General features: G+C 32.6%; 56 protein-coding genes, 1 other RNA gene and 1 pseudogene (1 of these 58 only partly in view). 34 read left to right on the forward strand and 24 right to left on the reverse strand.

What is annotated here, in order from left to right; translation table 11 throughout:
• Positions 1–443 carry the 3' portion of a TerC family protein gene (locus tag TD29_RS15625; RefSeq protein WP_040282002.1) on the forward strand. Its footprint begins 355 nt before the window's first position, so 443 of the gene's 798 nt are visible here — the last part of the coding sequence; the start codon falls outside the window, past its left edge; it ends in the stop codon at positions 441–443.
• Between the two features lie 74 nt (positions 444–517).
• Here the strand turns inward: TD29_RS15625 and TD29_RS15630 are convergent, their stop codons facing one another.
• The 5 genes from TD29_RS15630 to ychF form a co-directional block, all read right to left on the reverse strand.
• A complete protein-coding gene (locus TD29_RS15630) occupies positions 518–3,184 on the reverse strand; it encodes a DNA gyrase/topoisomerase IV subunit A (RefSeq protein ID WP_040282004.1) in 2,667 nt (888 codons plus the stop codon).
• A 4-nt stretch (positions 3,185–3,188) separates the two neighbouring features.
• Positions 3,189–3,668 (reverse strand): hypothetical protein, encoded by a 480-nt coding sequence (locus tag TD29_RS15635; protein ID WP_040282006.1) that lies wholly within the window; start codon positions 3,666–3,668, stop codon positions 3,189–3,191.
• A gap of 3 nt (positions 3,669–3,671) precedes the next feature.
• On the reverse strand, positions 3,672–5,525 hold the full coding sequence (locus TD29_RS15640) for a DNA topoisomerase IV subunit B (protein ID WP_040282008.1): 1,854 nt from the start codon (positions 5,523–5,525) through the stop codon (positions 3,672–3,674).
• 117 nt (positions 5,526–5,642) lie between these two features.
• A complete protein-coding gene (locus tag TD29_RS15645; protein ID WP_040282010.1) occupies positions 5,643–6,110 on the reverse strand; it encodes an SRPBCC family protein in 468 nt (155 codons plus the stop codon).
• A 339-nt stretch (positions 6,111–6,449) separates the two neighbouring features.
• Positions 6,450–7,544 carry a redox-regulated ATPase YchF gene (gene ychF / locus TD29_RS15655; protein ID WP_040282013.1) on the reverse strand — a complete coding sequence of 365 codons (1,095 nt, stop codon included), beginning with the start codon at positions 7,542–7,544 and terminating at the stop codon, positions 6,450–6,452.
• A gap of 285 nt (positions 7,545–7,829) precedes the next feature.
• Between ychF and TD29_RS15660 the strand changes: the two genes are divergently transcribed.
• Entirely contained in the window at positions 7,830–9,002 is a 1,173-nt protein-coding gene (locus tag TD29_RS15660; protein ID WP_040282015.1) for a vWA domain-containing protein, read from the forward strand.
• Positions 9,003–9,046: 44 nt separating this feature from the next.
• On the opposite strand, the gene TD29_RS15665 is transcribed toward TD29_RS15660, so the two are convergent.
• Both TD29_RS15665 and TD29_RS15670 read right to left on the reverse strand, forming a co-directional pair.
• Entirely contained in the window at positions 9,047–9,973 is a 927-nt protein-coding gene (locus TD29_RS15665) for a YeiH family protein (RefSeq protein WP_040282017.1), read from the reverse strand.
• A 76-nt stretch (positions 9,974–10,049) separates the two neighbouring features.
• On the reverse strand, positions 10,050–10,934 hold the full coding sequence (locus tag TD29_RS15670) for a LysR family transcriptional regulator (protein WP_040282018.1): 885 nt from the start codon (positions 10,932–10,934) through the stop codon (positions 10,050–10,052).
• Between the two features lie 303 nt (positions 10,935–11,237).
• Between TD29_RS15670 and TD29_RS15675 the strand changes: the two genes are divergently transcribed.
• Entirely contained in the window at positions 11,238–12,716 is a 1,479-nt protein-coding gene (locus TD29_RS15675; RefSeq protein WP_040282020.1) for a carboxypeptidase-like regulatory domain-containing protein, read from the forward strand.
• A gap of 176 nt (positions 12,717–12,892) precedes the next feature.
• On the opposite strand, the gene TD29_RS15680 is transcribed toward TD29_RS15675, so the two are convergent.
• Positions 12,893–13,246: a 4Fe-4S dicluster domain-containing protein gene (locus tag TD29_RS15680; protein ID WP_040282230.1), complete on the reverse strand. Its 354-nt coding sequence runs from the start codon at positions 13,244–13,246 to the stop codon at positions 12,893–12,895.
• A gap of 96 nt (positions 13,247–13,342) precedes the next feature.
• On the opposite strand from TD29_RS15680, the pseudogene TD29_RS15685 reads away from it, so the two are divergent.
• The 4 genes and pseudogenes from TD29_RS15685 to TD29_RS15700 all read left to right on the forward strand — a co-directional run bounded on the left by TD29_RS15685 (position 13,343) and on the right by TD29_RS15700 (position 17,339).
• Positions 13,343–14,234, forward strand: a pseudogene (locus TD29_RS15685) (acyl-CoA reductase).
• Positions 14,235–14,364: 130 nt separating this feature from the next.
• The gene (gene serC, locus TD29_RS15690; protein ID WP_040282021.1) at positions 14,365–15,426 is read left to right on the forward strand and encodes a 3-phosphoserine/phosphohydroxythreonine transaminase; all 1,062 of its coding nucleotides are present in this window, start codon (positions 14,365–14,367) and stop codon (positions 15,424–15,426) included.
• Between the two features lie 207 nt (positions 15,427–15,633).
• Entirely contained in the window at positions 15,634–16,584 is a 951-nt protein-coding gene (locus tag TD29_RS15695; RefSeq protein ID WP_040282023.1) for a D-2-hydroxyacid dehydrogenase, read from the forward strand.
• Between the two features lie 119 nt (positions 16,585–16,703).
• Complete coding sequence (locus TD29_RS15700) at positions 16,704–17,339, forward strand: DUF937 domain-containing protein (protein ID WP_040282025.1); 636 nt, start codon at positions 16,704–16,706, stop codon at positions 17,337–17,339.
• Positions 17,340–17,564: 225 nt separating this feature from the next.
• Here the strand turns inward: TD29_RS15700 and rny are convergent, their stop codons facing one another.
• The 4 genes from rny to TD29_RS15715 all read right to left on the reverse strand — a co-directional run bounded on the left by rny (position 17,565) and on the right by TD29_RS15715 (position 20,029).
• Complete coding sequence (gene rny / locus TD29_RS15705; protein WP_040282027.1) at positions 17,565–19,142, reverse strand: ribonuclease Y; 1,578 nt, start codon at positions 19,140–19,142, stop codon at positions 17,565–17,567.
• Positions 19,143–19,242: 100 nt separating this feature from the next.
• A non-coding RNA gene (gene ssrS / locus TD29_RS18290) (6S RNA) lies at positions 19,243–19,374 on the reverse strand.
• A gap of 55 nt (positions 19,375–19,429) precedes the next feature.
• Positions 19,430–19,723 (reverse strand): cell division protein ZapA, encoded by a 294-nt coding sequence (locus TD29_RS15710; RefSeq protein ID WP_040282029.1) that lies wholly within the window; start codon positions 19,721–19,723, stop codon positions 19,430–19,432.
• Between the two features lie 15 nt (positions 19,724–19,738).
• The gene (locus TD29_RS15715; RefSeq protein WP_040282031.1) at positions 19,739–20,029 is read right to left on the reverse strand and encodes a hypothetical protein; all 291 of its coding nucleotides are present in this window, start codon (positions 20,027–20,029) and stop codon (positions 19,739–19,741) included.
• 281 nt (positions 20,030–20,310) lie between these two features.
• Here TD29_RS15715 and TD29_RS15720 point away from each other — a divergent pair, with 281 nt between their 5' ends.
• The 3 genes from TD29_RS15720 to TD29_RS15730 all read left to right on the forward strand — a co-directional run bounded on the left by TD29_RS15720 (position 20,311) and on the right by TD29_RS15730 (position 25,431).
• Positions 20,311–21,996: a M23 family metallopeptidase gene (locus tag TD29_RS15720; protein ID WP_040282033.1), complete on the forward strand. Its 1,686-nt coding sequence runs from the start codon at positions 20,311–20,313 to the stop codon at positions 21,994–21,996.
• A 117-nt stretch (positions 21,997–22,113) separates the two neighbouring features.
• The gene (locus TD29_RS15725; protein WP_241485293.1) at positions 22,114–24,489 is read left to right on the forward strand and encodes a TonB-dependent receptor; all 2,376 of its coding nucleotides are present in this window, start codon (positions 22,114–22,116) and stop codon (positions 24,487–24,489) included.
• Positions 24,490–25,431 (forward strand): hypothetical protein, encoded by a 942-nt coding sequence (locus TD29_RS15730; RefSeq protein ID WP_040282035.1) that lies wholly within the window; start codon positions 24,490–24,492, stop codon positions 25,429–25,431.
• On the opposite strand, the gene TD29_RS15735 is transcribed toward TD29_RS15730, so the two are convergent.
• Entirely contained in the window at positions 25,428–26,573 is a 1,146-nt protein-coding gene (locus tag TD29_RS15735; RefSeq protein WP_040282037.1) for a cysteine desulfurase family protein, read from the reverse strand. The two genes, TD29_RS15730 and TD29_RS15735, sit on opposite strands and share 4 nt — an antisense overlap.
• Before the next feature lie 133 nt (positions 26,574–26,706).
• On the opposite strand from TD29_RS15735, the gene TD29_RS15740 reads away from it, so the two are divergent.
• Positions 26,707–27,603 carry a hypothetical protein gene (locus TD29_RS15740; RefSeq protein WP_052467156.1) on the forward strand — a complete coding sequence of 299 codons (897 nt, stop codon included), beginning with the start codon at positions 26,707–26,709 and terminating at the stop codon, positions 27,601–27,603.
• Here the strand turns inward: TD29_RS15740 and TD29_RS15745 are convergent.
• Both TD29_RS15745 and TD29_RS15750 read right to left on the reverse strand, forming a co-directional pair.
• Positions 27,600–28,151, reverse strand: coding sequence for a Smr/MutS family protein (locus tag TD29_RS15745; RefSeq protein ID WP_040282039.1), 552 nt, complete (start codon positions 28,149–28,151; stop codon positions 27,600–27,602). The two genes, TD29_RS15740 and TD29_RS15745, sit on opposite strands and share 4 nt — an antisense overlap.
• Entirely contained in the window at positions 28,151–28,342 is a 192-nt protein-coding gene (locus TD29_RS15750) for a hypothetical protein (RefSeq protein ID WP_040282041.1), read from the reverse strand. The genes TD29_RS15745 and TD29_RS15750 overlap by 1 nt, the downstream gene beginning before the upstream one ends.
• Positions 28,343–28,457: 115 nt before the next feature.
• On the opposite strand from TD29_RS15750, the gene TD29_RS15755 reads away from it, so the two are divergent.
• The 5 genes from TD29_RS15755 to TD29_RS15775 all read left to right on the forward strand — a co-directional run bounded on the left by TD29_RS15755 (position 28,458) and on the right by TD29_RS15775 (position 32,068).
• On the forward strand, positions 28,458–28,970 hold the full coding sequence (locus tag TD29_RS15755; RefSeq protein WP_152611542.1) for a hypothetical protein: 513 nt from the start codon (positions 28,458–28,460) through the stop codon (positions 28,968–28,970).
• 11 nt (positions 28,971–28,981) lie between these two features.
• Positions 28,982–29,368 carry a hypothetical protein gene (locus TD29_RS15760; RefSeq protein ID WP_040282044.1) on the forward strand — a complete coding sequence of 129 codons (387 nt, stop codon included), beginning with the start codon at positions 28,982–28,984 and terminating at the stop codon, positions 29,366–29,368.
• A 189-nt stretch (positions 29,369–29,557) separates the two neighbouring features.
• On the forward strand, positions 29,558–31,384 hold the full coding sequence (locus TD29_RS15765; protein WP_040282046.1) for a T9SS type A sorting domain-containing protein: 1,827 nt from the start codon (positions 29,558–29,560) through the stop codon (positions 31,382–31,384).
• Between the two features lie 48 nt (positions 31,385–31,432).
• On the forward strand, positions 31,433–31,717 hold the full coding sequence (locus TD29_RS15770) for a DUF2752 domain-containing protein (protein WP_040282048.1): 285 nt from the start codon (positions 31,433–31,435) through the stop codon (positions 31,715–31,717).
• A 9-nt stretch (positions 31,718–31,726) separates the two neighbouring features.
• Positions 31,727–32,068, forward strand: coding sequence for a CCC motif membrane protein (locus TD29_RS15775; RefSeq protein ID WP_040282049.1), 342 nt, complete (start codon positions 31,727–31,729; stop codon positions 32,066–32,068).
• Between the two features lie 74 nt (positions 32,069–32,142).
• Here the strand turns inward: TD29_RS15775 and rocD are convergent, their stop codons facing one another.
• Positions 32,143–33,351 (reverse strand): ornithine--oxo-acid transaminase, encoded by a 1,209-nt coding sequence (rocD, locus tag TD29_RS15780; protein WP_162835824.1) that lies wholly within the window; start codon positions 33,349–33,351, stop codon positions 32,143–32,145.
• Positions 33,352–34,009: 658 nt separating this feature from the next.
• Here rocD and rlmD point away from each other — a divergent pair.
• The 3 genes from rlmD to TD29_RS15795 are packed head-to-tail and all read left to right on the forward strand — an operon-like array spanning position 34,010 to position 36,752.
• Positions 34,010–35,464, forward strand: a complete 1,455-nt coding sequence (gene rlmD, locus TD29_RS15785; RefSeq protein WP_040282050.1) for a 23S rRNA (uracil(1939)-C(5))-methyltransferase RlmD — start codon at positions 34,010–34,012, stop codon at positions 35,462–35,464.
• Positions 35,465–36,034, forward strand: a complete 570-nt coding sequence (locus TD29_RS15790; RefSeq protein WP_040282051.1) for a DUF6452 family protein — start codon at positions 35,465–35,467, stop codon at positions 36,032–36,034. It begins immediately after the preceding gene.
• Positions 36,006–36,752, forward strand: coding sequence for a DUF6048 family protein (locus tag TD29_RS15795; RefSeq protein ID WP_241485292.1), 747 nt, complete (start codon positions 36,006–36,008; stop codon positions 36,750–36,752). Before TD29_RS15790 ends, TD29_RS15795 begins: the two co-directional genes overlap by 29 nt.
• A gap of 3 nt (positions 36,753–36,755) precedes the next feature.
• Here TD29_RS15795 and TD29_RS15800 read toward each other — a convergent pair whose 3' ends face one another.
• Together TD29_RS15800 and TD29_RS15805 are read right to left on the reverse strand one after the other, a co-directional pair.
• A complete protein-coding gene (locus tag TD29_RS15800) occupies positions 36,756–37,175 on the reverse strand; it encodes a hypothetical protein (RefSeq protein ID WP_040282053.1) in 420 nt (139 codons plus the stop codon).
• The gene (locus TD29_RS15805; RefSeq protein ID WP_040282054.1) at positions 37,176–38,351 is read right to left on the reverse strand and encodes a THUMP domain-containing class I SAM-dependent RNA methyltransferase; all 1,176 of its coding nucleotides are present in this window, start codon (positions 38,349–38,351) and stop codon (positions 37,176–37,178) included.
• A gap of 100 nt (positions 38,352–38,451) precedes the next feature.
• Between TD29_RS15805 and TD29_RS15810 the strand changes: the two genes are divergently transcribed.
• The 6 genes from TD29_RS15810 to TD29_RS15835 all read left to right on the forward strand — a co-directional run bounded on the left by TD29_RS15810 (position 38,452) and on the right by TD29_RS15835 (position 41,790).
• Entirely contained in the window at positions 38,452–39,183 is a 732-nt protein-coding gene (locus TD29_RS15810; protein WP_040282237.1) for a class I SAM-dependent methyltransferase, read from the forward strand.
• Positions 39,183–39,857, forward strand: a complete 675-nt coding sequence (locus TD29_RS15815; RefSeq protein ID WP_040282055.1) for a ZIP family metal transporter — start codon at positions 39,183–39,185, stop codon at positions 39,855–39,857. The genes TD29_RS15810 and TD29_RS15815 overlap by 1 nt, the downstream gene beginning before the upstream one ends.
• Before the next feature lie 17 nt (positions 39,858–39,874).
• Positions 39,875–40,276 (forward strand): hypothetical protein, encoded by a 402-nt coding sequence (locus tag TD29_RS15820; protein WP_040282056.1) that lies wholly within the window; start codon positions 39,875–39,877, stop codon positions 40,274–40,276.
• A 107-nt stretch (positions 40,277–40,383) separates the two neighbouring features.
• Positions 40,384–40,812 carry a DUF4268 domain-containing protein gene (locus tag TD29_RS15825; protein WP_040282057.1) on the forward strand — a complete coding sequence of 143 codons (429 nt, stop codon included), beginning with the start codon at positions 40,384–40,386 and terminating at the stop codon, positions 40,810–40,812.
• Between the two features lie 68 nt (positions 40,813–40,880).
• Positions 40,881–41,390, forward strand: a complete 510-nt coding sequence (locus TD29_RS15830) for a DUF3124 domain-containing protein (RefSeq protein ID WP_040282059.1) — start codon at positions 40,881–40,883, stop codon at positions 41,388–41,390.
• 28 nt (positions 41,391–41,418) lie between these two features.
• Positions 41,419–41,790: a VOC family protein gene (locus tag TD29_RS15835; protein WP_040282064.1), complete on the forward strand. Its 372-nt coding sequence runs from the start codon at positions 41,419–41,421 to the stop codon at positions 41,788–41,790.
• Here TD29_RS15835 and trhA read toward each other — a convergent pair.
• From trhA to TD29_RS15850, 3 genes are all read right to left on the reverse strand, one after another.
• Positions 41,787–42,413: a PAQR family membrane homeostasis protein TrhA gene (gene trhA, locus TD29_RS15840; protein WP_040282066.1), complete on the reverse strand. Its 627-nt coding sequence runs from the start codon at positions 42,411–42,413 to the stop codon at positions 41,787–41,789. The genes TD29_RS15835 and trhA overlap by 4 nt on opposite strands.
• Positions 42,413–43,102 (reverse strand): DUF4294 domain-containing protein, encoded by a 690-nt coding sequence (locus TD29_RS15845; RefSeq protein WP_040282068.1) that lies wholly within the window; start codon positions 43,100–43,102, stop codon positions 42,413–42,415. The genes trhA and TD29_RS15845 overlap by 1 nt, the downstream gene beginning before the upstream one ends.
• 222 nt (positions 43,103–43,324) lie before the next feature.
• Positions 43,325–43,705 (reverse strand): Fur family transcriptional regulator, encoded by a 381-nt coding sequence (locus TD29_RS15850; RefSeq protein WP_040282239.1) that lies wholly within the window; start codon positions 43,703–43,705, stop codon positions 43,325–43,327.
• A gap of 168 nt (positions 43,706–43,873) precedes the next feature.
• On the opposite strand from TD29_RS15850, the gene TD29_RS18295 reads away from it, so the two are divergent.
• A complete protein-coding gene (locus tag TD29_RS18295; RefSeq protein ID WP_084203508.1) occupies positions 43,874–44,227 on the forward strand; it encodes a MerC domain-containing protein in 354 nt (117 codons plus the stop codon).
• 105 nt (positions 44,228–44,332) lie between these two features.
• Here the strand turns inward: TD29_RS18295 and TD29_RS15860 are convergent, their stop codons facing one another.
• Together TD29_RS15860 and TD29_RS15865 are read right to left on the reverse strand one after the other, a co-directional pair.
• Complete coding sequence (locus TD29_RS15860) at positions 44,333–47,983, reverse strand: M1 family aminopeptidase (protein ID WP_040282072.1); 3,651 nt, start codon at positions 47,981–47,983, stop codon at positions 44,333–44,335.
• A 30-nt stretch (positions 47,984–48,013) separates the two neighbouring features.
• Positions 48,014–48,901 (reverse strand): ABC transporter ATP-binding protein, encoded by an 888-nt coding sequence (locus TD29_RS15865; RefSeq protein ID WP_040282074.1) that lies wholly within the window; start codon positions 48,899–48,901, stop codon positions 48,014–48,016.
• 138 nt (positions 48,902–49,039) lie between these two features.
• Between TD29_RS15865 and TD29_RS15870 the strand changes: the two genes are divergently transcribed.
• The 7 genes from TD29_RS15870 (at position 49,040) to TD29_RS15900 (ending at position 55,862) form a co-directional block, all read left to right on the forward strand.
• Positions 49,040–50,128: a M42 family metallopeptidase gene (locus TD29_RS15870; RefSeq protein WP_040282076.1), complete on the forward strand. Its 1,089-nt coding sequence runs from the start codon at positions 49,040–49,042 to the stop codon at positions 50,126–50,128.
• Between the two features lie 48 nt (positions 50,129–50,176).
• On the forward strand, positions 50,177–50,728 hold the full coding sequence (locus tag TD29_RS15875) for an NUDIX hydrolase (protein ID WP_040282078.1): 552 nt from the start codon (positions 50,177–50,179) through the stop codon (positions 50,726–50,728).
• A gap of 9 nt (positions 50,729–50,737) precedes the next feature.
• Entirely contained in the window at positions 50,738–51,370 is a 633-nt protein-coding gene (locus TD29_RS15880) for a patatin-like phospholipase domain-containing protein (RefSeq protein ID WP_152611543.1), read from the forward strand.
• Positions 51,371–51,407: 37 nt separating this feature from the next.
• Entirely contained in the window at positions 51,408–52,094 is a 687-nt protein-coding gene (locus TD29_RS15885) for a PrsW family intramembrane metalloprotease (RefSeq protein ID WP_040282242.1), read from the forward strand.
• Positions 52,095–52,184: 90 nt separating this feature from the next.
• Entirely contained in the window at positions 52,185–52,673 is a 489-nt protein-coding gene (locus TD29_RS15890) for an acetyl-CoA carboxylase biotin carboxyl carrier protein subunit (protein WP_040282083.1), read from the forward strand.
• Positions 52,674–52,772: 99 nt separating this feature from the next.
• Positions 52,773–54,212 (forward strand): acetyl-CoA carboxylase biotin carboxylase subunit, encoded by a 1,440-nt coding sequence (accC, locus tag TD29_RS15895; protein ID WP_040282085.1) that lies wholly within the window; start codon positions 52,773–52,775, stop codon positions 54,210–54,212.
• Positions 54,213–54,320: 108 nt separating this feature from the next.
• On the forward strand, positions 54,321–55,862 hold the full coding sequence (locus TD29_RS15900) for an acyl-CoA carboxylase subunit beta (RefSeq protein ID WP_040282087.1): 1,542 nt from the start codon (positions 54,321–54,323) through the stop codon (positions 55,860–55,862).
• 6 nt (positions 55,863–55,868) lie between these two features.
• Here TD29_RS15900 and TD29_RS15905 read toward each other — a convergent pair whose 3' ends face one another.
• Positions 55,869–56,315 (reverse strand): DUF1572 family protein, encoded by a 447-nt coding sequence (locus TD29_RS15905; protein WP_040282089.1) that lies wholly within the window; start codon positions 56,313–56,315, stop codon positions 55,869–55,871.
• A 147-nt stretch (positions 56,316–56,462) separates the two neighbouring features.
• Here TD29_RS15905 and TD29_RS15910 point away from each other — a divergent pair, with 147 nt between their 5' ends.
• Positions 56,463–57,668 carry a multidrug effflux MFS transporter gene (locus TD29_RS15910; RefSeq protein WP_040282091.1) on the forward strand — a complete coding sequence of 402 codons (1,206 nt, stop codon included), beginning with the start codon at positions 56,463–56,465 and terminating at the stop codon, positions 57,666–57,668.
• Positions 57,669–57,671 lie beyond the last annotated feature (3 nt).

Genomic DNA, 57,671 nt, shown 5'->3' on the forward strand with positions numbered 1-57,671 from the left:
ATGATGAAGATGAGATTAAAGGCAAAAAGATTAAATCACTCTCAAATGCAATTGTTCAAATTATGATTATTGATTTTATATTTTCTATAGACTCTATACTCACAGCTGTAGGAATGACAAATGGTCTACACCCTAACCATAACTACACCCTAGTTTTAATGATAATTGCAGTTATAATTTCAATAGCAATCATGATTGGGTTTGCAAATCCTATTAGAAAATTTATCAATGCCAACCCAAGTGTTCAAATGTTAGGTTTAGCCTTTTTAATTTTAATTGGGTTTATGTTAATCACTGAAGCCGCTCACCTATCACACACTGAGTTTTTTGGTAACAAAGTTGGAGAGATACCAAAGGGCTACTTATATTTTGCCATTGCATTCTCTTTGTTTATAGAAATGCTGAATTATAAAATTAATAAGAACAGTAAGAAAAAATCATAACTAAGGAGTTAAGTATAAAACAAAAAAAAGCTCGATAGTTAGATATCGAGCTTTTTTTATATGTCATTTTATTTTTAAAATAAACTAGCTTGTCCTTTTTCATCAACATCTAGATCATCATCTTTTGATGTTGTCTCTGTTTTTTCTTCGGAAATTGAATTACTCACAGTATCGTCGTTAGATTTTTCGACCGTTTCATCAACAACCTCGATCTCTGCTGCAGGAACACTCTCTGGCGCTTCATAAGGCAAAGGTTCTAGCAAACTCACTTGATTGATTTTCTCCTTAGTTAATTGATTACCTAATGCCGTGAGACCTTTGATAGAAATGAATTCTTCTAGATTTACGGTTTCATTTTCTTTACGATCTTTACCGCGTTCCTTTTTAAACTCAATCTCTGCCATGGGTTTCCAATCGGTAGATACAATTTCTAATTGAGAATCTGGATGCTCAGAAATAAAAGTCTCTTCTCGGCCTTCATTTTCTATCAAGAAGCGCTTAACGTAATACATTTCTTTTTCACCATTATAATAAATAACAGAAATTGGTTTTTTCGGTATCCATTTTTCTAGCACAATCATATCGTCATCAAAATGCGTACTTAACTCAGGTAAAATGGTTTTTATAGTCCCAGATTGTGTGATAATTAATAAATGATCTTCTCCTCTAAATTCACCTATTAGATCTCCTCGTTCATCAACATTAAGACGTTGTACAGTATCATCAAACCAAATTTTTCGTGGTTTTAATGTAGACACACCTTTTTCTTTGAGTTCTATTTTCTTAACAGGATGCTTTGTCACTCTATTACCTTTAGAAGCTCGACCTTTAATCAAGACCTCAGCGAAATCTAAATCCCATTTTAATTTTTTAATACTACCTACTTGTCTTAAAAAGATAGTAATCACTTCAGCTTCACCATTTGGATTCGCAGAGAAATACCACAACTTAGAACTTTTTGTGCCATTGGTTAAATCGTACTCTTTATCTCTAGTCATTGAAGTAACGGCAAAACGCTTAACATAAGTTGCGCCTTTTGCTCCATCACGATAAATCATATTGTAGATAGTACGCTTATCTTTCTTTTTAAAGACAGCCACATGAATAATATCCTTACCAATGAAAGTTTTGCTATCAACCTTGGTTACCATCATTTTACCATCATTGGTAAATACAATAATATCATCAATATCACTACAGTCACACACATATTCATCTCTACGCAAAGAGGTTCCAATAAAGCCTTCGGCTCTATTGACATATAATTTTGTATTTCTAATAATTACTTTTGCAGCATCAACATCTTCAAAAGCTCTTAATTCTGTTTTACGCTCACGTCCTTCTCCATAATCTTTTTTAAGTCGAACAAAATAAGCAATAGCATAATCGATAAGGTTTGCTAAATGATGCTTAACCTCAGCAATTTGATCTTCTAAAGCATCAATTTTTTGTTGTGCTTTATCAATATCAAATTTTGAAATACGTTTTATTCTTATTTCTGTTAAACGTGTAATATCTTCAACGGTAATTTTACGTTTTAAATGTTTAATATGTGGCTGCAATCCTTTATCAATCGCATTGATAACGCCATCCCAAGTTTCTTCTTCTTCAATATCTCTATAGATTCTGTTTTCAATAAATATACGTTCTAATGAAGCAAAATGCCACTGCTCTTCAAACTCACCAAGCTTAATTTCTAGTTCACTTTTAAGCAATTCAACTGTAAGCTCTGTTGAGCGCTTCAACATTTCAGTCACACCAATAAACAAAGGTTTGTTATCTTCAATTACACAACCTAAGGGTGATATTGAAGATTCGCAATTGGTAAATGCATATAAGGCATCTATAGTTTTGTCTGGAGAAATTCCGCTAGGCAAATGAATTAGGATTTCAACATTTGCTGCAGTATTATCTTCTATTTTCTTAATCTTAATTTTTCCTTTATCATTCGCTTTTAAAATAGAATCAATTAAGGAAGATGTATTTGTTGCAAAAGGAATTTCGGTAATTACAAGTGTATTTTTATCTAATTGAGAGATTTTTGCACGCACTCTTACTTTTCCGCCTCTAAGTCCGTCGTTATAATTAGAAATATCTGCAATACCTGCAGTTGGAAAATCTGGATATAATGTAAATCGTTTGCCTTGTAAATGTTTTACTGAAGCATCTATCAGTTCAATAAAATTATGAGGCAATATTTTTGTCGACAAACCTACTGCGATCCCTTCACCACCTTGAGCAAGTAACAAAGGGAACATCACAGGAAGATTCACTGGTTCTTTACGACGACCATCATAACTAGCTTGCCACTCTGTGATTTTAGGATTATAAACCACATCTAAACCAAATTTAGAAATTCGAGCTTCAATATAACGTGCCGCAGCTGCTCGATCACCTGTAAGTATATTTCCCCAGTTTCCTTGTGTATCAATCAATAAATCTTTTTGACCAATTTGAACCATTGCATCTGCGATACTTGCATCTCCATGAGGATGGTACTGCATAGTATGACCAACAATATTGGCTACCTTATTATAACGACCATCATCTAAATCTTTCATAGAATGCATAATTCGTCTTTGTACAGGCTTAAAACCATCTTCAATAGCTGGTACAGCACGTTCAAGAATTACGTAGGAAGCATAATCAAGAAACCAATCTTTAAACATCCCTGTAACTCTAGTAATGCTCTCTTGTGGTTCGTCTTGACTGTCTAGTATATCGTTAGTATCTTCACTCATTAATTTATTGGGAATTTTTATTTTTCTTAATCATTTTACTTAATGATTGCCTAATATATCGTCTCTTTTTTCTCGGTACTAAGGTGACATTAAAAGTGGTTTGCTTTTTTCTACCACGACTATCATTTGTATGTAAAGTTAAAGTTTTATATACTATAAAATTCTGGAATTTATAAGCAGACAAATCTTTCTTTTCAAATTCTAAAACGCGCTCTCTATAATTAAAATTATCAGACAACAGTAAACCTTTATTGGTAACCACAACTTTTAGTCCGTCGCTATCATATTCAAAATATTTTGAAATAAAGTGCACTAAAAAAAAGAGAGCCGCAAAACCAAAAGTAATCGCTAATAAAACAATGGTTGGATTAGAACCTTTATCTGAAAACATTTTAAAAACCGTAGCAAAAACAATGGCCAAAACTATCAATATAAAATATACTGAAATAATAGTATTTTTTACTTTAGAATTGTTGGTTCTCATGAATTAGTCTTCTATAATATCTAACTCTACTTTTAAATTATCAATAATAAATTCTTGACGTGTTGGTGTATTTTTTCCCATATAAAAAGACAACAATTCTTCTATAGACATGTCTTTATCAAGCATTACAGGATCTAACCGTATATCATCACCAATAAAATGCACAAACTCATCTGGCGAAATTTCACCAAGACCTTTAAATCGGGTGATTTCTGGTTTTGGCTTTAATTGCTCTATCGCTTCGCGTCTTTCATCTTCAGAATAACAATAAATCGTCTTCTTTTTATTACGCACTCTAAACAAAGGTGTTTGTAAAATATACAAATGCCCTTCTTTTATGACTTCAGGAAAAAACTGAAGAAAAAACGTAATTAACAACAATCTAATGTGCATACCATCAACATCGGCATCGGTTGCTATCACAACGTTGTTATAGCGCAAATCTTCTAACGACTCTTCAATATTTAAAGCCGCCTGTAACAGGTTAAACTCTTCGTTTTCGTACACAATTTTCTTACTTAAACCGTAGCAATTTAAAGGCTTTCCTTTTAAACTAAACACTGCCTGAGTATTTACATCACGAGATTTAGTAATACTACCCGAAGCTGAATCTCCCTCAGTAATAAATAACGTAGTTTCTAGATTTCGCTCGTTTTTGGTATCTCCAAAATGTACTCTACAGTCTCTTAATTTCTTATTGTGAAGATTTGCTTTCTTAGCTCTATCTTTTGCAAGTTTTCTAATTCCTGATAGCTCTTTTCGCTCACGTTCTGCTTGTAATATTTTACGCTGTATTTTCTCTGCAGCTTCAGGATTTTTATGTAAATAATTATCGAGATAACGTTTTAAAAAATCATTAATATAAGTTCTTACGGTGGGTAAATCGCCACCCATATCTGTAGATCCTAATTTGGTTTTGGTCTGACTTTCAAATACAGGCTCCATAACTTTGATAGAAATTGCTGATACAACAGATTTTCTAATATCTGACGCTTCGTAGTTTTTTCCGTAGAAATCACGAAGTGTACGAACAAGTGCTTCTCTATATGCTGCTAAATGTGTACCACCTTGCGTAGTGTTTTGTCCATTAACAAAACTGTGATATTCTTCACTATATTGAGTTCTACTATGGGTTAAAGCCACTTCAATATCTTCACCTTTTAAATGCACGATATCATAAAGTCGATCTGTTTCAGGGATATTATCAGATAGTAAATCTTTTAAGCCGTTTTCACTATGATACTTTTCGCCATTAAAAACAATGGTTAATCCTGGATTTAAATACACATAGTACTTGAGCATTTTAGAGACATACTCATTACGATACTTATAATTTTTAAAAATCGTTTCATCTGGTATAAAAGAGACTTTTGTTCCCTTACGCCTTGAAGTATCTTCTAGTAATTCTTGATTGGTTAATGTACCTTGCTCAAATTCGGCCGAAGCAGATTTTCCATCTCTCGTAGATTCTACTCTAAAATAATTTGACAACGCATTTACTGCTTTGGTACCAACACCGTTTAATCCTACCGATTTTTTAAACGCACGAGAGTCGTATTTTCCACCAGTATTCATTTTAGAAACTACGTCAACGACTTTTCCTAAGGGAATTCCACGTCCATAATCTCTAACAATGACTTTATTTCCTTGAATTGAAATTTCTATCGTCTTTCCTGCTCCCATGACATATTCGTCAATAGAATTATCAAGCACCTCTTTTACTAAAATATAAATACCATCATCTGGAGAAGACCCATCACCCAACTTACCAATATACATTCCTGGTCGCATTCTAATATGCTCTTTCCAATCGAGCGAGCGTATATTATCTTCGGTATATTTGGTTTCTTGAGACATAAGTGGGCGAAAAATTAAGATAGAACGCTAATATAACACAACGCTATAAAAAATGAAATAGTGATGTCACAAAGTAATTAACAATACAAGCACAATCTTGTTGAGAACCTAAATATGTTAGCTATTTTTAGCTAATTCTTCCGCTTTTTGCTTCAAAAACGTATTTCTGGTCGTTAGCAAATTGGCCATGTAACGTTTTAAAAATAATGTATTGGCTAATTTTCCGAAGATACCAAAAGGCGACTCAAACTTAAATGTATCCATCATTAAGGTGCTATTTTTTTCTTCGGAAATGAACACATGTTCATGGCTAAAGCATTTAAAGGCACCTTTTACCTGTTCGTCTACAAAACGATGCGGACTATCAAACTCCGTGATTTTTGAAGTGAGTTGTTGTTTTACTCCAAAATGCCTAGCTTCCCAAGTCACCCACTCACCTAACCCAATTAATCCTGAGGTTTTGCCAACAATAGCTTTTTCGTTAGAATGCTCCATAGATGCTTTATGTAAGTCTATATTGCGAGATACATCAAAACAGGTTTGATTATCTGCTTTGATTTGGGTTTTGATTATAATGGTAGGCATTAGGAATTTACAATTGCTATTATGTCATCATATTCTCTATACCCATTAAGAATAACACAAAAAAGACAAAACAAGGTTGAAGGTATAAAGAACAACTTTATTCTTATGTCAAAAACATATATCAAAAAGAGATGAAATATTAAATTGTTAAAAAAAAGGTAACACTCACATCAAAAACTGGACTTATTTCAAATACCTTCTGAACAATTTCATGTAATACAAACATAGGTAACATTGCAACACATGCAATAAAACCACCTCCAATAAAAGGAAGCTTATTAAGATTATTTAAACCTAGATATTTATTAGATTTAATATGTGCAATTAACAATCTTGAAATTACACATTAAACAAGAAATGCATCACATCACCATCTTTAACGACATAATTTTTTCCTTCAACACGCATTTTACCAGCTTCTTTTACTTTGGCTTCACTACCATAGGCTACATAGTCTTCATAAGCAATCACTTCTGCTCTAATAAAACCTTTTTCAAAATCGGTATGTATAACACCTGCTGCTTGTGGTCCTGTTGCACCAACATTAACGGTCCAAGCACGAACCTCTTTTACGCCTGCTGTAAAATAGGTTTGCTGATTTAATAACTTATATGCAGAACGTATCAATTTTGCCGATCCTGGTTCTTCTAACCCAATATCAGCTAAAAACATTTGACGCTCTTCGTAATCATCTAACTCTGTAATATCTGCTTCTGTTCCTACAGCGAGTACTAAAACTTCGGCATTTTCATCTTTTACGTTTTCACGCACTTGCTCAACATAAGCATTACCATTAACTGCACTGCCTTCATCTACGTTACACACATACATCACTGGCTTTGATGTGATTAATTGAGCAGGATTTACAAACTCCTCCATATCTTCTGGACTAAACTCCAATGCTCTAACAGATTTTCCAGCTTCTAAACCTTCTTTCAGTTTTAATAAAATAGCTTCTTCTTTTTGAGCTTCTTTATTTCCTGTTTTTGCAGCGCGTTTTACTTTATCTAGTTTTTTATCTACAGTCTCTAAATCTTTGAGCTGTAATTCCATATCAATAGTTTCCTTATCTCTAATAGGATCTACGTTACCATCAACATGAACAATATTATCATTGTCAAAACAACGCAATACATGAAGAATTGCATCTGTCTCACGAATGTTTCCTAGAAATTGATTTCCTAAACCTTCACCTTTACTCGCTCCTTTTACCAAACCTGCGATATCTACAATTTCTACAGTTGCAGGCAAAACACGCTCAGGATTAACTAAAGCTTCTAATTTTTGAAGTCTTGGATCTGGTACATTTACTACACCAATATTTGGCTCTATAGTACAAAAAGGAAAGTTTGCACTTTGCGCCTTTGCATTAGATAAACAGTTAAATAAGGTTGATTTTCCTACGTTTGGTAATCCTACAATTCCAGCTTTCATCGAAAAACTTGTTTTTCGTTCCCACGAAAGTGGGAAACTATTATTAATTAATTTCTGTAGTTACAGAAATCTCTTTTTTGCGATTGCAAATGTAGTTAAATAGAACAAAATAAATATTGATTGTTGATATTTTGAATACTTAATTAAAAATATATCACATACCCTAAGCCAAAAACCTCGTTTACTCACTCAAACTACCCGTTTACTAATTCTAGTAAGACCGTTGCTAGTTTTTGGTTTTACTACTTTAATTGTTGTAATACCTTTATTCCAAACTCTAAACTCATGATCAAAAAAATCAGTCTTCTCTTCGTCATCACCTTACTCTTTAACTGTAAAAACGAACCAAATAAAAATGCTGCTAAGATATTAGCAAATGCTTCGGAAATATCTAACTCCAAAACCATTGAGCCTACAAAAAATACCGAAATCGTATTTTGTCTCGATGCAACAGGTAGTATGAGCGGACTTATAGGTACAGCAAAAGAAAAAATTTGGGACATTGTTACAGAATTAGCACAAAGCAATGATGTAGATACGCTAAAAATGGGAATGGTTTTTTATAGAGATCGAAGCGACACGTTTATAACCAAACAAATTGCCATCACTACAGATTTAGATGAAGTCTATGCAGATTTACTAGAAATGACAGCCGATGGTGGAGGCGACACTCCAGAAAGCGTCAATCAAGCTTTACACGAATCGATTACTAATATGACATGGTCTACAGACAACCATACATATAGAACCATATTTGTGGTTGGCGATTGTCCGCCACATATGGATTACCAAGATGATGTTAAATACACAGAGAGTTGCAAACTCGCAGCCGAGAAAGGTATTATTATAAATACCATCAAACTAGGTAAAAGTTGCGAAGAAGCAATCCCACATTTTAGAGCGATGTCTCAATGTACTAATGGTGAATTTCTAATGCTAGATCAAGATGCCAAAGATTATGTAATCGCAACACCGTTTGATCAAGAAATTAACGAACTCTCAAAAGAAATTGATAATACGAGAATGTATTATGGCACACATAATGAGCGCGAATATAATTACGAAAAGAAAGATAAATCTATGCAAGCCTATACCGATGGTTCACCTACTGCAAATAGCAAACGTGCCGAATATAAAAACAGTAAAGTAGGCAAAAAAGGATCGTATGGTACCAATGAAATTATTAATGATTATAACGACGGAAAGTTGAAACTAGACGCTATAGCTGATAATAAGTTACCTCAAGAATTACGAGGTTTAAGCACTGCCGAAAAAGAAAGCATTATTAAAGACCTGTCTAACAAACGAAAAATGAACGCATCTCAACTACAAGAGTTGTTTAAAAAGAAAAATGCTTATATCAAATCAAAAGAAAGCAAGCAAGCCGATAGCACGTCGTTTAGTAAAGAAGTGGTGAAAATTTTGAAAGAGCAGTCACATGAGAAAGGTGATGAATAAATCTAAAATCGTTAATAGGCTTCAACTCCATAATAAGCCACTACCTAATATAAATTCAAAATGTAAATTAAAGCAAATACTGATATAAAAACCCATAATGCTAAAGCTAAAATAACAGGCTTAATTCCTGTAGATGTCAAGTCTTTAATTGAAATTGTAGAACCTACAAGAAACAAGGTAACAACTAACAATCGCTTAGAAAGTAAAACAATATAATGTGTTGCTGGTTCAGGCAACACATGATAGCTATGTATTATAATTGCGACAATAAATAGGATAATAAAATAAGGAAATTTAATTGTCTCGCCTTTAGTTTTAAAAAGAAACATCGAAAACATTGACAACGGAATAATCCATAACGTTCTAGAAAGTTTTACTGTGGTTGCTATTCGTAAAGCTTCATCACCATAACCTAATGCAGCTCCAACTACCGAGCTCGTATCATGAATTGCAATAGCACACCACAAACCAAACTGTTCTTGTGTTAAGCTTAACGCATGACCTATTGCCGGAAAAACAAACAAAGCAATAGAATTTAATAAAAACACAATACCTAAAGCCATACTTATAATCTTACCATTTGCTTTAATCACTGGTGAAATAGCTGCAATTGCACTTCCTCCACAAATTGCGGTTCCAGAAGTAATTAGATGGCCTAATTTTAAATCGATTTTTAAGAGTTTTGAAAGCAGTAAACCTAAAGATACAGTCAATATAATAGAATAAATGGTTAAGCTCAGTCCATCTTTACTAGTTTGCAGAGTTTCCTTTATAGACATTCCGAAACCTAGACCTACAACAGCAATTTTTAAAAAATGATGAATTGCTTTATGACTATAGGCTTTAAAAGGATTATGAACTAAAACGGTAAACATAAAACCAAGCATTAAAGCAACAGGACTATTTATATACCCTAAAAGCGCTAGTATAATTATTATGAAGTAAATTATTTTTGAGACCACATCTTTCATATCACTGTACGTAATTTGACACAAAAGTAGAAGTTAGCAATAACTAATTAGCAAATTAATTTGTTATATCAGATAACTAAAAGTTATAGTTATGACGAATAAATTTTTTAAAAAATTCAAAGGTATGAGACGGGTATCCTATTCTATTTACAAAATAAAACCATCTTTCAATACTTAAATCTTTAATATCTAACACCTTGAGCTTATTAGCCATCAAATCATCAGAAATAGAATGAATTGAAAGCAGCGCATAATGGTCTGAGTGGTATAAATAATTTTTAATCGCTTCTGTACTATTAAAAGACACAACAGTATTGAGATTATTAATATTGTGTTTTGATAAAAAAGCATCTATAATAACTTTTGTTCCTGAACCTGTTTCTCGTCCCACCATTGAGATGGTTTGTAACGCGTCTATATCAATACTGCCTTTTTGGAAGGTGTTATTATTTATACTCGTTACCAATACAATTTCATCCTTAATAAATCGTTCAAATTGTAATTTCGGATTTGAAGTGCTTCCTTCTGTAATTCCAAAATCGATATCTTCATTTAAAATTAAATTTTCAATAGTTTCGGTATTATTACTAATGACGTTAAATTTGGTTTGCGGAAAATTCACTCTAAACTTCGCAATAACTTTAGGAATAATATAGTTAGACAGTGTGGTACTCACTCCAAAATTGATAAAATCTGGGAAATCGTCTTTTTTATGCAGAAATTTCTCATCCATTACAGCATAAATAGCTAAAATTTTATTGGTATAAATGAGAAACGACTTTCCTTCTGCTGTCATTTCTATAGCGTTTCTTTTCCTTATAAATAATGTCGTTTTATACGCTTGCTCTAAATTTTTAATAGCTTTTGAAACGGCTGGCTGAGACATGTATAATTGTTCTGCAGCTTTTGTAAAACTTAAATGTTTAGCAACAATTTTAAATATATGTAACTTCGTTTTCATGAGCTTAAGTATGATAATATGGAGAAAAGGAGCTCTCTTTAATTTAAATAAGTCTATTAGCGAAGTTAGCCTTTTTATAATAGAATATCGATAGTTATAAGAACCAAACAAATCATGACAAATCAATACTAAGTTAAAAGCTGTTTTTATAGAAGCTTGCTTACAACATATATAAAACCATTAGCATACTTCCTTCCCTTTTTTTAAAGAGAAGGTGGATTTGATTTCAGTAAAAACATGAATTTTTAAAATTTCAGTAACAAAACAAAACTCTTAGCGTCTAAAGATTACAAACCATCCAACATGAAATCATATTTTACTTTAGGAATACTTATATTATTTAGTTGCATTTTAAATGCACAAGAACTCACTGCAAAAATTGTAGATAGTAAAACAAATGAACCTATACCATTTGTCGCAGTCCAAACCGCAGAGTTCAAGGGTGTAATTTCTAATGAAGAAGGTGAGTTCATTATTAATTTAGAAGATGTTGATACTAATACTATTGAGTTCTCATGTTTGGGCTACCAAACGTTGACTATTTCAGTAGAGGATTTAGAGGCTAACAATTTCAAAATACAATTAGAGCCTGCAGTAAATGAACTTAATGCTATTTACCTTACTAATTCAAAGCCAAACGTAGATTCGATTATTGCTAGAGTGAATAGAAACTTAATCAAAAACTACCAAAATGATGCGTTAAGCTATAATTTTTTCTACCGCGAAACGTCTTATACAAATTTTGATAATCTTGATTTAGAGATTAAAAAATCGTCTAAAGTAAAAAAACGTCAATTAGAAGAAGCCAATGACAAACTTTCAAAAATGAGTAATGGCATTGTAAATGGTGATTTTGTGTATTTTACAGATTACGCAGGAACATTAAACGCTATGGATGATAGTTTGAAACTATATGTGGACAAAGCAACTAAAATTATTAATTCTAATGAAAACGTGTCGTTAGAGGAGATTCAAAAAAATGCGCAATTGACAGTATTGAAATATTTAGATACAACTATGACCTACAAATTAAAAACTGGATTGTTTAAAATTGAAGATTCGCTCTCTCTAAATAATGATGACAAAAAAGATAAGAACCTAGACCAATTTAAAATTAAAGACCTTAAAAAAAGTACGGTTTCAGTACTAGACAAATCAAAAACAGGAACAAACGGAATGCTCCTAGAAGTCTTAAATCAAGATGATTATGACTATACTTTAGCCAATGCAAGTATGGTAAATGGTGAAATGGTGTATTTAGTCACATTTAAACCGGATAGATCATCTGCCAATTTTACTGGAAGTTTGTATATTTCTGAAGACACCTACGGTGTTTTAAAACTAGACTACAGATTCGCAAAAGGAAAACAAGGCGAAAAGCTAAATTTAAAACTACTCTTTGGAGTGAAGTATATTGAAAACGTAAGCTCAGGAACCATCATTTACACCATTAACGAGCAAAATTTATATGAACCACGTTATATTAAAAGTGAGTCTGGACAATACTTTTACCTCAATAGATCTTTAAAATTTATTGAAAACAGTGAAGATGGGAATAAAACAACATTCGATTGCAAAATTGTTGGAAATAGTATGTCCAGAGTAGAACTATTGTTCTCTTCTATTAATTCCTTAAACCGTACAGAATTTGATATTCTTGAGGAAAAAGAAGTCATTGCATACGATGTTTTAAGAAAATATGATGCGAACACATGGAGCGGAAAACAAACCCTTGCTCCTACTACAGAACTTAAAACCTTTGATGGAGACGATAAGCAGTAAAGCGCCACAACTAATTATATTAGAATCATTTATACTAATAATAAAAACGTGTTATATTAATAAAACAGCATAACTATTAGGCGAAAAAAAAAAAAAAAAAAGGAACGTTCCAAGCAAAAAAAAAAAACCCAAGTACAATGCTTGGGTTTTTTATAATATTTAATGTTGCTTAACGATTAATCATCTGGATGCATAAAACGTTGTTTCCCTAGTAAAACCTCTTCAGTCTCAACATGGTCATCATCTGGCACACAACAATCTACAGGACATACAGCAGCACATTGTGGCTCTTCATGAAACCCTTTACACTCTGTACATTTATCTGGAACGATGTAATAAATTTCATCGCTTATTGGCTCTTGAGCATCATCGGCATCTACCGCATTACCGTTTGGTAAAACAACATCACCTTCTAAACTCGTCCCATCTTTATACCTCCAATCATCAGCACCTTCGTAAATAGCTGTATTTGGGCATTCTGGTTCGCATGCGCCACAGTTAATACATTCGTCTGTTATTATAATTGCCATAGTAATATTTATTATTTGTTTGCGTAAATTTGCACCTGTCTTTGCATAGACAAGGATGCAAAAATAAAGCCAAAACATCGTATAACCAAACACAACATGGATTTACAACAAAGAATTAACGCATTTGTAAAATTAGGAGACTTTTTAAGTCAATTTTCTTCAAAAGGGTTTGAAAAAAAAGACCATATAGAGCATAATGATTTGTTTTTTGACACCTTTAAACATCAAATAAAACTCGCACAAGAGCACAATGGCTGGTTTACACAAGAGAATGTTGTATTTGCTTTACAAGGTTGGGCTAAACAATTGACAAATAGCAACATTACCAAATGGACCTCAAACTATAATTTCTCTTCGGAAAGTTTAAAAAATAACGTTTTCCGAAGAAAAACTAACCAACTTTGATGCAGTTATTGCGACAGGAAGTGATAATACAGCGCGTTATTTTGAATACTATTTTAGAGACAAACCTTCTGTGATTAGAAAAAACAGAAATTCTGTTGCTATTTTAACTGGTAATGAGACTGAAGAGGAGCTTGTAGCGCTTTCTGAAGATATATTTAGATATTACGGTTTGGGTTGTAGAAACGTATCTAAATTATTTGTCCCTAAGGCTTATAATTTTGATGCCTTTTTTAAGGCCATGTATCATTGGAATCCCATCATACACCAATCTAAATACGCCAATAATTACGATTATAATAAGGCGGTATATTTAATGAGTTTATTTAAGATGTTAGAAAACGGATTTTTAATGGTTAAAGAAGATGACAGCTTCTCATCTCCTATCGCCACTGTGTTTTATGAACACTATGAGTCTGAATCACAATTAAAAGCTACTTTAGAAGCAAAAAGTGATGCGATACAATGTGTGGTTTCTAACGGATTTTTAGAGTCCGAAATTAAATTTGGACACACACAATTGCCAAATTTATGGGATTATGCCGATAATGTTGATACTATTGCGTTTTCGTTGAAAATCTGTTAATAAATTATCATATTATTAATACATTTTTTTATAGAATTTACCACCTTTGTGAAGAATAGAAACAAAAATAGATTTCTAGTTTCACATAGACATCTTATGCTTGAAGGCTAGAAATGAAATATAATTTTTCATGAAAAGACATAATTTTAGCGCTGGACCATGCGTTTTACCTGGTAGCGTTCTTCAACAAGCATCTGAAGCCATCATCAATTTTGACAACGGTTTATCATTATTAGAAATCTCTCATAGAAGCAAGCCTTTTGTGGATGTAATGGAAAAGGCTAGAGCCTTAGCTTTAGAATTATTAGGTTTAGAAGGAAAAGGATACAAAGCTTTGTTCTTACAAGGTGGAGCAAGTACTCAATTTTTAATGGTCGCGCTTAACATGTTAGAAAAACGTGCTGGTTATTTAAATACAGGTACGTGGAGTGATAAAGCCATCAAAGAAGCAAAAATCTATGATGACATATATGAAGTAGCATCGTCTAAAGATGCTAATTATAATTACATTCCAAAAGGATATGATATCCCTTCAGATTACGATTATTTTCACTGTACGTCTAACAACACCATTTTTGGTACACAAATGAAAGAATTCCCTAACTCTCCTATCCCAATGGTTTGTGATATGAGTAGTGATATTTTTTCTCGTGAGTTAGATTTTTCAAAATTTGACTTAATCTATGCTGGAGCTCAAAAAAATATGGGTCCTGCAGGTACAACCTTAGTAGTTGTTAAAGAGGATATTTTAGGCAAAGTGTCTCGTAAAATTCCGTCAATGATGGATTATAAAGTTCACATTAGTAAAGGGAGTATGTTTAATACACCTCCTGTTTTTGCGGTTTACACTTCAATGTTAACATTAGATTGGTTAAAAAACCTTGGAGGAATTTCGGCTATTGAAAAGGAAAATAACAAGAAAGCTCAATTAATTTATTCTGAGATTGATCTCAACCCCTTATTTAAAGGATTTTCATCAAAATCAGATCGCTCTACAATGAATGCCACCTTTACATTGACAAATGAAGATTTAAAAGAAACGTTTGAAACCATGGTTAAAGACGCAGGAATTAACGGTTTAAATGGTCACAGAAGTGTTGGAGGTTACAGAGCATCTATGTACAACGCATTAACTTTAGAAAGCGTTGGCACATTAGTAGATGTAATGAGTGAGTTAGAGCGTAAAGCTTAATATGAGCATGTCGCGAACATTATTAGATTAATAAGTGCAGTAAATGCGCGCTCTAATAGTAAACCATAGTATGTTTATGTCTTCGGAAATATAACACAATCACGTTCTTGCCGTTGTAAGAACATAGTAAATAAGAGTTCCAGTTAAACGGAAACAAAAATTAAACAAGATTCTCATTTTGATGAGAATGAAAAAATCATTTTTTCAATGAAAGTATTAGCAAACGATGGAGTATCACAAAGTGGAATTAGCGCTTTAGAACAAGCAGGTTTTGAAGTCTCTACAACAACTGTTGCACAAGAGCAATTAGAAAACTATATCAATGAAAATGATATTTCGGTATTATTAGTACGTAGTGCTACAACCGTAAGAAAAAATATTATTGACAACTGCCCTAGCCTAAAAATTATTGGTCGTGGTGGTGTTGGTATGGACAATATTGATGTTGATTACGCACGCAGTAAAGGTTTAAGTGTTATTAACACACCTGCTGCCTCATCACACTCTGTTGCAGAGTTGGTATTTGCTCATTTTTATGGATTAGCACGTTTTTTACATAATTCTAATCGTGATATGCCATTAGAAGGTGATGCAAATTTTAAAGGACTTAAAAAAGCTTATGCCAAAGGTATTGAGCTAAAAGGCAAAACATTAGGTGTTTTAGGTTTTGGACGTATTGGCCAAGCTACAGCTAAAGTTGCCCTTGGTGCAGGAATGAAAGTGATTGCTTTTGATCCGTTTTTAAGTAAAGCTGATTTAGAACTCGAATTTTTTGATGGTCAAACTGTAAACTTTGAAATCAATACAATTTCTAAAGAAGACGTTTTAAAACAATCAGACTTTTTAACGCTTCATGTACCAGCTCAAAAATCATATGTGATTGATGAGGCCGATTTTGCACAAATGAAAGATGGTGTGATCATAGCAAATGCAGCTCGTGGTGGTGTTGTAAATGAAGTCGCATTAGTAAAAGCCATTGAAAGTGGTAAAGTAGTTGGTGCAGCATTAGATGTTTTTGAAAAAGAACCAAAACCAGAAATTCAATTATTAATGAACTCTGGATTGTCATTAACACCTCATATTGGAGCTGCAACCAATGAAGCACAAGATAGAATTGGTCAAGAATTAGCAGCGCAAATTATTAGCATTTTAAAATAAAACTAAAATAATTTGTCACAATATGTGACCTATTACAAAAAAATGAGTCCTAAGTAATGTTAGGACTTTTTTTTGTAAATTGATAGTCTTATTTATATTAATCTTATTTAAATTAAATTATGTCAGGAATTTTAGACTTATTAAACAGTGACCTTGGTAAAACAATTATTAGTGGTGTATCTGGATCTGCAGGAACAGATCAAAACAAAACGAGTAGCGTTTTAACTATGGCTTTGCCAGTTTTAATGAAAGCTATGGAAAGAAATGCTTCTACACCAGAAGGAGCTGAAGGATTAATGAATGCACTTAACAATAAGCATGATGGCAGCATCTTAGATAACCTTGGTGGTTTATTTGGTGGTGGCGTTGATGACAATGTAAAGCAAGATGGTGATAAGATTTTAAATCACGTTTTAGGTAGTAAAAAACAAGGTGTTGAAAAAATATTAGGTGAAAAATCTGGTTTAGACATCGGTTCTGTTGCTAACATACTTCAAGTTGCAGCACCAATTTTAATGGGTGTTTTAGGAAAACAAAAAGCTCAAAACAATGTGAGTTCTTCTGGTGATTTAGGAGGTTTACTTGGTGGACTTCTTGGTGGTAGTGCTGCTCAAGAAGAACAAAGTTTCTTAGAAAAAATATTAGATGCAGATGGTGACGGAAGCGTTGTTGATGATGTTGCAGGAATGGTATTAGGAAAAGCAGGTAATAATGGTGGTTTAGGAAGTTTACTTGGTGGACTTTTTGAAAAATAAATTGACATATATTTTATATAAAAAAGCCACAGTTTATCTGTGGCTTTTTTAGTGTCTTTTATTGTCTTCGGAAATTCAAATCGCAAACCGTCAATTATCTCAATAAAAAAATAGTATCTGTTAGATAAAACGACTTGTCATGCACATTTCAGCTTAAAAAATGACATAAAAAATCCGGTATATACCGGATTTTTTAATAATCTATAATTTTATGTACTCCAAAAATTATTTAGCAATATTAACCGCTCTAGTTTCTCTAATAACAGTCACTTTTACTTGTCCTGGATAAGTCATATCTGTTTGGATTTTTTGTGAAATCTCAAATGATAAATTAGCAGCTTGTTCATCAGTCACTTTTTCACTTTCAACCATCACACGCAATTCACGTCCTGCTTGAATAGCATAAGCTTTATTTACACCATTAAACCCAAAGGCAACTTCTTCTAAATCTTTAAGACGTTGAATATAAGAATCTAACACTTGACGCCTTGCTCCTGGTCTAGCACCAGAAATGGCATCACAAACCTGAATAATTGGAGATAACAACGTTGTCATTTCAATTTCATCGTGGTGAGCTCCAATAGCGTTACAAACTTCTGGTTTTTCTCCATGCTTTTCAGCCCATTGCATTCCTAGAATTGCGTGAGGAGTTTCCATATCTGCTTCAGAAGAAGGCACTTTTCCAATATCATGTAAAAGTCCAGCACGTTTAGCTAGCTTAGGATTTAAACCTAATTCTGCTGCCATTACACCACATAGTTTAGCAACTTCACGTGAGTGTTGCAGTAAGTTTTGCCCATAAGACGAACGGTATTTCATACGTCCAATCATTTTAATTAATTCTGGATGCAACCCATGAATTCCTAAATCGATTACAGTACGTTTACCAACTTCGGCAATTTCTTGTTCAATTTGCTTTTGAGTTTTCTTTACAACTTCTTCAATACGAGCTGGATGTATTCTTCCATCTGTTACTAATTTGTGTAGCGATAAACGCGCTATTTCACGTCTCACAGAATCAAAACACGATAAAATAATCGCTTCTGGAGTATCATCTACAATAATCTCAACACCTGTTGCCGCTTCAATAGCACGAATATTACGACCTTCTCGTCCAATAATTCGTCCTTTAACATCATCAGATTCTATGTTAAACACAGACACACAATTATCAATAGCTTCCTCTGTACCAATACGTTGTATTGTATTTATAATTATTTTTTTAGCATCTTGTTGAGCCGTGAGCTTTGCTTCTTCAATGGTATTTTGAATATAACCCATCGCATCTGTCTTAGCTTCACCTTTTAATGACTCTACTAATTGAGTTTTAGCGTCTTCTGCTGACAAGCCAGAAATAACTTCAAGTTGTCTAATTTGACTCTTGTGCGCTTTTTCTACTTCTTCTTTCTTTTTATCTAAGAATTCTAAACGGAAATCATAATCCTTTATCTTATCTTCTAATGACTGATTAGATTTTTTATTTTTGGCTAATTCACTTGACACTTGAGACTCTTTATCTCTTGTACGTTTTTCAGATTCGGCCATTTTCTTATCGCGAGATAAGATTACTTTTTCGTGTTCTGCTTTTAATTCTAAGAATTTCTCTTTGGCTTGGAGCATCTTATCTTTTTTGATAGATTCTCCATCGTTTTTAGCTTGTTTTAAAATTGAATTAGCTTCAGTTTGAGCGTTTTTTATAAGCTTTGACGCATTACTCTTCTCTAATGATTTGGCAATGATAAATCCTATGACTAGGCCTAATACCACACCTCCAACAATCATTAAAATTGTATTCGTATCCATGTTTAGTTAGTTTTAATTATTGGTAATCTCAATCTTCATATTAATCTCATAACCTATAAGTTATGACATAAAAAAGCCTACACTAGTTCTGGTTTTGTATAAACTCCTTAAAAAACAAGTTTAGGGCTAACAAGCTGATCAAAAATCTACCCGAAATACTAAAGCAAGTTTAGTATTGGTAGCACGATTTTACAACTTAAACTCACCCTTTTTAAAGAATTGATCGTTGAGTTTATCAAAAAATATCACTAATGTAGGCAGTAACCTCTTATTTTATTTAAAAGAACTTAAGCATTTAAATGTTTTTGAAGCAATTGGTCTAAAGCATTAAGCTTTTCTTCAACGTCTTCACTAACACTAGCTTTATCTATTGTTTTCTGTTCTACTTGAGATGCAAATTGTAACGCACACATAGCTAATACATCTTGTTTATCTCGTACAGAATAACTTTGCTCAAATTGACTAATCATGGCTTCTATCTTTTTAGCTGCTTTACGTAAACCTTCTTCTTGACTAGGCGCAATAGTTAAAGGATACACTCTGTTTGCTATAGATAGCTTTATTTTAAGCTGTTCTGCCATTAAAGTTATTTAACATTATTCAGATAATTGCGCAATACAATGATCAATATCTCTAATTAATGTATTTATTTTGAGCTTTGTTTCTCGATTATTTTCGTCACTGCCCAGTAAAGAATTTGCCATTTTAAGAGCCTCATGTTTTTCAACCCAAGTACTTAATTCTTCTTGTTGTTGTATATTTTTTTGTTGCTGAATTGCTAACTCTTGAGAAATCCTTGCGTTAGTTTGCTTCAAAACCTCTAGTCTATGCAAAACTTTGCTTATTTTATTCTCTAAAGAATCTACAACATCTTCAATTTTACTCATTTACAAATTTCAATACTGATGTAACAAAGTTAACATACTAACTGAAAAATAACAATAGTTTTTCTGTTAATTTTAAAAAAGCATTATTTTTTAACGATATATGCTTATAGTAAACTAGTTACTATAAAACTTTAGCTCCTTTTTTAAGTTTTTGTTTGTTATTTTTACTTTTTTACTGATATTCACTGCTCAAAATAGAATCTACCTAACATAGATTATTTTCTATATTTAAATAAAATTAATATTTTTACGTTACCAATTTAACGTCATCAATACAACTTATGAAATACTTTTTCGCTTTCATTTTTTTCTCTCAATTTGTCTTTAGTCAATCTCCTTATCCTCAGGACTATTTTAGAAGTCCGTTAGATGTTAAGGTCATATTATCAGGTACATTTGCTGAGCTAAGATCCAATCATTTTCATTCAGGTTTAGATATAAAAACACAACAGCGAACTGGCTTAAATGTATATGGTGTTGCTGAAGGTTACGTAAGTAGAATTAAAGTATCTCATTATGGTTACGGAAAAGCACTATACATCACACATCCTAACGGTTATGTAAGTGTGTATGCACATTTAAGTAAATTTTCACCACGCATTCAAAAATATATTAAAACGTGTCAATACGATAAAGAAAGTTACGAAGTAGAAGTATTTCCTTCTCCTGATGAATTGCCAATTTCCGCAGATGAAATCGTAGCATTTTCTGGCAATAGCGGAAGCTCTGGAGGACCACATTTACATTTTGAAATACGCGATAATGAAGAACGACCTATCAACCCAATGCTTTTTGGGATTGATGTTGAAGACACCAAACCACCATTTTTAAGCGCTGTATATGCCTACCCAAAAAACAAAAGAGCACATATAAATCAAAATAAAAAAAGAACAGAACTACGCCTCATCCCAACTAGTAAAGGAGATTACACTACCGAGCCTATTGAAGCCATTGGCGATATTGGCTTTGGAGTTGTGAGTTATGATCAACAAGATAGAGCTTATAACAAAAATGGTTTGAGTAATATTCAAAGTTTTTACAATGGCAATAAAACCTTTGAGATGGATTTTAAGCGTTTTAGTTTTGACGAATCCAAACACATCAATCGTTTTATTGATTACGAAGTATACAAAGAAAAAAAATCTAGAATTCAAAAGCTCTTTGTACAATCTGGCAACACCTTAAGCATGTTAAAAGATGTTGATGCTAATGGTTACATAACCGTTGAAGACAGCACAAGTACTGTTTACAAAGTAAGGTTAAGAGATTTTAAAGGAAATGAAGCCTGGCTATCAATTCCGGTAAAAGGAAAACGCGCTAAAGAAATTCTCGAAGCGCCAGAACTTAAACCAAACACCTATATTATAGCCAATCAGGTTAATGAATTAGATCAAGGTAATGTATCTGTTTATTTTCCTAAGCAAACATTCTACGAAGATTTTCATATCGATTTTAGCGTAGCAAACGATACGCTTAAACTCCATAAAAACACCATACCATTAATGAAAAGTTACACCATAAACTTTGATATTAAAAATTATGTAGAAGACGATAAAGACAAATTATTTATAGCCAGTTTATACGGTTATTACCAAAAACCGAGTTATATAAGCACAAAACGTTTAGGAGATAAATTATCTGCTAGAACTAAATATTTAGGCACGTTCACTTTAGCAAGTGACACTGTAAGCCCAACCGTCAAGCCTGTAAATTTTCAAAACGGCAAATGGTTGAGCAAATTAAGCACTCTAAAAGTAAAAATTGATGACGACTTATCTGGCATAAGTAATTATAGAGCAACCATTAATGGCAAATGGATTTTAATGGAGTACGATTATAAAAAAGATACCTTGACTTACGATTTTGATGACAATATAAATACAGAAACCGAAAACAATCTAAAAATAATTGTAACCGATAATGTTGGAAATAGTACTACATTTGAATCTACGTTTTTTAGGAAATAAATAAAAATCAACCTTTTGAAGCTATACATCACACTACTTATTGCCTTTATTGGCTTTTCTTACTTCGGAAATTCGCAAACCGCAACCATTAGAGGTGTCATTCTAGATGATGCTAAAATGCCTATTACAGGCGTCAACATTAAAGCTGGTAGCGATGGAACAACCACTAATGACAACGGATTTTTTATTTTAAAAATCCCAGCCAATACTGATGTCACTATCATTTTTAGTCACCTTTCTCACAAATCTGTTACGCAAACTTTTAATTTAAAAAGCGGTCAAGAATTAGAGTTCAATCCAGTTATGAAGGTTGATATTGAACAAATAGGCATGGTCGTTATTAATACAAATACACGCCAAAAAGTAGATGGTGTGGTAACCATCACACCCGAAGTTATTAGAACCGTAAAAGGTGCGCAACCTGGTGTAGAAAACCTATTAAAAACACTTCCTGGTGTAAATATCTCGAACGAATTAAGCACGCAATACTCCGTTCGTGGTGGAAATTTTGATGAGAATCTTGTTTATGTTAACGAAATTGAAATTTATAGACCATTTTTAATTCGGTCTGGTCAACAAGAAGGTTTAAGCTTTGTGAATACCGATTTGGTACAAAATGTAGATTTCTCTGCTGGAGGATTTCAAGCTAAATATGGAGATAAACTCTCCTCTGTTCTAGATATCACCTATCGAAATCCTAATAGTTTTGGCATACGTGCAGATGCAAGTTTACTTGGAGGAAGCCTTTCTGCCGAAGCTGTGAGCAAAGATTCAAAGTTTTCTGGTATTGTTGGATTACGTTATCGTGACAATAGTTTATTAATAAATTCACTAGAAACCGAAACCAATGTAAAACCAGTTTTTGCTGATGCTCAAACCTATTTAACGTATAAGTTTAGTGATAAGTTTCATCTTAATTTCCTCGGAAATATCTCACTCAACAAATATACCTTTCAACCAAAAAATCGTCAAACTAATTTTGGAACACTCGATGAGCCTGTAGCGCTTTTGGTATTTTATGACGGACAAGAAAAAGACGAATACTTAACTAATTTTGGTGCTTTTAAAGCCAATTATTTCGCAACCGAAGACTTAACACTTAAATTAATAGCTTCTGCTTATCATACTACTGAAGAAGAATACTTTGATATTTTGGCACAGTATAGACTAGGTGAAGTTAATAGTAATATTGGAGACGAGAATTTGGGTGAAGTAGAATTTTCTGAAGGTATAGGATCTCAACTCACACACGCACGTAATGATTTGGATGCCCTTATTTTTAATGTAGAACATAAAGGTGATTACAAAATAGATGATGAAACAACCTTAGAATGGTCTGTAAAATATACGCATGAAGATATACGAGATCGTTTGGTAGAATGGGAAGTTATTGATAGTGCAGGATTCTCAGTAAGACCTCCAATTTATGATTTTCCAAACAATCAACCTTACGACGCTTTTGAAGGTCCCTTAGTGGCATTTCAAAATGTGAGAGCTACCAATGCTGTTCAAATTGATAGACTTCAAGCCTATGCACAGTGGAGCAAACGTACAATGCTTGGTAACAATGAAGTATTTTATAATGCTGGTGTGAGAGTTCATAATTGGACGGTAAATAGCGATATTGCTAACCAAGATGGCGTGTCGTCATCTACACAAACAGTTTTTAGCCCAAGAGCACAATTTGCTATAAAACCAGATTGGGAAAAGGATATGCTGTTTAGAGTGGCTGGAGGTGTTTATTACCAACCTCCTTTTTATCGCGAGTTAAGAGACTCTTCAGGAACTGTGCAACCAGATGTAAAAGCTCAAAAATCGTTTCATGTCGTTTTAGGAAACGAATATAGTTTTCAAATTTGGGATCGTCCTTTTAAGCTCGTTTCCGAAGCCTACTACAAAGGCATGACAGATGTAAACCCTTACACTCTTGAAAACGTGAGAATTCGCTATAGAGCTGATAATAGTGCAAAAGCTTATGCATATGGTCTTGATTTACGCTTAAATGGTGAATTTGTTCCAGGTACAGAAAGTTGGTTTAGTTTTGGGTATTTAAAAACAGAAGAGAATATTAATGACCAAGGTTATATTGCAAGACCTACAGATCAACGCTTAAAATTTGGTGTTTTATTTCAAGATTATGTACCAAATATTCCTGAGCTTAAAATGTATTTAAATTTGGTTTACAATACAGGTGTTCCTGGTGGCTCACCTAGTTACGCAGATCCTTATGATTATCAAACAAGGTTGCGTGATTACAGACGTGCCGATTTAGGAATTTCTTATGTACTTGTAGATCAAAATAAAACCTACACATCTAAATGGAAAGAAAAGTTCAAAGAATTATCTTTAGGTGTAGAGATTTTCAATATGTTTAATGCTCAAAACACCATTACTAATACTTGGGTTAGAGATGTATACAGCAAGCGTCAATATGCGATACCTAACTTTTTAACACCACGTGTTTTTAACGTGAGATTGAGCGCTAAGTTTTAAATGAAATATACGTATTCAATTGTAATTTTATTCCTTTTTGTAGTTTCTGCAACTGCACAGCCCAAATTAAAAAAATCAATCGATGATTTAAATTTGTATTTAAGTGTTTATGACTCGCTTAGATCACATGGAGAGCATTATTATACTCCAAAACTTTTAAAAGTAACTCGTGAGGATATGCTTAAAGAGTTTGGAGAGTCATTTGAACCAATTGATTCTATTGAAACTTTTGAATCTATTGGTATAATTCAAAGTAAAATTGACGAATTACTGCGACAAACATTAACTAATAAAAAAGCTTCGACACTAGAATTAGAAACTCTATTTCATGAAAACTTAAGTGTAGTTCTATCTAAAGACAAAAAACTTATAAATTTTTCAATAGATGCTAAGTCTGGCGGATCATATCAAAGCAGGATTTCTTGGATATACTATTTAAATAACGATGTTTTTAAAGAATACCCTGTTCATGATAAATGGGATCTTAGAGATCAAGAGTCACCAACCATATTTGAAGCCAATGGTTATTACGATATAAAAACTATAACATCCTCAAAAACAACTTATTATTTGCTTCTAGGAAGTGTTAAAACCTGTGGTTCATGCTATGTTGACTATGTTACATTAGTTCATTTTGAGAAAGATGATTTTGATTTAGATTTCGAGTTTGCTATTGACTCAAGAGATTACGACGAAAAAATTGTATTTGATGAAACCTCTAAAACACTTTCTGTAAGCTATGTTACCGATGATCTCTCTGAAGATTGCTTTTGCTCCAATGAAGAATACCAAACGTATTGGACAGATGGATTAACAAACGATGAATTGTTTAACGATGATGAAACATTAAAACAACAATCTTGCAGATGCCTATTCAAGTTTAACGGTAAAACCTTTGAACTTACCAAACGTAGTGCAGAATTTATAAAAACAAACGATTAAGCATCAACAAACTCCTTTAAAACTTCAATCACATAATCTACTTCATCTTTGGTATTATAATGACTAAATGAAAACCTAACCGATGGTTTTTGTAAATCGTCTTCATTTAATATCTCAGTAAGCACGTGTGAGTTTTGAGAACTTCCGCTTTGGCAAGCACTACCTTTAGAACAGGCAATACCTTTTAAATCTAATTGAAAATGCAGCATGTTAGCTTTTTCTACGGAAATTGGCAAACACACATTAATTAACGTATAAGTACTTTTATCTATATCACCAGATTGACCATTAAAACTAACCTCAGGAAAAATGGAATGTAACTGCTCTATAAAGTAAGATTTTAAGGCTTTGATGTAAGTACTTTCGGTTTCTAAATTTTGGTATGACATGGCTAAAGCCTCATCCATACCTACAATATTATGTATGGCTTCTGTTCCTGCACGCAAACCTCGCTCCTGCTCTCCTCCAAATATCGATGCTCGAAGTCCGCTATTTTTCCGAAGAAAAGCAAATCCAACACCTTTTGGTCCGTGAAATTTATGCGCACTGGCTGCAATATAATCAATAGGCACCTCTTGCAAATTTAAAGTGTAATGTCCTATAGATTGCACAGTATCACTATGAAAAAGTGCATGATTAGCTTTACATAACTCTGCAACATTTTTAAGATTTAGCATATTACCAATCTCATTATTTATATGCATTAATGTAACTAGTTGCTTCGTGTCATTTTGCAAAAGAGATTCTAATTGAGCTAGATCAACATCTCCATTATTATTGATATCTAAATACTTTACATCTAAATCATATTCAATTTTAAGTTGATCTATAGCATGAAGTATGGCGTGATGCTCTATTTTAGACGTAATAATTTCTGTTACACCTAAATCTCTAACAACACTTCTTAGCACCAAATTATCGGCTTCTGTACCACCAGATGTGAATACAATTTCGGAAGCTGAAACATTAAAATGTGACGCTATTCGCTTTCTAGACCTTTCAATTAAAGATTTAGATTTCCTACCATAACTATGTGTAGATGATGGATTTCCAAAATTTAACCTCATAACTTCAGCCATTTCATCAATGACATTACCTCGTATAGAAGTGGTTGCAGCATTATCAAAATAAACAGTTTTCATACCTCACATAATTATCATGCAAAGATGCAATATTATGGTCATTTTAAAAACTATCAGCTCATGCATTCAAAATTATTTGTTAATCTCAACTGTTAACCTCCCAAATCTTTTATTTTTGTTTAAAAATACTACAATGCGTAATTTATTATATCTATTTATTATTGGACTGATTGCTTTATCTTGTGATGATGGCGATATTTTTGAAGTGACCTTAGATTTTGACGACGTAGAATTAGAAACTTGTGGCAGTTTAGTTTTTTTTAAAGCGAAAGACAGTCCTCCAGAAACATTATCTGTACAATTAACAAATAGAACTTTTGAGCAAATGTTAGCGGTTAATGATGATAATATATTTACGCAAACATTTGATTTTTCATTAGCAAACAATTCTTTTAACTATAGAACTTATTCTACCGAACCAAACGATGTGTTTTGTAACGACATACCGCCTTCTGATTTAAATATTACTAGCGATGCAGAAAGTAATTCTGGACAAGCTGTTTTAACAACTATTTTGGTTGAAGATGATGAGGACGGAATTCCTGCAGAATTAGAAGATATTAATCAAAATGGTAATTTAGATGATGATGATACAGACAATGATGGCATACCAAATTATTTAGATGTTGATGATGATGGCGATAATGTTTATACCGCATCTGAAAATGCAAATTACACTGATGAAGATGGATTAACCAACGCCTTAGATACAGATAATGATGGTATACCAAATTATTTAGATAATGATGATGATGGTGACTTAGTTTTAACGAGAAATGAAGAAAATTTTACTACAGATAACAATCCGCAAAACGATGTTACCGACCCTAACATTGGTGCCGATTATTTAAATATAGGTGTAGCAACCTCTGTACTTGCAACCGAATATCGTGTTCATAATATCCAGCAAACTTATACGATTTCAATAGAAATAGTAAGCATCCAGCTGCCTAACCTAACTCAATATTTTTTTAATTTTGGAGAATTAACATCAACAGATGTTAGAATTGGAGAACCCATTTTTAATTAATTTTTTGCATTTTGATAAATATAAACTTCTGTAGCGCCTAAGCCATATTTTTGGTAATCGGCTTCATAAAATTTAACGTTATCATAACGACCAAATAAAAAATCTAATTCTGCTTTAAGCACACCTTCTCCAACACCATGAATAAAAACCACTTTTTGCATGCGTTTTTTAATGGCAAATTCTAACTTATACCTAGCTGTATCTAATTGTAGATTAAGCATTTCATAATTACTCATATGCTTGTTAGATGTTGTAATTTGATGTATATGTAAGTCAACTTCCATAGTGGGAAGTGTTCTATCTTTTGGTTTTACCTTAATAGATTTATGTTTGTGTGTAGTTTCTTTTTCACTAATCACACTGTCAACATCTATATTAGTAAATAATTGAGAGGTTAGGGATTTGTTTTTTATGACTTCGGAAGATAAAAACTCCATATCAAAACCATCTTCAGTTTCAATAACAATAGTCTCGCCTATAATTTTAGAAATAACTCCATTTATATCATCATCTAAAACGGAAACAACATCACCAATTTTAAAACTCATTATATATCATTTTGGTGTTCATCCTCTTGATCTTTTTTGCTCGGTATATTTCTAGAAATACTATAAATACCTAGCATCAAAATTACAATTCCAACAATTAAAATTAATTGATTTTGATCAGCTTTAGCCTGAGCGTAAATTGCTACAAATCCGCCAATTACAATTAAAATATAACTAATTTTTCTATTCATTACTTAATGTTAACGATGAAATTTTACGATTCATCGAAATTAGTTATAATTATCAAATAACTAAAATAACTTGTAAGAAATAATTAGTATTTTAAACTAATTGAACCCATTCATTATGGAAAAGTTAAACACCCTTAAACTAATCCTTTCAATTTTCGCACTAATAAATATTAATATATTGTGTGCTCAAGTTGGTATTGGTACAACAACACCAACCGAAACTTTAGATGTCAATGGAAATGTTAAATTTTCAGGAGCAATTATGCCAAATAATGTAGCGGGAATTGTAGGACAAATTCTTTTATCAAACGGTCCCAATGTACCACCAGTTTGGGGAGCTGAATATTTAAACCCAACTCAAACTACAAAAATGGGAAAATTTTATTCTGGTCCTTTTAATTTGCCTAATGGATACTTTATCTTAACATTAACAGATGCTAATTGCGTACCTACAAGTGTTTGCTCTGTTACTTGGCCAGGAAACCTTCCTAATCTAGGTGCTAACAATGGCTACGGAAACATCACACTTACTGTAGAAGCTCAAACCGGTCAATGGTTATTTCATTTCACAAACCTAACTGGATATTCTTTTGGTAATTTTGAGTTTGCCTATTTCGCACATTATTAAAATTTTATAATATGAATAATAGTAATAAAAATATTATCATAATATGCTGCCTAATGCTTGTTTCTACATTTAGTTTTTCTCAAACTCAAATAAAACAACTAACATTAGCAAAACAACTATCGCCTTCTAAAATTGTGACGACCTTTACAAAAGTAAAATCCTTTTATAAAGTACAAAGCACCATCCTACACGAGGATCGAACTAGCTTTGATACCATAACTAAGATAAAAACTGCTATCAATGAAAAGCAATTATCACCTTCTAATTTAACTATTATTGCTACACCTACAGACAAAAGCGTAATTTCGGAAATACGTAAACCAATTCAAAAAAGTACATCTCAAGCAAAAAAATTCAAGAGCGCTACTATCATGACTTTTGAAAAAGCAAAAGATTAATATGAAAATACTAGTTTTAAAATCAAATTATCTCAAAAACAGCATTTTAATTATAAATAATATGTAAATTACAACAAGTTGACAATATAGGATTCACTTAGTTACTGATATTGTTAAATTAAAAAAACTGAGTTTCCTCAAAGCTACATTTTTAAAATCTTAACCTTTAATAGATTAAAGTAAAATAAGATGATTAAACGTGTTCTCTTTTTAGTTTTTATTACAGTTAGCTTTAGTGCTTTTGCCCAACTCACAGTCACGAATAGCTCCTACATATTTGTAGATGGCTCTGGTTTTAATGATACTCCTGGTGTTGCTCCATTATATGTCACAGAAGCGGTAAATCTTACTGGTGCTGATAGTCATATTTATTTAAGGAATGAAGCGCAGCTAATACAAGGAGACAACGTATCTACAAATTCTGGAATAGGAGAATTAAGTATTCAACAAACTGGTACAGCAAATACATTTGCTTACAATTTCTGGTGTTCTCCAGTAGGAAATAACTCCATAGCTTCTGGTAATGAAATCAACAGAGTTGACTTAATAGATGATTCGACAGGTTTAATTACAAGTAATGACGCGTTGTTCAATACAGGATATGACGGTTTAGCATCCCCTTTAACTATATCTAGCCGTTGGTTATATACGTACGTAGCTTCAGATGAATATGCTGATTGGAATGCTCTCGATTCAAATTCTGCGATTCTACCAGGATTAGGTTTCACAATGAAAGGTATTGGAGGTGGTGGGCAACTTTATGATTTTAGAGGTAAACCAAACAACGGAACCATAACAAATAATATTTTAGCAGAAAATTTCACCTTAATTGGCAACCCTTATCCATCTGCAATTGATGCGCTACTTTTAATTCATGATCCACAAAATACTAATATAGAGATTTCTCCAGGTCTACCAGAGTTTGCACCAACAACAACAGGAGTACTATACTATTGGGAACAAACACCAACAAACCACAATACAGCAAATTATGTTGGTGGATACGGAGCTTATACAATTTCTGCAGGAGGCGTAGAAACCTTTTCATTTCCTACATTTTATGGTTATGATGACCAAGGTAATGCAGCTCCAACACCTCCTGGTCCTGGACCATCTAAAATAGCAAGACGCTATATCCCAATAGGTCAAGGCTTCATGGTTAAAGGAGCTGCTGGCTCTGGTTCAAGCACTATTTATGTTAAGAATTCTCATCGTGTTTATGCTAAAGAATCTAGTGGAAACAGCTATTTTTTTAGAAATGATGGTGACAATGATACGACTTCAAACATGCAAGAAACACAATACAATGAGTTAGGATTAAATTTAGTGCCTAGTGATTTTAAACGTTTTAGATTGAATATCAATTTTAATCAAGATTTCACCAGACAATTGGTACAAAATTTTCACCATACAGCAACAGATGGTTTTGACTATGGCTTAGAAGCTCCAAGCTCAGATAATACTACTACAGATGCCACTTGGACTCAAAACGATGAAGACTTTGTTATACAAGCCCATGCGTTTGATATTGAAAAAAGAATTCCGGTTATAATTAAAGCAGAAAACCAACAACCCATTGAGTTTAGCATATTTGACGTTCAAAATTTTGATACATCTCAACCTATATATATTCATGATATTGAAAATGACATCTATGTAAATTTAAGAGCACAAAACTATACTATTAATGTAGCAGCAGGCAATTACACTAACCGCTTTGAAATTACATTCCAACCTGGTGAAACATTACATTTAGAAGATATTACAAACCATGGGTTTGACGTCTTTCAAAATTCAAAAAACTCACAGTTAACCGTACTAAATCCTAACGAATTAGATATTAAAACGGTTACTCTTTTTGACGTTTCAGGTAAATTAGTATTAAACTCTAAAAACGTAGGATCAGAACATGAATATCATTTTTCTACAAAATCTTTAAGCGAAGGTGTCTATATAGCAACCGTAATGGTTGATAAAAACCAAGCCATTTCTAAAAAAGTTGTAATTAAAAACTAGTCCTTAGATAATTATTTTGATACATTTGCTAGACTTATATCTATCAATATGACGTCTCCAGAAGACTACATGCTTCCATGTATAAATAAAAAAATTTTAGGCTTTGAATGTATGGGTTGTGGTGGCCAACGAGCCCTATCGTTATTATATCATGGCGAATTTATTGCAGCATTTAAAATGTATCCTGCAATTTATCCATTAATTCTACTGTTTCTTTTTATTGGTTTAAATTTTTTCTTTAAATTTAAAAATGGTAGTAGAATTATAAGTATTTTGGCTATCATATCTATCGTAATGATAATAACTAATTTTACACTTAAACTAATCAATTAAATTTCACAAATGGAAAATCAAAAATTACCAAATGCAACCATAAGTATGGTGCTAGCAATTTTATCATTTATCGGTTGTTGTTGTACAAACGGTATTGGCGGACTAGTTTTATCAGGAGTCGCATTATTTCTGGTTAAAAAAGACGAAAAAACCTATGCCGAAAACCCAGAATTATATAGCAATTTTCAACAAGTTAAAACGGCCAAAATTATAGCAATTATTGGTTTAGTTTTAAGTGCTCTTATCGTTCTTGTGTTAATTTATTTATTAGCTACAGGTCAATATGATGAAATGACTCAGCAGTATATGAATATGCTTGAAGACATGCAACAACAGCAGCAAAATCAATAATACCAATTGGTATCATAAAAAAAACCTCAATAGTTATATTGAGGTTTTTTTTTATTTAATAATCTTCGGAAATGTTAAGCTTCAAATTGTTTAAGCGTTTTAACAATAATCGATACGCAATCCAATAATTCATCTTTAGTCATAACTAAAGGAGGCGCAAAACGAATAATGTTACCATGAGTTGGCTTTGCCAAAAGACCATTGTCTCTTAAAGCTAAACAAATATTCCAAGCGGTATCACTATCTTCATCATCATTAATAACGATAGCATTTAACAAACCTTTTCCTCTAACCAAAGTGGCAATTGAACTTGTTTCGATAAATTTATCTAACTCACTTCTAAAAAGTTCACCTAAAACTTCAGCATTTGTAGCTAATTCCTCATCACGTACAACCTCAAGTGCAGCGATAGCAACAGCAGCTGCAATTGGATTTCCTCCAAAAGTACTACCATGATTTCCAGGTCTAATCACCTTCATGATTGGATCATTAGCTAAAACAGCACTTACAGGATAAGCTCCTCCTGATAAGGCTTTACCAAGTATTAAAATATCTGGTTTTACATTTTCATGATCAACAGCTAATAATTTACCTGTTCTTGCAATTCCGGTTTGTACTTCATCTGCAATAAACAAAACGTTATGTGTTTCACATAAGGCTTTTGCTTTTGTTAAATAGCCTTCACTTGGCACATAAACTCCAGCTTCTCCTTGAATAGGTTCTACCAAAAATCCAGCAACATTCTTATTATTTTCTAAGGCTTCTTCTAAAGCCTTTAAATTATCGTATTCAATTTTAATAAACCCATCAGTATAAGGACCAAAGTTTTTTCTAGCAACAGGATCATTACTAAATGATATTATTGTAGTTGTTCTTCCGTGGAAATTATTCTCACAAACGATAATTTCAGCTTTATTCTCATCAATACCTTTAACTTCATAAGCCCATTTTCTACAAATTTTCAAAGCAGTTTCAACAGCTTCGGCACCTGTATTCATTGGTAATAATTTATCAAAGTTAAAATACTCTGAAGCAAATTTTTCATACTTCCCAAGCACATCATTATAAAATGCTCTTGAAGTCAAACTCAATGTTTGCGCTTGTTGTGTCATGGCATTGACAATCTTTGGATGACAGTGCCCTTGGTTTACAGCAGAATAAGCCGACAGAAAATCATAATATTTCTTGCCTTCTACATCCCAAACATACACACCTTCTCCTTTACTCAATACTACTGGTAATGGATGGTAGTTGTGTGCACCATACTTGTTTTCTAAATCGATCGCTTGTTGCGAAGTTTATTGGTCTAAAACAGCCATTTTAAAAAGAATTTAAAAGTTAATATCCAAACAAATGGATATCTAAAATAACCATTCCTTATCTACCTTTATCCTTTCTAAATCCTAATAATATTAGGACGAAAATTCAGCGTGGGAAAGAAATCATCCCTAAGGCTTGCAAATTAATCAATAAAACAATGATTAAAAACCAAATTGATCAATTTTTGTTGACAAAAAAATATTTTATTGGCTCCGGAAAAGTGAGTCTTAAAGGTATCTAAGGCTTCTTCTATTAATTTGCCGTAACTTCCAAGTACAAAAATCTACAGTAAACTAGCTTTAATAATTGAAGCTATATTTATATAGTGTGATATTTCCGAAGTTAAACTAAAAAGCGCTATCACACCCAACTAACGAATTCTCATGTTTATTTATAGCCAAATTTAAACGCGTGGTGTGGCTAAACTCTTGAATAATTAAGTTACCCTTTTTTTAGTTTACCATATTATGTGTTTAAAAACGCTAATGACTTGCTTTCTATCATGGTGTAATAATTATAAATAGGTGAATTTTAATTAATAGACAATCTAAATTATACAGACTTAATTAGGTCTAAATATTTATAAAATTACAACTATCTTTGCATCCAAATCATCGAAAAATGCCAAGAAGAGAACGAAACAAGTTTGTAAAACGCGGACAAATTATTGAAATTTTAATTGAAGATTATGCTTTTGGTGGCAAAGGCATTGGTCGTATTAGAAATGAACATGGAGAATTTGTCGTTTTTGTTCCTAATACGTTACCTGGTCAATTGGTGAAAACTCAAATTAAAAAGAGTAGTAAAAAATATGCCGAAGGAAAACTCTTTGAAGTATTAAAACCGTCTGAAGATGAAATTGATATGCCTTTTCAAAGTATTCCTGGTGCACCTTACATTAATTTACCAATTGAAAAGCAACATCAGTATAAAAAACAAAGTACTCTAGAGTTATTTAAACGTATTGGTAAGGTTACTGATATTGAAGATAAATTTGATGAATTTGTAGAGTCTCCTAATACCTTTCATTATAGAAATAAAATGGAATATGGTTTTTCTGCCATTGGTTACAATCATGAGTTAAAAACCGATGTAGATGAATTTACTCTTGGTTTTAAAAAACGTGGTACTTGGTGGTGTGGTGATAACCTTAATAAAGATTCTGGTTTATTTGATGCCGAATTTGAAAATAAGTTAAAAGACATTAAAAACTATTGTATAAAAACAGGATTAGCGCCATGGCATGCTCCAAAACGTGAAGGTTTCTTTAGATATTTTGTTGTTAGAAAATCTTACAAAACCAATAAACTATTATTTAATTTAGTAACGACGTCGCCAGAATTACCTAAGTTTGATCTAAATACATTTGCAAACTATCTAGTACAACTTTTTGGCGATAGAGTTGCGGGATTACTACATACCATAAATGATGAAATTGGAGATAGAACGATTGCCACCACAGGAAGTATTTCTTTAATTTATGGAGACGATAAAATTGTTGAAGAATTATTAGATCTAAACTTTGAAATTAGCATGAAAAGCTTTTTTCAAACCAACCCAAAATGTGCAGAAAAATTATATTCTAAAGTTGTTGATTATGTTTTAGAACAAAAAGAAGCTGTAGATAATACCGTTGTTTTAGATTTATTTTGCGGTACAGGAACTATTGGGCAAATTATAGCTAACAAAGCAGAAAACACAAAAATTGTTGGTGTAGACATTGTTGCTTCAGCTATTGAAGACGCTAAAGAAAATGCCAAACGCAATAATATTGAAGGACTAAAATTCTTTGCTGCAGATGTAGGTAAATTTTTAACCGAACACCCTGAATACACTAATAAAATTAGAACGATTATTTTAGATCCTGCAAGAGCTGGTATTGCTCCAAAAACTCTTAAAAAAATAATAAACCTCAATGCAGAACGTTTGGTTTATGTATCTTGTAATCCTGCAACACAAGCTAGAGATACAGAACAATTAATGGAGGCCAATTATAACATTAAAAAAATAAGTTTAGTAGATCAGTTTCCTCATACTGCACATATTGAAACCGTTGTTTTATTTGAGAAAAATTAAATGAAAAACATAAAATTTATAATTCTATTTATAGCTATCATATTTTATAGCTGCGAACGTGATGACATATGCTCTGAAGCGACTCCTACAACACCACATTTAATCATACGATTTTATGATATCAACAATCCTGACAATCTTAAACAGGTGAGACAATTGGAAATTGTAGGTCTAGATGACACTGATACGCCTTTAAGTGAAAACATTTTAAGTAGAACAGAAACAGACTCTATTGTTTTACCCTTAAATTTTCAAGCTGAAAATGAAATAACAACAACACGATTTCAATTAGAAAAAGATGCAGATTTCTCTATTGATGTTAATGAGGATGGTGAAGATGACTTAACTACAACTTCAAATCCAGATGTGATAACCATAACCTACACTCCCGAATTTGTTTATGTCTCTAGAGCTTGTGGCTACAAAAGTATATTTCACCTAGATGAAACTCAAGGCATACAAAGAGATGGTACTGCTCAAGGTGACGATGATACTTGGATTACAAATTTTGAAATAATTAATGAAACCATAGAAAATGAAAATGCAGCACAAATTATTATTTATCATTAATATGATAATAGTGATGCTATTTTCTTTAGCATCAAACGCTCAAATTGGCGATACAGAAAAACAAGCTGACACCTTAGTTTATAAACAAAAATACGGATTACGATTAGGCGCAGATCTTGGTAAAGTTGCACGAGCTATGGTTGACAAAGACTATACAGGCTTTGAAATTAATGGTGACTATAGACTAAGTAAAAACCTATATATCGCTGGAGAATTAGGAACAGAAGAACGAAGAATTGCTACAGATTTTTTAGACGTTACCGCAAAAGGAAGCTATTTTAAAGCAGGTATTGATTACAACACCTACACCAACTGGCTAGATATGCAAAACATGATTTATACTGGTTTTAGAGTTGGTGCCAGTACATTTAGTCAAACACAAAATCAATTTACTATATATAACACAGACCAATATTGGGAAAACCAATCTATAAATACTATAGCTCAAGAAAACAAAGGGCTAACAGCTATTTGGGCAGAACTAGTTATTGGTTTAAAAGCAGAACTTTTTACAAATTTATACGCTGGTCTTAATATTCAAATAAAGGCAATGGTTTCTCAAGATCAACCCGTTGATTTTGAAAATTTATATGTACCTGGTTTTAATAGAACTTATGATAGTGGTCGCTTTGGTTTAGGTTTTGGTTATACCATTTCTTACTTAGTTCCTATTTTTAAAAAGGATAAAAAAGTAGTTGTAAAAAACGACAAAAACTAAACCTTAATAATCCTTACTCACCTTAATTTGATAACCTTCAATAGGATGATCTACACCATTTATTTTAGCAGTAGCTTTAAAAAACATAGTATCCTTAGCAGTTCTAAGCATTTCAATTCTTAAGCCACCTTCTCTATCAATCATTTTTTCTACTTCGGAAATTTTATTCTCAGGAGTCGTTGCACTTAATTTTAAAATATAATTGCAATCATCAACCCATTTAATATCTAACTCCACGACATCATGAGTTGAAAGACTTTCTATTTGTGTTGTTTTATTTCTTATAAGTTTAGATTGAGGCACTCTCGAGTCTCCAGGAATTACAAATGTTCCTGTTTTAAACTTTTTACATTTTAATTCTTGACCAAAACTTGTTGCACTAAGCAAAACTAACACAACAATACTAACTAGTTTATTACTCATTTAATTATTTTTTTTATCAGTATTCATATACTTTCCTTTCTTGCTACCTTCATACATCACATATTTTACTAAACGTGCTTCTAATTTAGCATTTACTAAATGAATTTTTCTAGAAGGTCTTAACCCAACATGTTTTAAAGCTTCAAGGTTTGAAGTAATAAACCAAGCATCTGTTCCTGGATATCCTTGTTTTAATGTATCACCAATAGCTGCATAAAATTGCTCCATATCAATATCTAATCGTTCTCCATAAGGCGGATTAAAAACCATATGCAATTTATTATCACCTGCTTTTTGTGTTTTAAAGAAATCTTCGTGCTGTATGCTTATAAACTCATCTAAATGAGCATTTTTCATATTATCCTTTGCCTTTGCCACCGCACTTGGTGATTTATCATAACCATACATTTTATGATGAAAATCTCGGGTTTTATTTAATAGGGATTCTTCAATTTTTTCAAAAAGTTCTACATCCCAATCTTCCCAACGTTCAAAAGCAAATTCTTTGCGCATCAAGTTTGGCGGAATATTACAGGCTATCATTGCAGCTTCAGCCAAAATGGTTCCACTACCACACATAGGGTCCATAAAATCAGATTGACCATCCCAACCAGATAACATCACCAATCCTGCAGCCAAAACCTCATTAATTGGTGCGATATTGGTTGCTGTTTTATACCCTCTTTTATGTAAGGATTCTCCAGAGGTATCAAACGATATCGTGCAAACTTGCCTGTCTATATGCACATTAATCTTTAAATCTGGAAAACGTAAATCTACATTAGGTCGTTGTCCATCAGTAGCTCTAAACTTATCTACAATAGCATCTTTTGTTTTTTGGGCCACATAAAGCGAATGTGTAAAAGCCTTAGAATGTACTGTTGCAGTAATTGCTAATGTACCTGAAGGTTTTAAATATTTATTCCATGACATTTTATACACTTGATCATAAAGATCTTGCTCATTAGTCACTCGAAACGTTTTTACAGGTTTTAGAATTTTAATTGCAGTACGCAATGCTAAATTGGCCTTGTACATGAAGCCTTTATCTCCCTCAAAACTAACGTTTCTAACGCCTTTTTTAACATGCATTCCACCTAATTGAATAAGCTCTCTTTCTAACAATTCTTCAAAACCAAATAAAGTTTTGGCTACCATTTTATAATTATTCTCCATGCTCTACGACTAATCCTGTATTAGGTTGTAAAAATAAAGTATTTTTGTGGCAACTTAAGACAATTTAATAATGAGATTCCCTTTTTCATGGGAAAAGCATATGACAAAAGACACTCAACAATGGTACGCGTCGTGGTTTGACTCTCCGTTTTACCACATTTTATATAAAGATCGGGATCATACCGAAGCGCAACACTTTATGGATAATCTTACCAATTATCTTAACCTGCCTGAACAAGGAGAAATTCTAGATTTAGCCTGCGGAAAAGGGAGACACTCCATATATCTTAATAGTTTAGGTTATAATGTTACTGGTGTAGATTTATCTGAAAACAGCATAACATACGCTAAACAGTTTGAAAATGAAACACTTCAATTTGAAGTTCATGACATGTGTAAACCATATAAAAAACAATTTGATGCTGTTTTTAATTTATTTACAAGTTTTGGATATTTTGAAAATGAAGAAGATAATTTAAATACAATTAAAGCTATTAGCGCTAACTTAAATGAGACTGGATTTGGAGTTATTGACTTCATGAATAGCGAATATGTAATTGACCAGCTCGTTTCCGAAGATATTAAAACAGTAGAAGGCATCGATTTTCATCAAAAAAGAAGTGTTCAAAATGGCTATATTGTAAAAGATATTTCTTTTACTTCAAATGGTGAAAATTATCAATTTCAAGAACGAGTTAAAGCGTTTACTTTACAAGATTTTGAAGCACTTTTTGCAAAAGCAGGCGTCTATTTATTAGATGTTTTTGGAGATTATAAGCTTAAAAAATTTGATTCAAAAACATCTGAACGTTTAGTCTTAATTTTTAAATAATGCAATCGTATTTATTACCTATATTAGCGGTAGTTATTGGTGTTTTATTGGCATTTATTACCAAGCAAAACAAATTATTATACACCAAACTCCTACTCTCATTTAGTGGTGCATTTTTATTAGCACTCACACTTTTTGATTTATTACCCGAAGTTTATCACCATCTCGAGGCAAAAACCACAGGATTATTTATCATGTGTGGCATATTGCTGCAAATCATTTTAGAATTTTTCTCTAAAGGTGCAGAGCATGGACATGTGCACATTCATAAAGACGAAACCAGTTTCCCTTGGTTACTGTTTATCAGTTTATGTTTACACAGTTTTTTAGAAGGCTTCCCAATTCATGAGCACAATGACATGGTTTATGGTGTGCTCATCCATAAAATACCTATTGCAGCATTAATCTCATCATTTTTAATGCAATCAAATTTTAGTAGACTACAAATTGTAAGCTTTCTAATCGTGTTTATTTTTATGACACCTTTAGGGACTTTAATTTCTAATGCTTCGGAAATATCCACTAATTACCTCACAATGATCAATGCCATTGTAATTGGGATATTTTTTCATATTTCTACAACAATACTTTTTGAAAGTAGTGAAGGTCATAAATTTAATTTATCTAAGTTAGTGTCAATTATTCTTGGTGTTGGGATTGCCTATATGATTTAATTAGAAATCAAAAGAAGATGGATGAATTAGCTAAAATTGGAAAAAGAAAGACATTAATAATATCAATTAGTGTACTCATCATTTCTATTCACACCATTTACTTATATCAGTCCTCTCGCCCAGAACTAGACAGTTTAAAACTCACGCAGCAAATAGTTAGATTTTTTCTAACTGTTGGTTTATTATATGCAACCTATATTGGGAAAAATTGGGCTAGAATAATTACAGTTATACTTTTCACTTTAGCTGTTATAGGAGCAATTTATGGTATTATATCAACTCTAGAAGTCCCAATTCTCAATACAGTGCCATTTTATGTAATGGTTTTAGTATATGGAAAAGGCATTTCTCATTTTGGATTTTCAAAAAGCTATAAAGCGTTTTCTAAATATCAAAATTGGATACGAAATAATCAATAATTGGTAAAGGAATTACAGGAAACCATTCTTGATCGTTATTTTTATAGTTTTAACTATATTGATGTAGTTAGAAAACAAGATTTAAAACATTTTTAAAGCTTAACATAATGTTCTCAAAAGAAGAAAGCAGACAATTAAGAGAAGAATTCTGGACCAGTTTTGGGAAGTCGTTTCCTAGAAAATGGATTTTATACGATACAAAAATCAAAGGTTTTTCGTTTAAATTCCATTTTGACACAAAAAAAGCCTTGGTGGCTTTAGACCTTGAGGATGATCTAGAAAACCGTATTAAATACTGGGAGAAATTACAGTCTTTAAAAGCAATATTGGTGAGTGAGCACATTTCCGAAGTTATATTTGAAGAAGAATACTTTTTAGAAAACGGTAAAGAAATTTCGAGAATTTACTTACCTCTTGAGCAAAAAGTCTCTATTCACAATAAAAATACATGGCGTGATGTCATGGTATTTTTTAATGAAACCATGCATCAATTTGAATTGTTTTTTGACGCGTATCGTGATATCTTAGAAAGTTAACTGTTTTATAGGAACTTTTAAGAAATAACAATATCTTAGGCATTACTTTAATCTAAAGACTTAACACATTGAAACTAACAATCATTTTATTATTATGTAGTGTTTTACTTTTTAACTGTGAGCCTCCAAAAGAAAACGTAGATATTCACCAAGAAAACTGGACGAAAAGACAAGTCAATATTTCTCAAATAGACTCTTTAGAATATGGTAAATCTTACCTATCTATTTATTCACAAATATATAGTATCACTCAGCATAGTACTCACAATTTAACTGCTGTTGCTAGCTTGAGAAATATAAGTGATAGCGATACTATTTACCTAACCAAAGCAACCTATCATGACACACATGGTAATTTATTAAACACGTATTTTGATAAGCCAATTTATTTGGCGCCTTTAGAAACTACTGAAATAATAATTGATGAAATAAACACTGAAGGCGGTACAGGTTCTAACTTTCTGTTTGAATGGAAAATACCAAAAAATTGCCCTGAACCCTTTTTTGAAGGCATCATGAATTCTACAATGGGAAAACAAGGTTTATCTTTCACAACGCAATCTATTAGAATAAAATAATTTTTACCAATAATATTAAACACACATCATGACATTAGGTGCATTTTCAATTAGTTTAGCCGTAAAAGATATTGAGGCTTCTAAAACATTTTACGAAACATTAGGCTTTACCGTGTTTGCTGGGCAACTAGAAAGCAACTATCTTATTATGAAAAATGGTGAAACTCTAGTGGGTTTATTTCAAGGTATGTTTGAAAATAATATACTTACTTTTAATCCTGGTTGGGACCAAAATGCAAAAAACTTAGATAAATTTGATGATGTGAGAACCATACAAAAGCATTTAAAATCTAAAGACATTACACTAGAAACCGAAGCTGATGAAACCACTTCTGGTCCTGCGAGTTTTGTAGTTTTAGATCCAGATGGGAATGCCATTTTGGTGGATCAGCATGTTTAAATCACAAACAAATACACCATAAAAAAGTGACAAATAGCGCCTCCTAAAACAAACAAATGCCAAATTACATGGTTGTATGGGATTTTGTCAATGGCATAAAATACAATCCCTAAGGTGTAAAATGCTCCTCCTGCAAATAAGAGATATAATCCGTTAGTATCCATTAGTGTGGCTAATGTAGAAAAATCGAAAACAATAAGCCAACCCATAACTAAGTATAACAAGGTTGAGAAGGTTTCAAATCGTCCTGTAAAAAAGAGTTTTAAAATCACTCCAAAAGCTGCAATTCCCCAAACGGTATAAAACAACGTCCATCCTAAACTATCTGGTAAGGTGATTAATAAAACTGGTGTGTAGGTTCCTGCAATTAAGAGATAAATACTAATATGATCTACAATTCTAAAGTAATGTTTACGCTTCTCTCCTTTTACAGCATGATAAAACGTAGATGCTAAAAATAAGATGATGATTGACAAGCCATAAACAATAACACTAAAACGCGCGTAAGGTATTTTTGATTGCAATGAAATCATTAAAAGAATCAAACCAAGAATTCCAAAGGCAGCTCCTACTCCATGACTCCAAGCATTTAATCGTTCTTCAAAAGGCGTTTGAATGCGCATTAGTTTTTAGTTTCTGCCGTTGCTTTATTATTGAGCCATTTGTCTGTTAAATCATAGAAATCAAAATCTATGGCAGGTTTTTGTCGCTCTAATTGTCTGTTTTGAAATGCACGTTCTAAAATATCTTCAATTAAAAAATCCTCTTTAACATCCATAGGGTTAAATTCCTCCTTTAGAGAAATATCAAACATACTTGCCGTTGTATTAAACCAAAAAGCTCTCCAACCACTGCGCAATTCTTTTATTAAACCAAAGGTGGTTGTACCAGTTTGGCGATGTATGAGTTTTACAAGTATTTGACCTTCTGTTCTCGTCAATTTCTTTAATTCGGCAGAAAACTCATCTTCGATATATTTCTGAATTTTTTTTGCGTATCTCTTTTTAGCTCGCTTACTATCTAAGGTTTCTAAACGCTCACTTAAAGTGGTTAAACGATCTGCAGCCAATTTTGCATAAGGATATACTTTTAACGTTTTACGTTTTAAAATTAAATACGTAATGCGCTCCTCTTTACTAGCAAATTTCAACTTGTGAAGTAATAACACTTCATTAAGACCTATAGAGGTTTTTGGTATAGAATCACCATCTACCAAAATATATGCCACAGCAGTAGAATCTTGCTCCACAGGCTCAATTTGAGCAGCAAGCAACATTGGGAAAAGGATTAAAATGTAAATTAAGTTTTTCATTAAAAGGTAATTATCCAAAACTATTCCAAATACGACGTAAAATTAAATATTTACAGATTGAAAACCCTTAAAATCCTATTAATATTGTGACTAGATGCTTATTTCTTCGGAAACATCAACTAAAAACGCATAGCCCTCTACTATAATCGAGAACCATAGATTACGTTTTCTAAACAAGATGTAGGAGAAAAAACCATTACGCATTAGAAAACAACCAACCACTTACGAGCAACAAGCTTCACATTGTCCCATTAATAATATATCTGCTGTTTCAATATTGTGATTTTTAATGTTTGGTATAGAAATATCTACGGTTAAACATTCAACCTTATCACATTTTGTGCATTGAAAATGCGGATGTGTATCAAAATGTTTATGAGATGTACAACCATTGCATTTGGCATACCATTTTAAACCGTCTTTACCGTTAAAAGAATGAATTAAACCGTCTTGCTCTAAACGATCTAAAATACGATATACTGTTGTTTTATTCATTTCATTTTTAACAAGTGTAATTAAACTAACCACTGATTTAGCATCATGACTTGCCTCAAAAATGTTAAGTACTGTAGTAACCGATTTTGTTTTTCTTTTAATTCCCATAAACACAAAATTAACGCAACCTTGTTGCATTTACAAATTTAATTTTCTACTTTCGCAACTCAGTTGCATTAATGATACTATTTAATGATACAAAACATATAATCTATAGAACGCGCTTATCCCTCAACTATAATCCAAATAAACTTATAACTATTAAATTACAATTAAATGATTCAAACAAAACAAATAAATTGGGCCGACAAATTAGGAGCTATTAGTGCTTTACTTTGCATAGTACATTGCTTAGCTGTACCAGCGTTACTTACGATGGGTATGAGTTTTATAAGCCATCCCATCATAGCATATTTATTTATTGCCATCGCATTTTTCTCAATTTTCAAAGCTACTAAAAAACACTTTTTGAAGCCTATTAGCATCTTTTTATGGATTGCTTTTATCGGTTTTGTGACATCAATGTTTTTAGAAAATCAAGCTAAAGTTTTTGAATACACCATGTTTCTTTTCTCTGTATTAATAATTCTTGGGCATTTATATAACCTTAGATATTGTTCTAAATCATGAGCATTAAAAAAATTTAATAATGATTTTTTTTCTTCGGAAATATCAACTAAAAAAGACCTGTTAATATCATATAACAGGTCTTTTTATTTTTAAAACTTAAAGGCTTTACAACTTTTGCCTATTATCATTACTTTGTGTATCTATCAAAATATTGAAAGGATCTACTCCTACTTCTGTAGGTTTCTCATCGACAATAATTGAAATCTTATTATTGATTTGTGTGATTTTATGCTTTTTTAAATATAACACACGTTCCTTCTTTTTGCCGTCGATATCATCTTCAGTAAAAATGCCAATATCAATATAATCTTCTAATTTCACAGATACTATTGGTCGTTTCTTACCTTCGGCTAAATACGAAATAGAATCACGACCAGGTTCAGAATAATAACGTTTTCCTTTTTCATCGTTTCTATATTTACTAACGTTAAATTCAATATCAACTTTGTACTTGCCATTATCCATTTCCGAAGAAGACACATCTAAAATACGGTTGTTATAGAGCGTAATCGTTTCAAACATATCTTTAATGACATATTGTAAACTGTCTGGTGTTACTTTTCTAATATGGTTTACCATTTCTAGAGATGTTGTGTAAGGTGCATCTTGAAATTTCACCTTCTCAACATAGCCTTTAAGGGCATTATTTAAAACATCTTCTCCTATATAATCGCTTATGGCATAAAATACTAGCGAGCCTTTTTCATAACGAATATACCCTTGACCATCATTGTACATTAAAGCCTTCTCACGCTTAGACTCAAAGGTTCTTTGTGTTAAATAACCATCTAAAGATTTCTTTAAAAATTTACGCATTTGAGGTTTGCCTAGTTCTTTTTCTAAGACTTTAAGCGCCACGTATTCTGATAAACTTTCAGATAACATAGTGGCACCCAAAACGTCTGCTCCAATCACTTGATGTGCCCACCATTGGTGTGCAACTTCGTGTACGGTTATGGCATAGGTGTAGTCAATGCCGCCTTCTTCACTATCGTCAACATCTGCAATAAAACCAGTGTCTCCTCCAAACGGAATTGTATTTGGAAACGATTGCGCAAATCCGCCAGCAGGAAACTCAACTATTCGCAATTGCCTATGTTGATACGGACTGAAATTCTCGCTATTATATTCTAACGATGCTTTCATACCACGCATCATACGTTCGAGATTATACTCGTGCCCCTTGTGATAATAAATTTCTAGATCTACATCTTTCCATTTATCACGTTTTACTTCGTAATTTGCCGAGTTGTAGGCATAAAAATTTAAAATTTTACTATCCATTTTATAATGGAAATAACGACGACCATCTTCTGTCCATTCTTTTTGCAAGTAACCAGGAGCAATTGCTATTTGATCTTCACTTGTGCTAACCGTTGTTTCAAAATCTATCCAATCACTATCATTTGATATATAGGTATTGCCTAATGCAGTAGAATCGGTTGGAAATGGTCTTAACTTATTTGGAGGTAAGTCGTATTTTTTTCTTGTTTTATCATCTGTAAGCTCATTTCCTCCAGAATATCCTAAAGTTGGAAACAATGCTTTATTATTAATAAAAGTGCCATTAAAAACTACTGGAGAATTATTACTTATCAATGTATTAGGTTCATTTTTAACTGTAAAATGAAGCGCCATTGTGTCTCCAGGAATCATAGGTCGATCTAATTTATAAATATCAAAATTAAAAATGGTATCCTCTTTAACCAAAGTATTAGCACGATCAAACTCAAAAGTACTAGGATAGTCGTTATGATTTAGAAAGATACTATCTATCGTTTCATTAGTTTTATTGACAAGCATATAATCACCAGAAGATTCGAAGTTTCTATCCTTCGGAAAAATATGTACATCTGTTTTAACAGACACAATTCTTGGCTGTGCATAATTTTCAAACTTTTTATAAGTTTTCTCCCAATCTACTCGTAATTGTTCACGTTCATTAGACGTATAACTAACGTTATCAATATTATTTTCCTTGAAAATACTAAAACCTAAGGCTAAAAACCCAACCAATAAAGCTCCAAATGCAATAGCAACAGGTGTTTTAAACCTTGATTTTGCAATAGACAAGCGTTCTTTAAAAGAGTGAGGCAAACCTCTAACCCAAAATAAAGCCGTAACAATTAATAGCATTAAACCTGCTAAAAACCAATAACTTTTATAGAGTAGATAACGACCAAGAGAATCTCCATAGCCATTCATATCATTATACCTAAAACCTGGGCCTTCGTTGTATTTAAAAATAGATTGCTCAACTCCAGCAAGTGATAATAACGGTATACCTATAGACAATACAATCATTACAAATAAGCCTAAATATGGATTTCTAATTAACGTTTGTATGGCTAAAGCTAAAAATGCCCAAATCACATAATTTATCAGTTTTAAACCAAACAATTCTTTGAGATACAAACCAATTTCAATGTCATAATATCCACTATAAAGTTGAAATATTATACCTGCAACCATAACCACTGCGAGCAATAACATTTGCATTTTTACAATGGCTATAAATTTTGATAAAAATAAAGTCCAATTTGGTATTGGAGTAACATCTATCAATCCATTAATTCTGTTCGTTTTACTCCTATTCACTAGCATTCCTGCGTATAAAAACGTACAAATATTAATAGCAATTACAAAAGCGCCTCCTCCTCTTAGCATACGCCATGTCATTGGATATGTTGGTGTTGAGTATGGATTTCCTACATCTGCAAGAGCAATTAAAACAATAATTAATCCTACTAAAACAATTGATATAAATGGCCAACTCTTAGCAATATATTTAAAGTCTATATTTGAAAGTTTCCATGTAGTTTTTAAATTCTGAATAAAAGAATAATCAAAATTCACTTTAGGAAGATTAATACGTGTAATACCTCCAAAATTACGTTTTGTAGAACGCTCTCCTTGTTCTCTTCGGAAAAGTTTAAATGAAACCGCATTTTGGCTAAACTGAAAAAATTTATACACCAATCCAAAAATCACACTAGCCACACCTAACCATAATAAACGGTTGTAAAGAATCAATTCTTTAATTGGAATATGCATTTCATTTTGCTCTGAAACCGTCCAATATCTAGTATAATAATCTGAAGCTGCTGCTCCAAAAGGATCTAATAAACCGGCAAGATATCTACTATCTGGATCAGATAATAAACTCTCAGTCACACCTTGAACAAATAACAATAGAATGACAGTAATAAATCCTGCTGCAATATTTCGTGTAAACGTCACTACTGCAAACACAATAGCTCCAAAGAGTAAAATGTTTGGTAGTATAAATATCCAATAGGCATTAAAATAGGATGTAATGTCAAAAGCTGTAACTATTTCGGCGTTGGTTCCTGGCATTCTAAACCCAATAAACATTCCAATTCCAATAACAAACACAATACAGGTTACAATCAAAATGGAACTAAAAAACTTAGCAAATAAATAATTACCTTTTGTAAAAGGGTAAGAATATAATATGGTATGCATTTCACTTTTATAATCTCTATACACTGAAACTCCAATGATAGAGGGAAATAAAAAGAAAATAAAAATGGTTAAACCATTAAATAAACCTGTAACTCCACTTGGTGAATTTACAATTCTTGATGAACCCGTTGTTGCCGTAATACCATCAAATATTCCGGCTGTAGTTGCAGATAAAAACAAGGCTAAGGCAAAAAAGATTGCCATATATACGTAAAATGCAGGCTTTTTAAGCCAATATTTTATTTCGTGTAAAAATATAGTAGAAAACATAATGTACTTTTTTTTAATGAGAATTAATTATTAGCTTAAAACAGGTTCGTCTTGTTTTAAAGCTATAAAGTACACATCGTCTAACTGTGGTTCTGTGCTTTTAAAATCAGTAGCTGGTTGGCTTTCTGAAAACACTCTAATATTTAATGTATTATCTTCATTATAATTAGAAGAGAGCACATTGTAAGTGGCTTCATTTTGTTCTAAATCATCACGTTCAACAATTTTTGTCCAAATTTTGCCAATCAATTCTTTTCTTGCGTTTGAAGGTGTGGTTTGTTTTAAAATACGACCACCATTTAAAATTGCCATATCATTACAAAGTTCCTTCACATCTTCAACAATATGCGTTGAAAAAATTACAGTACAGTTGGTACCAACTTCTCTAAGTACATTTAAAAATCGATGTCTTTCTGCTGGATCTAATCCTGCCGTAGGTTCATCAACAATAATTAATTTAGGGTTGTTAAGTAATAATTGCGCTATACCAAAACGTTGTTTCATACCTCCAGAATAACCAGCAACATGCTTTTTACGCATATCATATAAATTGGTAATCTCTAAAACTTCTTTCACTAAAGCTTGTCTATCAGTTTTAGAACTCACACCTTTTAAAGTTGCAAAATAATCTAATAATGCTTCGGCACTCATTTTTGGATAGACACCAAATGATTGTGGCAAATAACCTAACACTTTTCTCAGCGCCATTTTATCTTCCAAAACATCAATATCTCCAAACTTAATTGATCCAGAATCTGGACTTTGCAATGTGGCAATAGTTCGCATTAATGAGGACTTACCTGCACCATTTGGACCAAGTAGACCAAACATTCCTGTTCCAATTTCAAGATTAAGATTATCGATGGCTTTTACACCATTTTTATATGTTTTTGTTAGATTTTCAATGACTAATTTCATTATCAATTTATTTAGTTGGTTATGATATTGCGCTATTAGTGTAAAAATAGACCAATTTGTTACAAAAAATACTTCCGAAGTAATTAAAAAGAGAATAATACTCGTTATTTTTACTGAAAATAGAAATACACTAAACTTATGGCTTCAAAAAGCATACTCAATAAAAAATCACTAGATTTTCTAGAAACTTACCTTAATACTAAATCGCCAACTGGTTACGAATGGGACGGACAAAACGTTTGGATGGACTATCTAAAACCATACGTTGACGAATTTATTACAGATACCTACGGAACAGCTGTTGGAGTTATCAATCCTGATGCAAAATATAAAGTTGTTATTGAAGGTCATGCTGATGAAATTTCTTGGTATGTCAACTATATCTCAGATAACGGATTAATTTACGTTATTAGAAATGGAGGAAGCGATCATCAAATTGCACCTAGTAAAATTGTTGATATTCATACTAAAAATGGTATTGTAAAAGGTGTTTTTGGTTGGCCAGCAATTCATACAAGAAGTAAAGCTAAAGAAGAAGCACCAAAACCAGACAATATATTTATAGATTGTGGTTGCGCTACAAAGGAAGAGGTTGAAGAATTAGGCGTTCATGTAGGTTGTGTGATTACATATCCAGATACATTTCACATCCTTAATAAAGACAAATTTGTATGCCGTGCACTAGATAATAGAATGGGCGGATTTATGATTGCAGAAGTTGCTCGTTTACTCAAAGAAAATAAAAAGAAATTACCTTTTGGGTTATACATTACCAACTCTGTACAAGAAGAAATTGGTCTTAGAGGTGCACAAATGATTACCGAAACTATTAAACCAAATGTAGCTATTGTGACCGATGTGACACATGATACAACCACACCAATGATTGACAAAAAGAAAGAAGGTCATTTAGAAATTGGTAAAGGTCCTGTGGTTGCCTTTGCTCCTGCTGTACAACAAAAATTACGCGATTTAATAACCGATACTGCTGAGGCTAAAAATATACCTTTTCAACGCTCGGCATTATCTAGAGCTACAGGAACAGACACTGATGCTTTTGCTTATAGCAATGGTGGTGTGGCTTCTGCTTTAATTTCTTTACCATTACGTTATATGCACACAACTGTTGAAATGGTGCATCGTGATGATGTAGAAAATGTAATTAAAATGATTTATGAAACGCTCCTCAAAATTAAGGATGGAGAAACGTTTTCTTACTTTAAATAGAACATTATAAACCTCACAACATTTAAAAAATTTGTGAGGTTTTTTATTATGGAAGCACTTATAGACATTGTAGATAAAAACGGAAGACCTACAGGAATTGCAGTGCCAAAAACTGAAATTCATAACAAAGGGCACCTACACAATACAGCTCATGTGTGGTTTTATGATGCCTACGGAAATATCTTACTCCAACAACGTGCGGCTTCAAAAACCATTTGTCCGTTACTTTGGGATGTTTCAGTAGCTGGACATATTGATGCAGGAGAAACGCCAGAACAAGCTGCTGTGAGAGAAGCTAAAGAAGAAATAGGAGTTGATGTTTCCGAAGAGAAATTAAATAAAATTGGAGTTTTTGAGTGTTTTCAATCGTATCCCAATGGTATTATAGATAACGAATTTCATCATACTTTTATCGCTAAAATTAAGATGAATAGTAATGATTTTATACTTCAAAGAGAAGAAGTTGAAGCGGTTAAATTGGTGACTATTGATGAGTTTGTGAACCTATTAAATAATAGTAAACATAATTCTCATTTTGTAGATTCAAATGCAGCGTATTATTTAATAGTACTTAACGCAATAAAAAACGTAACGCAATAAATTAAAAGTATGTCTAGTAAGGTTTTAAAATATATGATATATGTGGTCATTTTTCAATCTTGCGCAACTAAGAAATACATTAATAAGCATCAAATTTCTGAAGATATAAGTAGCGCTACAGAAAACATTTATAGCATTAAAAATGATAAAAAAGAGCTTATTAAAAAAACCTATTTAGATTTCACAAATAATGGACGCATTAATGAATCTCAAACTTTTGATGGCAACAATAACCTCATAGAAAAAACGGAAAAACGCTTATGGTTTATTAAAAAATCATTTCCTAATAAAGAGCCTTATTACTGTAAAACACGTTGGAAACCTAATCAAAGAGAACGTATAAGCTGCTATAGTCAAAAACGATATAAACAAAATGAAGTTATAGTACATTATAATAAAAATGGCACAATTAATACAGTCGTAGATAATTTCACCAACTTTGAAACCCACTATTTCAGCTATACAAACAACGAGCTTTCAAACATTATCATTAAAAACAAAAATGGAGTTATTATTGAAGAAATTCTAGTAACATGTGTTGAAAAAGACCAAAAAGGGACATGTATTGATCAAATAAAAACCTATACCAAAACAGACCGTATAACACAGACTATTTTAAAACCATTTTACAAGGCAAATTAAATGGTTTTAAGTCATTAAAATGTATTACATTTCAGTAATGAAATTAATAGCCCTTGCAATTATTCCTGTTTTTTTAATCATCTTATACATCTATTATAAGGATAAGTATGATAAAGAGCCAAAACGTTTATTACTGTTTAGTTTTCTATTAGGCGCTATTGTAAGTATTATAGTAACCATCATTTTATATTATGGTTTTGATATTATATTACCGCTAAGAGACGAATTTAGTGTGCCACAGCAATTTGTAAAAGCCTTTCTTGTAGTAGGATTAACCGAAGAATTTAGTAAATATATAATCGTTAGATTTTATAATCAACCCAAAAAAGCATTTGATGAACCTTTTGATGGTATTATGTATGCTGTGATGGTATCAATGGGATTTGCAGCCACAGAAAACGTAATGTACGTATTAGAAGGTGGTTATGTTACTGGAATTTTAAGAGCATTTACTGCTGTTCCTGCTCATGCTACTTTTGGAATTCTTATGGGTTATTTTATGGGTAAAGCCAAATTCTCTAAAAACAGAATTCTACTTAACCTTTTAGGTTTACTTCTTGCGATTACCTTTCATGGGTTTTATGACTTTTTTCTATTTATAGATTTTATTCCAGGTATTTGGATTGGTGCGTTTATATCACTCATTATCGGAATTATGTTATCACATAAAGCCATAAAAAAGCATCAAGAGGATTCTCATTTTAATCCAAACAACAACCTATAACCTTTAAATTTGTTTCCTTTTTTATAAAGAATACGCATTTACGAAAACGTTATAATTCATTACCTTTACCAAAAATTAAACACATTTTTAATGAGTAAACCCTTTAAAGTAAATGTCAATTCTGCCATAGATTTTGATATTTCAGAAGCCGAAAGCGCTCAGCTCAATAGTATAAAAATATCAGATAACACATATCATATTTTACATGATAATCGCTCTTATAAAGCCGAAATATCTTCTATAAAAGCCCAATCTAAAACCATTGAAGTCAAAATAAATAACAACACTTATAACGTTGATATTTACAATGAATTAGATTCATTAATAAAAGATATGGGTTTTGAATTAGGAAGCTCAAAACTTGTGAACGAGATAAAAGCCCCAATGCCTGGATTAATTCTAGAGATTAATGTAAACATTGGACAAGAAGTCAAAGAAAACGATACGCTTTTAATTCTAGAAGCCATGAAAATGGAAAACGTTCTAACCTCTCCAAGAACTGGTATTATAAAATCTATATCAATTAACAAAGGAGATGCTGTAGATAAAAACCAATTGTTAATTGAGTTTGAAGGATAGACTATAATCCTATAAGGTTTATGCAACCTTGTAGGTATTTTACAAAAGAAAATTATTAAAAATATTTCCGTTTTACGGAAACGATAAATCAATTTATTGATGAAGAAATTACTAGTCGCAAACCGAGGAGAAATCGCTATTCGCGTTATGAGAACTGCAAAAAAATTGGGAATCAAAACCGTTGCAGTGTACTCAACCATAGACAGACAATCACCACATGTAAAATATGCAGATGAAGCAGTTCTCATTGGAGAAGCACCTTCTAATCAATCTTATTTATTAGGTGATAACATTATTGAAGTTGCTAAAAACCTCAATGTTGACGCTATTCATCCAGGTTACGGATTTTTAAGTGAAAATGCAGACTTTGCAGAGGCATGTGAAAAAAATGATATTATTTTTATTGGCCCAAAATCTCACGCTATTAGAGTTATGGGTAGCAAATTAGCGGCAAAAGAAACCGTTAAAGCTTACGATATACCAATGGTTCCTGGAACCGATGAAGCCATAACAGATATACCTGAAGCTAAAAAAATTGCGAAAGGCATTGGCTTTCCTATTTTAATCAAAGCCTCTGCAGGAGGTGGAGGAAAAGGAATGCGTATCGTTGAAAATGAAGCCGAATTTGAATCGCAAATGGATCGCGCGATTAGTGAAGCCATTAATGCTTTTGGTGACGGCTCTGTTTTTATTGAGAAATATGTGGCTTCACCAAGACATATCGAAATTCAAGTGATGGCAGATACGCATGGCAATGTCATACATTTATTTGAGCGCGAATGCAGTATTCAACGTCGTCATCAAAAAGTAGTAGAAGAAGCACCTTCTAGCGTTCTCACACCTGAGTTGCGCCAGCAAATGGGCGAAGCAGCTGTAAGAGTAGCAAAAGCCTGCGATTATATTGGTGCAGGTACGGTTGAATTTTTACTAGATGAAAACCATAATTTCTATTTTCTAGAAATGAATACGCGTTTACAGGTTGAGCATCCTGTATCTGAGATTATCACCAATACAGATTTGGTAGAGCTGCAAATTCTAGTGGCTCGTGGTGAGACATTACCAATACAACAAAACGATTTAAAAATTCATGGTCACGCTCTAGAATTACGCGTGTATGCTGAAGATCCGCTTAACGATTTCTTACCAAGTGTAGGGACTTTAGAGGTCTATAAACTTCCAGAAGGTCCAGGTATTAGAGTTGATAACGGATTTGAGCAAGGCATGGAAATCCCTATTTATTACGATCCAATGATATCTAAGTTGATTACCTACGGAAATACGCGTGACGAAGCTATTTCGTTAATGAAAACAGCCATAAGTAATTATCATATTGAAGGGATCCAAACCACCTTACCATTTGGAACTTTTGTTTGTGAACATGACGCTTTCCGAAGTGGACATTTTGACACACATTTTGTAAAAAAATATTACGCTGCAGATCAATTATTAGATGAACAAAAAGCCGAAGCTAAAATTGCTGCTTTAATTGCTGTGAAGCATTATATTGAAGAACAGAAACAATTGAAAATTCCCAATTAAATTTTATGATTTAGGTTTTGACTGCGCTCGACCTAACAATAATCAAGATAACTAATGTCTCGTCTATCGACATAGAGACCTTGTTAGAATTGCAAAACTAAACAACATATGGATTCAAAAATAAAAACCCTCAACGATAAACTTAACCAAGCCTATTTAGGTGGCGGACAAGCTAGAATAGATAAGCAGCACCAAAAGAAAAAACTAACCGCTAGAGAACGTGTTATGTATCTTTTAGATGACGGCTCTTTTGAAGAAATAGGTGCTCTAGTTACCCATAGAACCAAAGATTTTGGCATGGAAAAACAAGTGTTTTATGGTGATGGCGTCGTAACAGGCTACGGAACTATAAATGGTAGACTCATCTACATTTTTGCTCAAGACTTTACAGTCTTTGGTGGTTCACTATCTGAAACACATGCAGAAAAAATTTGTAAAGTCATGGATTTAGCAGTGAAAGTTGGTGCTCCAATTATTGGCTTAAATGATTCTGGAGGTGCACGTATACAAGAAGGTGTGCGATCACTTGGAGGTTATGCTGATATTTTTTATCGTAATGTACAAGCCTCTGGAGTAATCCCTCAATTATCTGCAATCATGGGACCTTGTGCTGGAGGCGCTGTCTATTCACCTGCTATGACTGATTTTACTTTAATGGTTGAAAATACCAGTTACATGTTTGTTACAGGACCAAATGTGGTAAAAACAGTGACCAATGAAAACGTAACAAGTGAAGAACTTGGAGGCGCAAGTACGCACTCTACAAAATCTGGTGTGGCACATAAAACATCATCTAACGATGTAGAATGTTTAGAAGATTTAAAAACATTATTAAGTTATTTACCTCAAAATAATACCGAAACTCCTACCCTTTTACCATATGAATTAAAAGATGAAGTTAGAGATAGCTTGTCTTCTATTATTCCTGATAATGCCAACAAACCTTATGATATGCATGAGGTTATTACGGGAATTATAGATGAGAATTCATTTTATGAAATTCACAAAGATCATGCAGAAAATATTATTGTAGGATTTGCACGTCTAGGAGGACGAAGCATTGGGATTATTGCCAATCAGCCTATGTATTTAGCAGGTGTTTTAGATGTTAACAGTTCTAAAAAAGCAGCACGTTTTGTACGTTTTTGCGACTGTTTTAATATTCCGTTATTAACGCTAGAAGATGTACCCGGATTTTTACCAGGAACCGATCAAGAGTGGAATGGTATTATTGTTCATGGTGCAAAATTACTCTATGCGTTTAGTGAAGCTACTGTACCAAGAATTACAGTAATTACGCGAAAAGCTTATGGAGGAGCTTATGATGTAATGAACTCAAAACATATTGGAAGCGATATGAATTTTGCTTGGCCTAGCGCAGAAATTGCGGTTATGGGTGCCAAAGGTGCTGCGGAAATTATCTTTAAAAAAGAAATTAATACGGCAGATGATAAAGAAGCTAAATGGCAAGAAAAAGAAGCCGAATATGCCGAATTATTTGCAAATCCTTATAGTGCAGCCCAACGTGGATTTATTGATGAAGTTATTCTTCCTAAAAACACAAGACGCAAATTAATTAAAGCTTTTGCCATGTTGCAAGATAAAGACATCGTGAAACCAAAACGAAAGCATGGAAATATTCCTTTATAACTAGATTTATACATCTAATAGACGTCTGTGATAATTAATTTGGCCTAGGTGATACGCTAAGTGCATGGTTAAGTGTACTAAAAAATACTCTGTTGTCATATGAGTTTCAGAAATACGACGTTTGTATTCTTTTCGTAAATCGGCTTCGGTTAAATTGTTAAGTACAGATTCTATAACTAAAATCGTATCATCAATAGATTGGTTGATATCTAATCTAGAGACTTCTTTTTGTGAAAACTCTAAATCACGATGCCTCACATAGCCTGAGTTACCAAGTGTTGCACCTATAAAATGATTTAAATTCCCTACAAGATGTAAGGCTAAATTACCTGCAGAATTAGTAATGGTGTCATTTGAAACCCAAAGATTGTCTTCTTTTTGATAGGTGTTAATCTCTTCTTTTAAAGCGTTTAAATCCCTTTTAAAAAGTTTAATTAGTGCATCTGTTACCATACGTTCTCTGATCTAAATGTTCAATTATTGATGTTTTAAAGCACTAAGATACAATTGAAAAATTGGAAGATTATTTTTTGAAAGTCAATATTTTGTTAATTCGATTTAGGACCGCATTTAATCTGTGAAATCTCGTACTTTTGCACGATGCAAACTAAACCTGATTTTAAAATTGAATTTGTCATTCTCATGGCATCGTTAATGTCTATTGTGGCACTATCAATTGACGCATTATTACCAGCTTTACCAGATATTGGTAGCCAATTGAATGTTGTAGATTCTAGTGATAATCAAAAGTTGATTACCATGATTTTTTTAGGCTTAGGTTTTGGACAGTTAATTTTTGGACCATTATCTGATAGTTTTGGTAGAAAACCTATGGTCTATTTTGGGTTTACCGTGTTTGTTATTGCAAGTATCGTGTGTGTAACCACCAACAATTTTGAAGTCATGCTCATTGGTCGTGTATTTCAAGGGATAGGATTATCATCTCCAAGAACCATTGCTATTGCTATGACTCGAGATACTTATAGTGGTGATTTTATGGCTAAAATTTTATCTATTATCGTCATGTTTTTTATACTCGTGCCAATTGTTGCTCCCACTTTTGGACAATTGTTATTAGATTTTTTTGATTGGAAAGCCATATTTAACGTCAACCTCTTAATTGGATTACTCATTGTACTCTGGTTTTGGAGACGTCAACCCGAAACGTTAGAACCTAAAAAACGAATTAAATTCTCTCCCAAAATCTTCATTACTGGTACGGTTGAGTTTTTAAAACATAGAGAAGCCATTGCCCTTACTTTGGTATCTGGCTTTATTACAGGATCATTTATGGTGTATTTAAGCACGTCGCAACAAATTTTTCAAGAGCAATATGTATTGGGAGAATTGTTCCCTTATATTTTTGCGAGTACTGCATTCTCGGTAGGATTTGCCACGTTCACCAACAGCCGACTCGTTATTAAATTTGGCTCTTTTAATATTGCCTATTATGCAACTATCGCTTATGCTGTGATCTCGTTGCTATATGTGTTGTTATTTCACACCGGAAATAACCCAAGTATTCACGTATTGGTAACGTTTTTCTTACTTCAGTTTTTTGCTGTTGGTTTTCTCTTCGGAAATTTGAGATCTTTAGCCATGGAGCCGTTGGGACACATCGCAGGCATTGGTGCAGCAATTAACGGTTTTGTGTCTACAGTAATGGCTGTACCCATTGCTATCTACATTGGAAGTTTTGTAAAAACCTCTGTACTACCTCTCTTTATTGGGTTTTCTGTTTTTGGAGTATTGTCACTGTTGGTTTTTGTTTGGTTGAAAAAACGACGTGGCCCAGCTATAGCTTAATTT

The organism is Psychroserpens damuponensis, assembly GCF_000826655.1.
Taxonomy (GTDB): domain Bacteria; phylum Bacteroidota; class Bacteroidia; order Flavobacteriales; family Flavobacteriaceae; genus Psychroserpens; species Psychroserpens damuponensis.

Coding starts and splice junctions, on each gene's coding strand:
- TD29_RS15630 (WP_040282004.1), bottom strand. CDS start 3,184: ATGAGTGAAGATACTAACGATATACTAGACAGTCAAGACGAACCACAA.
- TD29_RS15635 (WP_040282006.1), bottom strand. CDS start 3,668: ATGAGAACCAACAATTCTAAAGTAAAAAATACTATTATTTCAGTATAT.
- TD29_RS15640 (WP_040282008.1), bottom strand. CDS start 5,525: ATGTCTCAAGAAACCAAATATACCGAAGATAATATACGCTCGCTCGAT.
- TD29_RS15645 (WP_040282010.1), bottom strand. CDS start 6,110: ATGCCTACCATTATAATCAAAACCCAAATCAAAGCAGATAATCAAACC.
- ychF (WP_040282013.1), bottom strand. CDS start 7,544: ATGAAAGCTGGAATTGTAGGATTACCAAACGTAGGAAAATCAACCTTA.
- TD29_RS15660 (WP_040282015.1), top strand. CDS start 7,830: ATGATCAAAAAAATCAGTCTTCTCTTCGTCATCACCTTACTCTTTAAC.
- TD29_RS15665 (WP_040282017.1), bottom strand. CDS start 9,973: ATGAAAGATGTGGTCTCAAAAATAATTTACTTCATAATAATTATACTA.
- TD29_RS15670 (WP_040282018.1), bottom strand. CDS start 10,934: ATGAAAACGAAGTTACATATATTTAAAATTGTTGCTAAACATTTAAGT.
- TD29_RS15675 (WP_040282020.1), top strand. CDS start 11,238: ATGAAATCATATTTTACTTTAGGAATACTTATATTATTTAGTTGCATT.
- TD29_RS15680 (WP_040282230.1), bottom strand. CDS start 13,246: ATGGCAATTATAATAACAGACGAATGTATTAACTGTGGCGCATGCGAA.
- serC (WP_040282021.1), top strand. CDS start 14,365: ATGAAAAGACATAATTTTAGCGCTGGACCATGCGTTTTACCTGGTAGC.
- TD29_RS15695 (WP_040282023.1), top strand. CDS start 15,634: ATGAAAGTATTAGCAAACGATGGAGTATCACAAAGTGGAATTAGCGCT.
- TD29_RS15700 (WP_040282025.1), top strand. CDS start 16,704: ATGTCAGGAATTTTAGACTTATTAAACAGTGACCTTGGTAAAACAATT.
- rny (WP_040282027.1), bottom strand. CDS start 19,142: ATGGATACGAATACAATTTTAATGATTGTTGGAGGTGTGGTATTAGGC.
- TD29_RS15710 (WP_040282029.1), bottom strand. CDS start 19,723: ATGGCAGAACAGCTTAAAATAAAGCTATCTATAGCAAACAGAGTGTAT.
- TD29_RS15715 (WP_040282031.1), bottom strand. CDS start 20,029: ATGAGTAAAATTGAAGATGTTGTAGATTCTTTAGAGAATAAAATAAGC.
- TD29_RS15720 (WP_040282033.1), top strand. CDS start 20,311: ATGAAATACTTTTTCGCTTTCATTTTTTTCTCTCAATTTGTCTTTAGT.
- TD29_RS15725 (WP_241485293.1), top strand. CDS start 22,114: ATGCCTATTACAGGCGTCAACATTAAAGCTGGTAGCGATGGAACAACC.
- TD29_RS15730 (WP_040282035.1), top strand. CDS start 24,490: ATGAAATATACGTATTCAATTGTAATTTTATTCCTTTTTGTAGTTTCT.
- TD29_RS15735 (WP_040282037.1), bottom strand. CDS start 26,573: ATGAAAACTGTTTATTTTGATAATGCTGCAACCACTTCTATACGAGGT.
- TD29_RS15740 (WP_052467156.1), top strand. CDS start 26,707: ATGCGTAATTTATTATATCTATTTATTATTGGACTGATTGCTTTATCT.
- TD29_RS15745 (WP_040282039.1), bottom strand. CDS start 28,151: ATGAGTTTTAAAATTGGTGATGTTGTTTCCGTTTTAGATGATGATATA.
- TD29_RS15750 (WP_040282041.1), bottom strand. CDS start 28,342: ATGAATAGAAAAATTAGTTATATTTTAATTGTAATTGGCGGATTTGTA.
- TD29_RS15755 (WP_152611542.1), top strand. CDS start 28,458: ATGGAAAAGTTAAACACCCTTAAACTAATCCTTTCAATTTTCGCACTA.
- TD29_RS15760 (WP_040282044.1), top strand. CDS start 28,982: ATGAATAATAGTAATAAAAATATTATCATAATATGCTGCCTAATGCTT.
- TD29_RS15765 (WP_040282046.1), top strand. CDS start 29,558: ATGATTAAACGTGTTCTCTTTTTAGTTTTTATTACAGTTAGCTTTAGT.
- TD29_RS15770 (WP_040282048.1), top strand. CDS start 31,433: ATGACGTCTCCAGAAGACTACATGCTTCCATGTATAAATAAAAAAATT.
- TD29_RS15775 (WP_040282049.1), top strand. CDS start 31,727: ATGGAAAATCAAAAATTACCAAATGCAACCATAAGTATGGTGCTAGCA.
- rlmD (WP_040282050.1), top strand. CDS start 34,010: ATGCCAAGAAGAGAACGAAACAAGTTTGTAAAACGCGGACAAATTATT.
- TD29_RS15790 (WP_040282051.1), top strand. CDS start 35,465: ATGAAAAACATAAAATTTATAATTCTATTTATAGCTATCATATTTTAT.
- TD29_RS15795 (WP_241485292.1), top strand. CDS start 36,006: ATGCAGCACAAATTATTATTTATCATTAATATGATAATAGTGATGCTA.
- TD29_RS15800 (WP_040282053.1), bottom strand. CDS start 37,175: ATGAGTAATAAACTAGTTAGTATTGTTGTGTTAGTTTTGCTTAGTGCA.
- TD29_RS15805 (WP_040282054.1), bottom strand. CDS start 38,351: ATGGAGAATAATTATAAAATGGTAGCCAAAACTTTATTTGGTTTTGAA.
- TD29_RS15810 (WP_040282237.1), top strand. CDS start 38,452: ATGACAAAAGACACTCAACAATGGTACGCGTCGTGGTTTGACTCTCCG.
- TD29_RS15815 (WP_040282055.1), top strand. CDS start 39,183: ATGCAATCGTATTTATTACCTATATTAGCGGTAGTTATTGGTGTTTTA.
- TD29_RS15820 (WP_040282056.1), top strand. CDS start 39,875: ATGGATGAATTAGCTAAAATTGGAAAAAGAAAGACATTAATAATATCA.
- TD29_RS15825 (WP_040282057.1), top strand. CDS start 40,384: ATGTTCTCAAAAGAAGAAAGCAGACAATTAAGAGAAGAATTCTGGACC.
- TD29_RS15835 (WP_040282064.1), top strand. CDS start 41,419: ATGACATTAGGTGCATTTTCAATTAGTTTAGCCGTAAAAGATATTGAG.
- trhA (WP_040282066.1), bottom strand. CDS start 42,413: ATGCGCATTCAAACGCCTTTTGAAGAACGATTAAATGCTTGGAGTCAT.
- TD29_RS15845 (WP_040282068.1), bottom strand. CDS start 43,102: ATGAAAAACTTAATTTACATTTTAATCCTTTTCCCAATGTTGCTTGCT.
- TD29_RS15850 (WP_040282239.1), bottom strand. CDS start 43,705: ATGGGAATTAAAAGAAAAACAAAATCGGTTACTACAGTACTTAACATT.
- TD29_RS18295 (WP_084203508.1), top strand. CDS start 43,874: ATGATTCAAACAAAACAAATAAATTGGGCCGACAAATTAGGAGCTATT.
- TD29_RS15860 (WP_040282072.1), bottom strand. CDS start 47,983: ATGTTTTCTACTATATTTTTACACGAAATAAAATATTGGCTTAAAAAG.
- TD29_RS15865 (WP_040282074.1), bottom strand. CDS start 48,901: ATGAAATTAGTCATTGAAAATCTAACAAAAACATATAAAAATGGTGTA.
- TD29_RS15870 (WP_040282076.1), top strand. CDS start 49,040: ATGGCTTCAAAAAGCATACTCAATAAAAAATCACTAGATTTTCTAGAA.
- TD29_RS15875 (WP_040282078.1), top strand. CDS start 50,177: ATGGAAGCACTTATAGACATTGTAGATAAAAACGGAAGACCTACAGGA.
- TD29_RS15880 (WP_152611543.1), top strand. CDS start 50,738: ATGTCTAGTAAGGTTTTAAAATATATGATATATGTGGTCATTTTTCAA.
- TD29_RS15885 (WP_040282242.1), top strand. CDS start 51,408: ATGAAATTAATAGCCCTTGCAATTATTCCTGTTTTTTTAATCATCTTA.
- TD29_RS15890 (WP_040282083.1), top strand. CDS start 52,185: ATGAGTAAACCCTTTAAAGTAAATGTCAATTCTGCCATAGATTTTGAT.
- accC (WP_040282085.1), top strand. CDS start 52,773: ATGAAGAAATTACTAGTCGCAAACCGAGGAGAAATCGCTATTCGCGTT.
- TD29_RS15900 (WP_040282087.1), top strand. CDS start 54,321: ATGGATTCAAAAATAAAAACCCTCAACGATAAACTTAACCAAGCCTAT.
- TD29_RS15905 (WP_040282089.1), bottom strand. CDS start 56,315: ATGGTAACAGATGCACTAATTAAACTTTTTAAAAGGGATTTAAACGCT.
- TD29_RS15910 (WP_040282091.1), top strand. CDS start 56,463: ATGCAAACTAAACCTGATTTTAAAATTGAATTTGTCATTCTCATGGCA.